This window comes from Marivivens aquimaris, assembly GCF_015220045.1.
GTDB lineage: Bacteria > Pseudomonadota > Alphaproteobacteria > Rhodobacterales > Rhodobacteraceae > Marivivens > Marivivens aquimaris.
Map to the genome: position 1 here is coordinate 2,984,227 of NZ_JADBGB010000001.1, position 55,659 is coordinate 3,039,885.

The following is a 55,659-nucleotide window of genomic DNA, read 5'->3' on the forward strand; positions in this document are numbered from 1 at the left end:
GCCGATTTCCTCCTGACTGAAGACGGTCTGCCCGATGCGTGGGTTGAGGTGAAATCGGTGACGCTCTGCCGTCAGGATGGGCTCGCGGAATTCCCCGACTCCGTCACCGCGCGTGGGGCCAAGCACATGGCCGATCTGGCCGAAATGGCGCGTCAGGGGCATCGCGCCATTCTGCTGTTTCTCGTCCAGCGGACCGACTGCGATCTCGTGACGCCTGCGCATGACATTGACCCGAAATACTCCGCCGCGCTGAAGGCTGCGATGGATACTGGTGTCGAGATCATTGCCCTCAGAACCACGATCACGCCTGAAGGTATCGAAGTTGCCGCAGAAATCCCGTTCACGTTTGAAGGCGGTAGGGGTGGCCCTGCCTGACGTTCGGGATTAAATAAGCCCAAGTTTGATAGGAGTAGACCAGTGAGCGACGAAGATCTGCGCGGGCGCGTGACCCGAGAAGGTATCCGGATTTACGACGATGCGGACTTTGCCGGAATGCATGCGGCAGGTCAGGTCGCGGCGCAAATTCTCGACGATATCGCTCCGTTCGTTCAGGTCGGCGTCACCACGGGTGAGCTTGACGAGCGCATCACCGCGATGGTTGAAGAGTCCGGTACGACCTCCGCCACCATCGGTTACCGCGGCTATCAGCATGCCAGCTGCATCAGCGTGAACCACGTTGTCTGCCACGGTATTCCGGGCAACAAGGCGCTGAAGGACGGCGATATTCTGAACATCGACGTCACCGTCATCAAGGACGGCTGGTTCGGCGATACCAGCCGCATGTACGTCGCGGGCAAGCTGCCGCGTAAAGCCGAGCGGCTGATCCAAGTGACCCACGACGCGCTGATGCTCGGCATCGAAGCGGCGAAGCCGGGCAACACCTTTGGCGACATCGGTCATGCCATTCAGTCCTACGTCGAAGGCCAGCGTATGTCCGTTGTCCGCGATTTCTGTGGCCACGGCCTTGGTCGCGTGTTCCACGCACCGCCGAACGTGCTGCACTACGGTCGCAAGGGCTCGGGTCCGGTGCTCGAAGAGGGCATGTTCTTCACCATCGAGCCGATGGTGAACCTCGGCCGTGCCGAAACCAAAGTCCTGTCTGATGACTGGACCGCCGTAACCCGTGATAAATCGCTCTCGGCGCAGTTCGAGCATTCGATCGGGATCAAGGCTGACGGAGCGGAGATCTTCACGCTCTCGCCCGGTGGTATCTTTCACCCGACCTACTGAATTTCGCGGCGCTCTTCACGGGGCGCCGTTTTACTTTGGCACTTCCGAATGACCATCGAGACAAACCAGACAGTTACCGCGCGGGAGCATATCCTACTGCGCTGGCTGAAGGCTGTTTTGTCATTCTGCGGTGATCTGGCCGAAACCACAGTCGTCAGGCTCGCTTTGATGGTCCTGATGGCGTGGCTGTACCTCGACGCCCCGGACCTCGACCTGTCGCTCATCGCGGTGCTGCATCACCGCTCGATCATCACCCATTCGCTGCTGCCCGCGCTCGTTTTCCTGATCTTCCGGAGAGAGGTCGGTGCCGCTCCGATGGCGGGCGCGATGATCGGAATCAGTGTGCACATGTCCTGCGATATGCTGTCGCCGATGGTGGGCTACGGGCAGATCTGGCTGCCTGCGCCGTTCAAAATACCGCTGGGGTTCTTCAGCTATTTCTGGATAGCGGGGAACGCGCTGGGCGGATACTTCATCGCATACCGCTTGATGCAACGATATCTCCCCCAAGGCTTCGGTAAGCCGGTGTTCATAGTCCTCGCTGGAGCGATGGGCGCCTATTACGGGATCGAGAACGAAGGCTATCTGGGCGCTGTCGTCATCGCCACGCTTGTCCCGCTGCTCGTCGTGATCCATGCGTGGCGAACCCGTCGCAAGGTCTAGCCAACCAGCCGGTCGTGCAGTTCCTGCATCGACATGACGATTTCTGCGCCGGTAGGCTCTAGTAACTCGCGGCCGCCGTGTTCGTTATAGCCGTAGAAGCGGGTACCGGCGTTCCGCGCAGCGCCTTCGCCCGCGACACTATCGTCGATCATGAACGTGCGCTCGGGCGCGGCTTTCGCCTGCTCCATCGCCATATGCAACATGCCGGGCTGGGGCTTCGGTGCGCCGCTGGTGTGGCCGGAGTACATGCGGCCATCGGCAAAGCGATCGAACAATCCGTGCGGGCCGAGCGTATGCTGCATCTTCTCGATCGCACCGTTTGACGCGATGGCGATGCGGGTGCCTTGCGCCTCCAGTGCGTCAAACAGCTCGACCACGCCAGCCGAGAGCGGAACGCCTTCGGCCAGAACTTCGAACATTTCCTCATAGACCTGAGCGCTCCAATCGTCGGGCAGGTCGAGGTCTTTCAGGCGTCCCGTGCGGTGGATTTCGTGGATGGTCTGGCCAACGAACAGCTCATGCACGTCCTCTGCCTGAATCTCCATGCCGTATTTGCGCAGGTGCTTCGCAATCACGGCGCAGGTCGGACCTTCACTGTCGACGATCACGCCGTCGCAGTCGAAAATAACAAGATCGGGGGTCATCAAATGCTTTCTAAAAATGTCACATGCGTATCCCCGTATCGCCGTTGATCGAGGACTTCGAAACCTTCGGGCGCAAGCTGGGGTGCGCTCTCTTCGAAAATGATGAGAGCTTCGTCCGCGATCCAGCCATTTGCCTTGGCATTGGTCAATGCTGTCATGCCGAGCCCCATGCCATACGGCGGGTCGAGGAACACGAGCGACGCAGGCGCGGCGGTGCAGGGGCCAAGCTTCGTCGCGTTCCGTGCGACGATAGCGGTGTCGGTCTGGCGCTTGCACTTTGCAATGTTCTCGCGGATCAGCTTCTGCGCAACGCGGCCATCGTCGACAAAGGTGACATGGCTTGCGCCGCGGCTGATCGCTTCGAGGCCGAGCGCGCCGGTGCCCGCGAACAGGTCCAGCACAACCGCATCGGTGATTGGATCGCCGAAACGGCCGCCCATCAGAACGTTGAACAGGCTTTCGCGCACGCGATCGGTGGTCGGGCGCAAATGTGCGCCCGGATCACCTTTGCCGACCGAGGCCAGAGCCAGTCCGCGATGTGCGCCGCCGATGATCCTCACGCGCGGAGCAGAGCCTTCATGTTCGTGTTCTCGTCGCAGAGGACAGCTGGCTCGACCGTCTTGCCCGCCTCGATCAGGCGCTTGGCGACCATGTAGTCTTTGGCGGCGTTCATGGCGTCACAAGCGATGAGCTTGCCGCCCTTGAAGTACCAGTGCACGCGGCTGTCGGGCGCATCCGAGAAGGTTTTGACGTGCACTTCGTCGTAGCCGAGGTTCAGGCCAGCAATCTGAAGTTTGGTGTCGTATTGGTCCGACCAGAACCACGGCTTCGGCGTGTAGGGGACGTTCTGGCCGAGCATGTTCTTGGCCACGACCTCAGCTTGGTCAATGGCGTTGCCAACGCTTTCGATGCGCAGGCGCTGGCCCTCGTAGGTGAGGTTCGCACAGTCGCCCGCAGCCCAGACGCCAGGCATGGAGGTCGCGCCATGAAGGTCCGTGTCGATGCCGTTGGAGCAGGCGATGCCCGAAGCATCTGCGAGGATCGTGTTCGGCAAAATGCCTACACCGGCAATGGCGAAATCGACGTCCAATTCCATGCCGTCGGTCAGGATCGCGCCAGTCACGCGATCGGTACCGGTCAGGCGGTTGAGCCCAACGCCTTCGATGATCTTCACGCCGTTGGCGGTATGCAGTTCGCGGAAATAATCGGAGGTCTGTTCACAAGCCACACGTTGCAGAATGCGCGGCGCCATTTCGATAACGGTGACGTTCAGGCCCTTCTTGGCCGCGACCGCCGCAGCCTCAAGGCCAATGTAGCCACCGCCGATAACCAGCAAATTGCGGCCGCTTTCGAACTCGTGTGCCATCAGGTCGACGTCCGCCAGATCGCGGACGGTGTAGAGGCTGTCCAGTTCGCCGCCGATTTCGCCGGGCAGGACGCGCGGGTACGATCCGGTGCAGAGCGCGAGCTCGTCGTATTTCATCTCCACCTCACCCTGCAGGATGATGGTCTTCTCTTCGGGGCGGAGCTCGACCACACGGGTTTCGAGCATCACGTCGATGTTGTTGTCGGCGTACCATTCCTCTGCGCGGAGCATCAGACGGTCGAGGCCCATCTCGCCCAGAAGGTACGCTTTGGAGAGGGGAGGGCGCTGGTAGGGATGCACAGGCTCTGCGCAGATAAGCGTGATTTTTCCGTCAAATCCCTCGGAGCGCAATTTTGCAACGAGCGAAGCCCCCGCTTGGCCGCCACCGACGACTACAAAATGCTGCATTTTCCCCTCCAATTTTTGTGTTCGTTGTCGCTCGAACCTATATCCTCGGTTCGAAGACATTCAATTCCGAACAGGGGAAAACTATGACGATTTCCGTTGGCGACAAACTACCCGAGGCAACTTTGTTGCGTATGGGCGCCGAAGGTCCCGAAAGCGTCGAGCTGTCGACGCTGACCAAAGGTAAAAAGACCGTAATCTTCGGTCTTCCGGGCGCTTACACCGGTACTTGCACCACCTCGCACGTCCCGAGCTTTATCAACGCCAAAGACGATTTGGCCGCCAAGGGCGTAGACGAGATCATCTGCGTTTCGGTCAACGATCCGTTCGTGATGGGCGCATGGGGCGAATCGACCGGTGCGTCGAATGCTGGCATTCAGATGCTCGGCGATCCGTCGGCTGCGTTTATCAAGGCGATCGGCCTCGATTTCACCGCGCCACCTGCCGGTCTCTATGACCGTTCGCAGCGTTTCGCGCTGTTCGCCGAAGACGGTGAAGTGAAGGTGCTGAACCTCGAAGATAATCCGGGTGTCTGCGACATCTCCGGCGGCGCTTCGATGGTCGAACAAATCTAACGAAAAAGCGGGGCCGTTTGGCCCCGCTTTCTTTTAGTCGGTCGGCTGTTCGTAAACAGTCCGCGTCGGGAACGGAATTTCGATCCCGTTGTCGTCCAGCGCTTCTTTCACCTTCCGCTTCATATCGGCCTGATACTGGAAGTAGTCCGCGGCGTTCACCCACACACGGCACAGAAAATCGACCGAGAAGTCGCCGAGGTTGTTCACCTGCAAGAACGGCTCGGGATCGGTGTGCGAACGCGGGTCGCTCATGATGGTGTCGCGGATCACCTGCTCGGCCTTTTTCAGATCGCTGTCGTAGCTGACGCCAAAGGTCCATTCGGCGCGGCGGGTCGGATTGACCGAGTAGTTGATGATCGTGTTACCCCAAACTTCGCTATTGGGAACGATGACGTGCACGTTGCTGAGGTTCGCGAGCTCTGTGTAGTTGAGCGAGATATTTTTCACCGTACCTACCGAGTCATTGATCTCCACGAAGTCGCCCATTTTGATCGGACGGAAGAGAATGATCATCACGCCTGCTGCGACGTTCGACAGCGTGCCTTGAAGCGCGAGGCCGATGGCAAGACCGGCAGCACCGAGAACGGCAACGATCGAGGTCGTCTGGATGCCGAAAGTGTTCAGCACGAATAGCGCGGCAAAGGTCAGGACGATGTAGCGCGCGATATCACCGAGGAAGTGGAACAGCGTATCGTCGAGCTGGCGGTGGGATTCACCGACCGCGATAATGCGGCGACGGACCCAGCCAGAAATAGCAAAGCCCAAGATGACGATGAGAATAATCGAAAGGATGTCACCGGCGAGGCCGGCGAGGAAATCGAGCGTCAGGTAGTCACCAACAGTGTTTCCGTTCCAAATTTCTGTATCAAGTAGCTGTTCCATCAAGTCCCTTTAGAGCATCAAATTTTTTGGCCAGTTTGACGTCTTTTTCCGTCAGGCCACCGGTGTCATGTGTGGTCAGTTTAACATTGACCGTCTTGTACACATTGGACCACTCGGGGTGGTGATCCCACTTTTCGGCCCAAATGGCCGCGCGCGTCATAAACCCGAAGGCTTCGACAAAGTTCCTGAATACATAGGTTTTGCAGACGGCTTTGCCCTCATCGCAGAGGTCCCAGCCCGCATTTGTCAGTTCGGTCGTATCCATCAATCCTGCTCTTCTACCGTTGTCTGCTTGAACGGGCCATAGCTCGTGAGAATTTCTATTTCCTCGTCCACCATCCGTTTTTCCTGAACGATAAAGTCCTCGACCGCCTGCCGGAAACGGCTATCGGCAATCCAGTGGAGAGAGTGGGTTTCGTGCGGCAGGTACCCGCGCGCCAGTTTGTGTTCGCCCTGCGCGCCTGCCTCGACGCGTAGCCCGTGGGCAATGGCGTAGTCGATGGCCTGATAATAGCAGAGCTCGAAGTGCAGGCAGGGGAAAAACTCCGTACAGCCCCAGTAGCGCCCAAAGATGGTTTCGGAACCGATGAAGTTCAGCGCACCCGCCACATAGCGGCCGTCGAGAACGGCAAGCACCAGGAGCACGTCATCGCGCATGGTTTCCTGCACGAGGTCGAAGAACGCGCGGGTGAGATAGGGCGAGCCCCATTTGCGGCTGCCGGTGTCCTGATAGAACCGCCAGAACGCATCCCAGTGTTCGGGTCTCAGATCATCACCCGTGAGGTGGATGATCTCGCCACCGAATGCCTGCGCCTGCTGGCGTTCCTTGCGGATCGTTTTGCGCTTACGGCTCGAAAGTTCGGCAAGGAAATCATCGAAGGTCTCGTACCCTCGGTTTTCCCAGTGGAATTGCTGACCCGTCCGGTGGAGGAGGCCGAGCGCTTCGCCCGCAATGGCTTCCGCTTCGGTGCAGAACGTCACATGGAGCGATGATAGCCCGTTGTTCGCGGTGACCTCGACAGCGCCCTGCACTAGCGCGGCAAGCCCCTCCGCCTCGAACCCTGCGCGGGTGAGGAAGCGGCGGCCTGTCGCGGGGGTGAATGGCGCGGCGATCTGGAACTTGGGATAGTATTCGCCGCCCGCACGTTCGTAGGCATGGGCCCAAGAGTGGTCGAAAACGTATTCGCCTTGGCTGTGACCCTTGGCGAACAGCGGCGCCACGCCGATGATCTGCCCGCCCTTGTGAACCGAGAGATAGAGCGGCTGCCAACCAGTGCGCGGCCCGACGGAGCCGCTCTGCTCTAGCGCGGACAGAAAGCGGTGCGTGGTGAAGGGATCGAGTGGCCGCTCACCCGTCGCCAATGCGCAGGCGTCCCACACTTCGGCAGGGATTTCCGCGATGCTGTCGTGGGTTCTGACTTCTAGCGCTTCGGTCATACGGGCAATGGTGTGTGCCAGCACCGAATGGTCAAGCGCGATAACCCTCGAAGGTCACATTATCTGCAATCTCTCGTGCAGCTTTTTCAGCCTCAGCCGAACGAATAGTCCAACAAAGAATATTCGCGCCGCCAGCTTTCAACTCTGCGATGCGCAGATCGGCCAGATCGGTGTGCTGGTGGCTGACAAAGCAAGAGCCGGTGCGCTCGTAATCGGGAATACCGCGGAGCGCATCACGGGTTGCCGCTGAGATCGTCGGCCAATCTTCGGCGGCGTAGTTGCAGGTCGTCAGGCCTCGGGGCACTTCGGGCAGAAGCTCTGCCATCTTGGCTATGGAGTGCGGGTTGAACGACATCAGAGCGACGGGGCCGGTGTAGCCTTTCAGCACAGCGGCGGTCGCTTCTTCCAGCGCACCCACGTTCGGCCCGAGTGCGCCGTCCTGATCCTTGATCTCGATGAGCAGAGGAACTTTGCCGTCCACCGCCTCAAGCACCTCTGCCAAGGTCGGGACGCCTTCATCGCCGCCCAGCAGGGTCATTTGCCCAAGCTCGGCAGCAGAGCGCTGGGCAATGGGGCCGTTTTCGCCTGTCAGTCGGGTGAGGCTATAGTCGTGGAAAACCATAGCCACACCGTCCTTGGACAGTTGGAGGTCGATTTCGATCCCGTAGCCTTCAGCGACGGCTGCACGGATGGCGGCCAGACTGTTTTCGGGTCGGCCCGCAGCCTTGTCGTGGAAGGCACGGTGGGCAATCGGGCAGTCGATGAAGCTACGGGGAAGCATTATTCGATCTCGAAAATACCGTCGATTTCGACCGCAACGCCAAGCGGCAGTGCTGCAACGCCGACGGCGGAACGTGCATGACGGCCTTTGTCACCCAGAGCTTCGACGAGGAAATCCGACGCGCCGTTGATGACTTTCGGCTGTTCGTGGAAGTCATGCGCCGAGGCAACAAAGCCGTTCAGCTTCACAACGCGCTTCAGGCGGTCGAGGTCGCCGTCACATGCTGCCTTGAGCTGGGCAAGCAAGCTGATGGCGCATTGCTTGGCCGCCGAAGCGCCAGCATCTGCGTCCATCGTGTCGCCGAGACGGCCTTTGACCAGACCGTTGGCGTCCTGCGAAATTTGGCCCGAGATGTGAACCAGATTGCCGCTGATGACGAACGGCACATAGTTGGCGGCCGGAGCCGGAGCTTCGGGCAGGTGGATGCCCAATTCGGTAAGTTTCTTTTCGATAGCAGACATTGTTTATCCCTGTGTCCGATGGCGTCCTGTTGTTCAGAATTCGCGGAAAGAATGCGTGAAGAAATCTGTAAGCGGCTTTGTCAAAAACGCCATAGGGCTGCGCTCTCCCGTCCTGATGAATGCTTCGACAGGCATACCTGGGACGATAACGCTTCCTTCGGGCAGTCGTTCGGCTTCCCCATCGTTGAGCACGATTTCGATACGGTAGTATGACATCCGGCTGGCTTCGTCTTCGAAAGCATCGGCCGAAATGGTGACGACATGGCCGTAGAGTTCAGGCGTCTGACGTTGGTCAAAGGCGGAGAAGCGCAGGGTCACTTCTTGATCGGTGCGTACAAGGTCGATGTCGCGCGTGAAAATCCGCGAGCTGATGACCAGCGGACGGTCCTGCGGCACAATAAAGAGCAGCGGTTCCGCGGGCTGAATGACGGCGGCTTCGGAAAAGATGGTCAGGCCGTAGACCACACCCGCGACGGGCGCTCGGATATCGAGGCGGTCGAGACGTGCGGCCAGCGTGCGGCGACGTTCGCGTAGTTCCAGTTCGACCGGTTGCAGTTCGCGGAGTTGCGAGATGGCTTCCTCGCGGCGGGTCGTCTCGATGCCGAGGATCGCGAGTTCGATTTCGGTAATGCGCCCCTCGGATTGGGCGATGCCTGCGGTCAGTTCACCCTGACGCCCCTCAAGGTTCGCCTGCTCCCGTTGGAGCGCAAGGACACGGGTCGCTTGGGCAAGGCCGCGATCAAGAAGCTGCTGTTGGTCGGCGAGTTCGGATTCGATCAATTCAAGCTGGGTGAGTAGCGATACCTGCTGCGCCTCGATGCCTTTGATCTGTTCCTGCGTCTGTTCAATCCGGCGGCGGTACTGTTCGATCTGGGTATCGGCGGAGGCGCGGCGCGCGTCGAACAGGCTGGCTTGGCCGTTCATCAGCGCGACAGCAGAGTCGCCTCCTTCGTCAGTGAGAAATGCGTCGAAGGTGACGTCGTCCGTGTTGTCACGTTCCGCTTCGAGGCGATTGCGGCGGGCGATAAGCTCGAATAGCTGCCCTTCGATAACTGCCAGTTCGCTGCGCAACTCGTCGGCATCAAGCTGGATGAGCAACTGGCCTTCTGTGACGGTTTCGCCTTCGTCGACGAGGATCGCGTCGACGACACCGCCATATGGGTGCTGCACGACCTGACGGTTGCGATCAACCTCGACACGGCCCGGCGCGATGACCGCCCCGCTGAGTTGGGCAAAGGTCGCCCATGCCATAAACCCGCCGAACAGAATGACGACCGAGAACAGACCCAGCATCACGAGCGGACGGACGGACCACTTTTCTTGGCTCATGACACGCCTCCCGGGCCGGATTTGTCGATAATCTCTTGGTGGTTGCGGGTCACGCTGCGCAGGACTTCATCCTTGGGTCCGAATGCGCGAACCTGTCCGCCTTCGATCATCATCAGCATGTCGCATTCCTGAATGGCTGCAGGGCGGTGGGCCATGATCATGACGCAGCGGCCTTCGGATTTGAACGTGCGGATCGCCTCGTTCAGCGCGACGGAGCCTTCGTTGTCGAGGTTCGAATTCGGTTCATCGAGGACCAGAATGACCGGATCGCCATACATCGCACGGGCCAGACCGATACGCTGGATCTGACCGCCTGACAGGCGACCGCCCAGAGCAGAAACGCGGGTGTCGTAACCATCGGGGAGCTTCAGAATCATCTCGTGCGCGGCGGCACGCTTGGCAGCTTTGATCACAGCGGCGTCGTCCGGTGTCGGAGACATGCGGGCGATGTTTTCCTTGATCGTCCCATCGAGCAGTTGCACCCGCTGCGGCAGGTATCCGATGTGCGATCCCAGAACGTCAGGCTCGTACTGATCAAGCGACGCGCCATCAAGGCGGATCTTCCCGCCCGCCGGACGCCAGACGCCGGTCACGGCCTTGGCCAGTGTCGATTTGCCCGCACCGGACGGACCGATGACACCAACGGCGTTGCCTGGCTCCAGACGGAAGTTCGCCATGCGCAGCGAAGCCTGTGCCTCGCCCGGCGGGACAATGGTCACAGATTGCGCATCGAGGATCGCGCGCGGCTTGGGCAGCTCGGTACGCGGTTGTTCGACTGGAACTTCGCTCAACAGGACAGACAGGTTGCGCCAGCCTTCGCGAGCGCGGACGACGTTGGCCCACTGACCGATAATCTGCTCAATCGGGGCGAGCGCGCGGCCCAGCAGGATCGAACCTGCGATCATGGCGCCTGCCGACATCAAACCTTGCAACGCGAGGTAAGCACCGAGGCCGAGCATCGCGGACTGCAGGAAAAGACGGAGCGCCTTGGATAGCGACGAGAACGTGCCGCCCTTATCGGCCGCGCTGATTGTTGCGGCGAGCGACTCCTCGCGCAGTGTTTTCCAGCGGGCGAAGGTCGAATTGCGCATCCCCAGCGACTGCACCATTTCGGCTTCGGACCGGATGAGCTGTCCCATCGCCTCGGAAGCTTGGGTCTGGCGGTTGGCGTTCTCCAGCGGAACTTTGGTCGAAAGCTGGTTCGCGATGGTTATCATGATAAGCACAAACGCGCCGACCAGAGCGAGGTAGCCGAGGTAGGGGTGGAAAATGAAGATGCCAGCGAAGAAGATCGGCATGAACGGCAGATCGAACGCCGACATCAGGGCGGGCGAGATGATGAACCGCTGAATTGATTCGAGGTCGCGCAAACCACTGGCCGCTTGGGGGATGGCCTTGTTGATCGAATGCGCGCGGAGCGATGCTTCGAACACGCGCCGATCAAGCCGGGACTGGAAGCGGGCACCGACACGGCCCATAACGCGGCCACGGACGTAATCGGTCAGTGCCATGCACAAGTAGAGATAACCGACGAGCACCGTCAGGGCGACGAGCGTCTGGACAGAGCCCGAACCCATCACACGGTCGTAAACGTTCATCATGTAAAGAGGACCGGTCAGCATCAGGATGTTCACCACGAAACTGAAAACGGCCACTAACCAGTACAGACCGCGACTCTCCTTGCGAGCGGCGACAAGCTCTGCTTCGCCGCGCTGGGTGCTTTGGGGTCTCATTCGTCGTATTGTCCCTTGGTGCGTCCGAGTTGCGACATCCTCGCCGCTCGCGCAATCGTTCTATTCTAATCCGGCCAATTTACCGCTAGGACCGTTATGCAGCGCGTATGCTTCCCAAACAAGACAGTCGGGTGACAGCGCAACCTCTGGCGGCACGGAAACCACAGGATCAGTCCCTTTGAAACCAGTATTTGTAAGCCTTCCCGTTCTCATTGCGCTCGGTGCCTGTTCGGTTGCGCCCGAGGGGCAATCGATCCACGACCCGTATGAACAGACAAACCGTCAGATCCACGAATTCAACGTCGGGTTGGATCGCGCGCTTCTGCGTCCTGCAAGCCAGGCTGCCAATACGCTGCCCGATGGCGTCACCCAGACCGTGACGAACTTTGCCGACAACGTCTCGCTGCCGGGCCTCATTGCGAACGGTATCCTTCAGGGCGACATCAAAGGCGCGAGCACGAACACCTTCCGCTTTGTCATCAACTCGACCGTCGGTTTCTACGGTCTGTTCGACGTTGCGGACATCATCGGCCTCTACGAAGAAGACACCGATTTCGGCGAGACTCTCGCCGTTTGGGGCGTGCCCGAAGGAGCCTATGTCGAGCTACCAGTCCTGGGCCCGTCGACCGAGCGTGATGCCGTCGGCGAAATCGTCGATATGCTCTACGATCCGCTCGGCAATTGGGTGACCGACGAACAATTAGCATACGGAACTGCCGCGAATGTGGCCGATAAGATCATCACGCGCGGTGCTTTCGGAAATTCTGTCGACTCGGTTTTGTATGACAGTGCAGATGGTTACGCCCAAGCACGACTTCTTTACCTTGAAAATCGTCGATACGAGTTGGGCCAAGAGCAGTCTGACGCCTATATAGATCCTTACGCAGACCCGTATTTCGATCCCTACGAGGACCAGTAATGACCTTCGCGCTCAACCGCCGCACGTTTATCACTCTCGCCGGAGCAGCAGCTCTGCTCCCTGCCAGCGCCTTTGCGCTCAGCAGCGATCAGGCCCGTCAGCTGGTCGACGCCCTTGTGGCCGAGATCAACGCGACTATCGCTTCGGGTAAGTCCGAGAGCGCGATGATTCAGGACTTTGCCGGCATCTTTGACCGCTACGCCGACGTGCCGATCATCGCACGTACCGCGATGGGCGTAGACTGGCGCCGTGCGTCGGCCGACCAGCAGAAGCGCTTTACCGAAGCATTCAAAGGCTACGCTGCCCGCAAGTACGGTGGCCGCTTCCGCGAATTTGTCGGTGGCCGTATCGAAGTGCGTGACGTTGTGACCGTGCCGAATGGTGTCGAAGTCCGCGCGATGGCGATTCTGCCGGGGCAGGCTCCGTTCGAAGTCAGCTTTGTCATCTCCGATGGCTCGGGCAGCCCACGCTTCATCAACCTCTTCATTGAGGGTGTGAACATGATCACGTCCGAGCGGACCGAGATCGGCGCGATGCTGGACCGCCAGCGCGGCGATATCGATGCGATGATTGCCGACCTGCAAAAAGCGTCCTGATGCTCAAGCAGGTCGTTTTTCTGACTTTCCTTCCCGTCGTGGCGTTCGCCGAAGGCTATGACGGGACTTACCGCCAGACGGCCAACTCGGAATGCGGATTGGTCGGTGTCGACGGCGGGGCGCTCCAGATCAAGGACGGCATCTTTTACGGTGTCGGGATGGAGTGCCGCATGACCGATCCGGTCGAAGTCGATAACATGTCGGCGACTCTCTACGTCATGGAATGCTCGGGCGAGGACGAACAGTGGTCCGAGCGCGCGTTCGTCATGAACGCAGCCGAGAACGAAGGTCTCATCATGGCATGGGACGGCTATGCCTTCCGGTACGAACGCTGCACCGACCCTGACGCGGTTGTCGAAGCGGCGACGGAGGTCGAAATCCCCGACGACGCGGAAGTCACCGAAGTCTCGGCAGAAGCAGAATGAAAAGGCGCCCGATGGGCGCCTTTCTTGTTTAGCGTTGCAGTTCTCTCAGGATCAGATTGATCAGGTTCTCCGCTTCGGCGTCCGACATGACGGGACCAGCAGGTTCGCTGCTCGGCGCAATGGTCGGGAGGGGCAGCGGCACCATGTCTTCGAGCACGCGCACCATCGTCTCGTGCCAGATTTCAGCGGGCAGGCTGCCGCCAGTGACACCAGACATGGGGGTGTTGTCGTCGTAGCCCATCCAGACACCGGTCACATAGTCAGCGGTGAAGCCGATGAACCATGCATCGCGCAGCGCCTGCGTCGTGCCCGACTTACCCGCGATCTGCCAACCGTCGATACGGGCGCGCTGACCCGTGCCGTGTTCGACGACCTGCGTCATCATCCACGTCAGTTTGCGGGCATTTTCTTCGCGGATCACACGCTCGCCAATGCCGCCACCCGAGCCCATAAGGGGGGTGTCGTCACGGCGCAGACGCAGTTCGTTCATGCCGTAAGGCGTTACCGACGAACCGCCGTTCAGGATGCCAGCGTAGGCGCCAGTCATTTCCAGCGGGGTCGACTCCGATACGCCGAGCGCGAGGGCGGGGCCCTGCGCCAGTTCGGCGGAGAGGCCGAAACCGTTGGCGACCGAGCGCACCGCTTCGCGGCCAACCGACTCCGACAGAAGGATCGTCGGGATGTTGCGGCTTTCCTGAAGTGCTTGGGTCAGCGTGATCGGGCCCTTGAACTGGCGGTCGTAGTTCTGCGGACACCATTCACCCGAGCCTGCGATATTCATGCACATTGGGGCGTCATTGATGATCTCCATTGGACGGTGGCCAAGCTCGAGCGCGGCGGCAAAGACGAACGGCTTGAAAAGTGAGCCCGTCTGGCGGAGCGCTTGAGTCGCGCGGTTGAACGAACCGCCCGAGGTCAATTCCCGCCCGCCGACCATGGCGCGGACCGCGCCGTCAGCCGACATGACAACAATAGCTGCCTGCGCGTTGGAGCCTTCCTTGACCTTGTTCTCGAAAATCCAAGCGAGCGCATCTTCGGCGGCTTGCTGGATTTTGGGATCGAAGGTTGTGCTGATGATCACGTCCTCGGTGGTGTCGTCGGTGAAATACGATGGGCCGGAGTCCATCACCCAGTCCGCGAAATAGCCGCCCTCGCGTCCGCGCGCGTTCGATACGATCTGCGCGGGGTTGTTCAGCGCGTCCTGCGCCTGCGCGGCGGTGATGTAGCCCTGATCTTCCATCAGGCCGACAACCACGCTCGCGCGGTCCCACGACCGCTGGAGGTTCGAGGTCGGCGCATAGGACGACGGCGCTTTCAGAAGACCGGCCAGCAGAGCGGCTTGGGCAGGGTTCACTTCGGAAGATGATACGCCGAAGTAGCGCTGCGAAGCGGCCTCGAACCCACGCGTACCTGCGCCGAGGTAGGCGCGGTTGAGGTAGATCGTAAGGATCTCGTCCTTGGTGTACTTCAGCTCCATCGACATCGCGTAGACGGCTTCGGTGACTTTGCGCCAAAGCGTAGTCTGGCGGCAGTCGGCCTCATATGCGGCTTCGCTGTCCCAGATAGTGCGGTCGAACGGCTGACCCTGACAGAGCAGCTTTGCGGTCTGCTGAGTAATGGTCGAGCCGCCGGAGCCGGACAGCGGACCATTGCCGGAGCGCAGGTTCGACCGGATCGCACCAAGCACGCCGCGCGGCGAGACGCCGAAGTGACTATAGAAGCGCTTGTCCTCGGTCGCGACGACGGCATTGCGCAGGTTGGGCGATACGCTTTCCGCGGTAATCATCCCCGCGAACTGGTCGCCGCGCCATGCGAACTCGCGTCCGTTGCGGTCCAGCATCGTGACAGAGCCGCGCGCACGTCCGTCGATCAACTCTGCCATATCGGGCAAGGTGGTCGACTTGTACCAGACAGCCCCCGCGATGATCAGCGCAACGATAGCGCCGCCGCGCCAGATGATGCCCCAGATCAAACGGAGGATGCCACCGAAGAGAGCGAGGATCATCCCGATCGGGCCGCGACGCTTGCGCGGGGCGGGTGAACGGCGCTTCTTGGGCGACTTCTTCTTTGGCTCGGGCTTCTTCGCTGTCTGCTCCGCGCGCCTGCTATACCGGTTATCAGCCACCAACGGCGGCCGGTTCTTGCCGGATTTGCTCATGTGCTGCTCGTCTGCGTTGTTGTTTTGAGGCGAGTCTATCTGGTGCCGCTAGAATTGTAGAGAGCGAAGATTTGCCTGCTTTTGAGTTTTCTTACGGTTCAATTTTTGGGCAAAACGCACAAAATGTAGAAATTTTAGGCAGTATTGACCTGCCAGCGCGGCTCTCCATCCCGTGATTGCTTGAGAAAACGGCATGTGTGGCGCCTCCATGTCTCCACGTACGCCGGTTAACGGACGTCGAGATATAACTCTCAAGGGGAAGAACGTGAAACTCATCATTGCTACTATCAAGCCGTTCAAGCTCGAGGAGGTCCGTGAGGCTGTGACCGCCATGGGCGTACGGGGAATGATGGTGACCGAGATCAAGGGCTTCGGCTCGCAGTCGGGTCACACCGAAATCTATCGCGGCGCTGAATACGCTGTGAACTTTGTTCCGAAAGTGAAGCTCGAGATCGTGGTGCCTGACAGCATGGCAGACCAGCTGGTTTCGACCATCGCCACCACCGCCAAGACCGACAAGATCGGCGACGGCAAGATCTTCATTCTGGACGTCGAAGGCGCTGTTCGTGTGCGTACCGGCGAAACGAACGACGACGCTCTTTAAGACGCTCGATTGGGAAACGAACTTATGAAACTCACCAAACTCCTCCCCGCCGCAGCGCTCATCGCGCTTCCGGCTGCGGGCTTTGCCCAGGATGCAACGGCCGGCGTTGACGCCTCGACCGACAGCATCTTCATCTTCAACTCGCTGCTGTTCCTTATCGGTGGCTTCCTCGTATTCTGGATGGCAGCAGGCTTCGCAATGCTCGAAGCTGGCCTCGTTCGCACCAAGAACGTTGCTATGCAGCTGACCAAGAACGTTGCCCTCTTCTCGCTGGCAGCGATCTTCTATTACCTCATCGGCTACAACCTGATGTACCCGCTCGGCACCTGGTCGATCGACGGCGTACTGTCGGGCGTCTGGAGCACCGCTGCTCTCGAAGCTGTTGGCGTTGCACGTGATGCAGCCGACGACTACGGCTACGCATCGACCGGTTCGGACTTCTTCTTCCAGCTGATGTTCTGTGCGACCACTGCTTCGATCGTTTCGGGTACCCTCGCCGAGCGCATCAAACTGTGGCCCTTCCTGTTCTTCACTATCGTCCTGACCGCGATCATCTATCCGCTGCAGGCTTCGTGGAAGTGGGGCGGTGGTTTCCTTGACGCTGCTGGCTTCCTAGACTTCGCTGGCTCGACCGTTGTTCACTCGGTCGGTGGCTGGGCTGCTCTCGCTGGTCTGCTCGTCCTCGGTCCGCGTATCGGCAAGTACAAAGACGGCAAGACCGTTCCGATCCCGGGTTCGAACCTGACCCTCGCTACCCTCGGTACGTTCATCCTGTGGCTCGGTTGGTTCGGCTTCAACGGCGCATCGCAGCTCGCAATGGGCACCGTAGGTGACGTCGCTGACATCTCGCGCATCTTCGCTAACACCAACGCTGCTGCAGCAGGTGGTTCGATCGCCGCAATGGTCCTGACCCAGCTGATGTACAAGAAGGTCGACCTGACCATGGTTCTCAACGGCGCACTGGCTGGCCTCGTTTCGATCACCGCTGAACCGCTGACCCCGACCCTGGGCGCAGCTACCATCATCGGCATGATCGGCGGCATCCTGGTTGTCCTCGTTGTTCCGCTGCTCGACAAGCTCAAGCTCGATGACGTTGTCGGTGCGATCCCGGTCCACCTCGTCTGCGGCATCTGGGGCACCATCGCAGTTGTCTTCACCAACGGTGACGCGTCGCTCGGTACCCAGCTCTACGGTATCATCGTAGTCGGCATCTTCACCTTCGTTGTCTCGCTGGTCGTATGGTTCATCCTCAAGGCAGTCGTGGGCATCCGCGTCACCGAGGAAGACGAGATCAACGGTCTCGACATGGCTGAGCTCGGCATGGAAGCTTACCCGGAATTCTCGAAGCGCTAATCAGCACTTCAATTCCATTCAGACTAAAGGCCCGGGCGTTCGCGCCCGGGTTTTTTGTTGCCTTTCTCCATGAACTTAGCCCAAAATTGCGCTAACTGTGGGGAGCATGCTGCCCCTCATATTCCCGGAGGATATCACCGTGAAACTCATTGTTGCCGCCATCAAACCGTTCAAGCTAGACGAAGTCCGCGAAGCAGTCACTGCTATCGGCGTTCGGGGCATGATGGTGACCGAAATCAAGGGCTTCGGCTCGCAGTCCGGCCACACCGAAATCTACCGCGGCGCTGAGTACGCGGTGCATTACGTGCCGAAGGTGAAGTTGGAGATCGTCGTGCCCGACAACATGGTCGATCAGGTGATCGAGACCATCAGTTCGAAGGCCAACACCGGCAAGATCGGCGACGGCAAGATCTTCGTCATGGATGTGGAAGGTGCCGTGCGGGTGCGTACCGGAGAGATAGGCGAAGACGCCCTGTAACGAAAAAAGGCGGGTCTTGGGACCCGCCTTTCTTTTATCAGACGCCGGCTTTGACGATCGCTTGAGCGAGAAGCGGAACCGTCTCCGCATTGAGGCCCGCAATGTTCATGCGGCTGTCGCTGACCATGTAGATACCGCTGTCAGCGCGCATCTGTTCGACCTTCTCCGGCGTGGTGCCGATCTGGCTGAACATGCCGCGGTGCTTGGCGATGAAATCGAAGCGGTCGGTGTTGGTCAGGCGCTTCAGCTCGTCAGCCAACTGGGTCCGCAGACCAAGCATGGTATTACGAACGTCTTCCAGTTCGGCTTCCCAGTCAGCGCGCAGCGCGTCGTCGTTCAGGATGGTCGCGACAATACGGGCACCGTGGTCCGGCGGGAACGAATAGTTCTGACGGTTCAGGAACTGGAGCATACCCTGAGCCAGCTTGGCCTGACCCTCATCGCGCGCGATGGTCATCAGGGCGCCGGTGCGCTCGCGGTAGATGCCAAAGTTCTTGGAGCACGAGGCAGCGATAATGCATTCGTCAACGCCAGCAGCAACCAGACGCGTTGCCTGAGCGTCTGCGTCCAGACCGTCGCCGAAGCCTTGGTAGGCGATGTCGATCATCGGAACCGCGCCCTTGGCCTTCAGCAGGGCAACGACTTCTTTCCACTGCTCTAGCGTCAGGTTCGCGCCGGTCGGGTTGTGGCAGCAGCCGTGCAGCAGAACGACGTCACCGGCTTTGACGTTGGCGAGGTCGCCCATCATGCCGTCGAAGTCCACATCGCGGGTCGCGGTGTCGAAGTAGGTGTAGGCCGTGTGGCGCATATCCAGATACTTCAGGATCGACAGGTGGTTCGGCCACGTGGGGTTCGATACCCAGATGGTCGCCTGCGGGGTGGCTTTCTTAATCAGTTCGAAAGCCTGACGGATCGCACCGGTACCGCCTGGCGTGGTGACGCCCGAGATACGCTCGCGCGCGACAGCACCGTTCAGAACGAGCTTGATCATGCCCTCGATGTACAGCGGTTCACCGGCGAGGCTGGTGTACGACTTGCTTTCCTGCGATTCCCAGATCTTCTGCTCGGCAGCCTTCACAGCGCGCATCACCGGTGTCACGCCCTTGGGGTCTTTATAGACACCAACGCCAAGGTCGATTTTGTCGGTGCGGGGATCCGATTTGTATGCCTGCATCAGCATAAGGATCTTGTCAGCGGGTTGTTCAGTCAGATGCTCGAGCATCATGCGTCTCCGGTTTCGATGGGAAGATCGGCGTACATGCCCCATTCGGACCACGAGCCGTCGTAGAGGGAGTAATCGGTCTTGCCCATGCGTTCGAGCGCAAGGCAAAGCACCGCCGCGGTCACTCCCGATCCGCAGCTGGTGATGGCAGGTTTGTCGAGGTTCACGCCAGCAGCTTCGAACGTCTGGCGCAGCGCATCGGCGTCCTTCATGGTGCCGTCGTCGTTCAGCACGTTGCCGAACGGGACGTTCTTGGCACCCGGAATATGGCCGGAGCGCAGACCCGGACGCGGCTCGGCAGCTTCACCGCTGAAGCGGTTCGCGGCGCGGGCGTCGATGATCTCGTGATCGCGCAACTTGGCGGCGCGAGCGACCTCGGTCACGTCTTTGATGAGGTTCTTCTGAACGCTGGTAATCATGTGGCGGTCGCGGATGACGGGCTCTTCGTCAGTCACGGGATGACCTTCGGCCTTCCACTTGGGCAGGCCGCCATCCAGCACGGCAACATTCTTGATGCCGAACAGGCGGAACAGCCACCAGACGCGGGCGGCGCTGAACAGTCCGGCGCCGTCATACACAACGACCTGATGACCATCGCCGACGCCCATGGCACGCATACGGCTCATGAACTTTTCAACCGGCGGTGCCATGTGCGGCAGGTCCGAACGCAGGTCCGAGATTTCGTCGATGTCGAAGAAGCGCGCGCCGGGGATATGTTCGGCGGCAAATTCGGCTTTGGGATCGCGGTCGGCGGTCGGCAGAAACCACGATGCATCCAGAACACGCAGCTCGGGGTCTTTCAGGTGTGCGGCAAGCCACTCGGTCGAGACGAGTGTTTTGGGGTCGTCCTGAAATTGTTGGCTCATGCGCGGTGCCCCCTCACGATCCGGTCAATCAAATTTCCCCTAACCCCGCAGTATTCGAGACGCAAGGGGAAGCACGCCCCTGCGCCATTTTCGGCAACAAAAGCTGGGATAAAGCGACATATTGTGAGCAGGTCGTCAGACCGAGTGGCGAAGCAGGCGCTGTTTCTGGCGGGCCCAATCACGCTTTGCGTCCGACTGACGCTTGTCGTGGTTCTTCTTACCCTTCGCGATGCCGATCTTCATTTTGATGATGCCGCGATCGTTGAAGTACATCACCAGCGGAACGATAGTCATGCCTTCACGCTTGGTCGAATTCCACAGACGCGCCATTTCGCGCTTGCTGACGAGCAGCTTGCGATGACGGCGTTCTTCGTGGCCCCACTGACGTGCGGGTTCGTAGGGCGCGATGTAGCTGTTGATCAGCCACAGTTCCCCGTTTTCCACCGAGGCATAGCTTTCGGCAATATTCGACTGGCCGGTCCGGAGGGATTTAACCTCGGACCCCGTAAGAACCATGCCGACCTCGAGGTCTTCCTCGATCGCATAGTCGTAACGCGCACGCCGGTTTTCGGCGATGACTTTGTAGTTCTTGTTTTCCGGTTTCTTAGCCATAGCGCACCAGATAGGCTGTCGCGCGGCTCGCGGCAAGGTGAAGCAAGGGCTGGCGGTGCCACGTTTCGCGGTTAAAGTTACAAAAAACTCCGAGGCAGCGCGATGATCACTCAAATCCTGATCGGTAGCATCCTGATGGTTCTTTCGATCGTCGTGGCGGGCGTCACCTATCTGCTGGCCGAGTCGATGGGTGCGCGCCTGACCGGATGGCTCAACCGCCCGCCGTTCCAAATCAAGCTGCTCACGGTGCTCTCTGCGGCGGCGCTTCTGATCCTGTTGCAGATTTCGGTGAGTGTCTGGCTGTGGGCGTTTACCATGTGGCAGATGGATTTGTTCGAAACGCTGGAGCGGTCGGTGTACTTCGCGCTCACCTGCTTCACCACGCTCGGCTTCGGCGATGTGCTGCTCCCCAAGGAATGGCAACTCCTCGGTGGGCTTGCTGCGACGAACGGGATGGTCAACTTCGGCTTTGCCGCGGGCATGATGGTCGAAACGATGCGCCTTGTCCGCCGCAAGCAGGTCGATGCGAAGGACAAGAGCCTCGAAAGCTGATCAGCGGCGACGCACGCGGAGCAGGGTGAACACGCCGCTGCCGACTACGATCAGACTGCCGATCAACGTGAGCGTCGGGATGCTTTCGTTGAACATCAGCGCTCCAAGGACTGCACCGAAGATCAGGCGCGAATAGCGCCAAGGGGTCACGGTAGCCACGTCGCCGCGACGCATCGCGATGGTCAGCGCGTAATAGCCCATGATGCCGCCGACGATGGCGCAGAAGAGGACGCCCAGTTCTCCGCCCGACATGGGGACAAGGTCAGGATTGAGCGACCAGATCAGCGCACCGGCAATCGACAGCATGGCATAGCCGTTCAGGCCGAGCTGGAAGTTCGACAGACTGGGCGCGGCAGCGCGGGTGGCAAGGTCACGGCCAGCAAAGCCGATCATGCCTGCAACAGCCAGCATCGCGAGGATATCGAAGGTCGCGGACCACGGGCGCAAAATCAGCATCACGCCGACAAGGCCGATCATGATCGCGGTCCACCGCCGCCAGCCGACAGGCTCTTTGAGAAACAGCGCGGCACCTGCCACGACGACAAGCGGCGTTGCCTGAAGGATCGCGGTCGCGGTGATGATGGGAATGAGCGTGAAGGATGCAGTGTAGGTGATCCGGCCCATAATCTCGAATAGGGCGCGGATACGCATCGTCGGGCCGAAGTATTCCGGCGAATAGAGCTTCTGGCCCGAGAGTTTAATGAGCACGGCAAATACTATCATCCCGCTAAGACCGGTCATCGTGACGACCTGCCCGAGCGGAAGCGTTTCTGCGCCGAGTTTGAGGAGGGCGTCTTCGATGGCGAACCCCGCCATCGAAGCAATCATGAACAGGCTGCCGATCAGGTTTTCCCGACCGGATGCCGGCGCGGTCACAGAAGACCTGCGTGCACCATGGCTTTCTTGATCAGCTCTTTCGTGCTGTCTTCCAGTTCGGTCAGCGGCGAGCGGACTTCGGCAGAGCAAAGGTCGAGCAGCGACATCGCGTACTTGGCACCAGCAACGCCCGGCTCGGTGAAGATCGCATCGTGCAGCGGCATCAGGCGGTCCTGATAGTCCAGCGCGGTCGCAAAATCACCGCGCAGCGTGGCTTCCTGGAATTCCGAGCAAAGCTTCGGCGCGACGTTTGCCGTGACCGAGATGCAGCCCTTGCCGCCGTGAGCATTAAAGCCCAGAGCGGTCGCGTCTTCGCCCGACAGCTGGATGAAATCGTGGCCGCAGGTGATGCGGGTGCGCGGCACGCGGCAAAGATCACCGGTCGCATCCTTGACCGCAACGATCTCGGGCAGTTTGGCTAGCGCGCCCATGGTCGCCGGCGTCATGTCGATGACCGAACGACCCGGAATGTTGTAGATGACGATCGGCAGGCCGATCTTGGCGCACTCTTCGAAGTGAACCATCAGGCCGCGTTGGGTCGGCTTGTTATAATAGGGCGTCACAACCAGAGCAGCGTCAGCGCCAGCATCTTTGGCGGCCTGCACCAGACGAACGGACTCGATGGTGTTGTTCGAGCCGGCGCCGGCGATGACCGGAATGCGGCCGCCCACCTGTTCGACAACGGTTTTAACAACGAGGTCATGCTCTTCATGGCTCAGCGTTGGGCTTTCGCCAGTGGTGCCAACGGGAACGAGGCCATGCGAGCCTTGGTCGATGTGCCACTCGACAAGTTTTTTGAGCGTGTCCAGATCCACAGTGCCGTCCTTGAACGGCGTTACCAGCGCGGGCATCGATCCTCTGAACATAACGTCTTTCCTTGTCGTGTGGTGGGCGTGAGTCGCCCACAGTGAAAACGGGCGGAACCTAGACGGCTTTCCGCCGCTTGCCAAGTTTGTGAGTTGAGGTTTAGCGCCTCTCCGCTAGGCTTTTAGGCGAGTAGCAGAGAAAAGATATGGCAAAACGTACATCAATACTGGCCGCGTGTTTTGCTGCGGTCCTTCCTTTCAACGCAATGGCTCAGGATGCAGTGCTTACCGCAGCCTTCGAAGCCGCATCGGACGACGACTGGGAAGGCGCCTACGGACTTGTAGGCGTCGACCTTGTGGCGCGTGATGTCGTGACGTGGGAGCGGCTCCGCCGCGGTGAGGGCGAATTCCTCGAATACGTCCAGTTCATCGACAGCCACGAAGATTGGCCGACGATGACCCAGCTTCGCGCTCGCGCTGAAGAGGCGATGGCGGACGGTGCGGAGAATGACGTCGTTGTATCCTTTTTTGACGGAGAAGATCCGCAAACCGGAACCGGAGCGTTGTTTCTTGTCCGCGCTCTCGTTGCCGCAGGTGAAAGCCAGCAAGCCGCGAAAGTGCTGAGTGACACATGGGAAACCTACGGCCTGACCGACGATGAACACGCGCAGTTTGTCGAAGCGTTCGGGAGCCTGCTGGAGCCGTGGCACTGGAAGCGGACCGAGAATATGCTCTGGCGCTGGAAAACGACCGACGCGCGCCGGATGCTGCCTTTGCTGGATGACGATCACCGCGCTTTGGCCGAAGCCCGCATCGCATTGATTTCCAAATCCGGTAACATCGACGAACTTGTTGACGCTGTGCCGGCCTCACTCGCCGATGATCCGGGTCTAGCCTATGACCAGTTCAACTATCTGTCGGATCAGGGTGAGCGTACGCTTGCCATCGAAATTCTGAATAATCGCACCGACAGCGCTGCAACGTTGGCGCAGCCCTTCCGCTGGTCTGGCTGGCGCCGGTCGCACGCGCGGTGGGAAATGCGGGAAGGGCGCTACGACAGTGCCTATCGCCTCGCAAGCAAACACTTCCTGTCGCCCGATGAGGGCGAGCCCTACGCCGATCTTGAATGGCTGGCTGGTTATGTCGCGCTGCGCTTCCTTGATGACCCGCGTCTCGCGCTTGAACATTTCCGCAAGCTGGAAGCCGCTGTGGATAGCCCGATCTCCGACGGTCGCGCAGGCTATTGGTTGGGCCGCGCGTATGAAGCGGCGGGCGATCCGGAAATGGCTGCTATGTCCTACCGCGAAGGGGCGGAGCACCAAACGGCGTTCTACGGGCTGCTCGCTTCGGAAAAGGCGAACATCCCGCTCGATCCCTCCATCGCGGGTAATGAAACCTTCCCCGCATACGAAGGGTCCGAGCTTGCAGACAACGACGTCGTCAAAGCTGCGTTCATGTTGCTCGACGCAGGCGAGCGGGGCAAAGCCGTGTCGTTTTTTGCCGAGTTGGGGCGCACACTGGACCGCGAGCAACTGGGCACCGTCGGGCAAGAGCTGATGACCCGAGACGACCCTTTCTTCCTCGTGCTGCTCGGGAAAAGCGCCGCCGCGCGCGGGATCATCATTCCCGACCTCTATTTCCCGCTGCATGACTTGGCGAACATGGACTTGCCGGTCGAGCCGGAGCTTGCCCTGTCGATCGCCCGCCGCGAATCCGAATTCAATCCGGTCGTAGGCAGTTCGGTCGGCGCGCTGGGCCTGATGCAGTTGATGCCTGGCACCGCGCAGGATGTCGCGAACGATCTCGGGATTGACTACAGCAAGCCGCGCCTGACGTCGGACTGGCAGTACAACGCGACGCTTGGCAGTCGGTATCTTGAGATGCTGGAAGAGATGTTCGGCAACACGCCCGTTATGATCGCTGCAGGCTACAACGCCGGTCCGGGTCGTTCGCGTGACTGGGCTGCGCAGCGCGGCGATCCGCGCAAGGGCGAGGTTGATCCGATTGACTGGATCGAGATGATCCCCTTCCGCGAAACCCGCAACTACGTAATGCGCGTGACCGAAAGCATTCCGGTCTACCAAGCCCGCCTGAGCGGCGAGGTCGGTCCGGTGAATTTCACTTCGCTCCTGATTGGAAGCACGCCGATGCCGGTGCCGCGTGCCCGCCCGTGGGACAAGGCGCCGAACTAGGCCGCCGCGAGCTTCTTTTTCCGCTCGCGGAAGAACGTGAAAAGCCCTGCGCTCACGACAATGATCGCGCCGACGACCACGTTGATGCGCAGGGTATCGTGGAACACGAGCACGCCGATAGAAGATGCGAAGGGCAGTTGCAGGTAGGCGAAGGGCTGCACCGCGCTGGCCTCTGCCACATCGTAGACCTTGATCAGAATGTAGTGGCCGCTGGCCGCAGACACGCAGAGCGTTGCCATCAGGAACCAGTCGAAAGTACTCATCGGCTCCCAGTACCAGATGCCGACCGCCGTCATCGCGATGGCGCCGGCAATGCCTGTCCAAAAGAAGGACGTCGACGGGCGGTCATAGCGCGCGACGTATCGGGTCAGGATGCCGTAGACAGCAAACATCAGCGCGGCGATCAGCGCCCAAAGCATGTCGGGCGTGAATACTCCGTATCCGGGTTGCAGGATGACTAGAACACCAAGGAAGCCAACGGCGATGGCCGACCAGCGTTTCCAGCCGACTTGTTCCCCCAAGATGGGGCCAGAGAAGGCGACGATGAGCAGCGGATAGCAGGCAAAAATCGCGTGGGCTTCGACCAGTCCCAAGCGCACGAAAGCTACAATCGTCATGCAGATTTCCGCGACGAGCAGGACGCCTCGGAAAATCTGAAGGCCGAGGACCTTGCTGCTGGCCACCTTGCGGACCGATCCGCCTCGATGCTTGGCCATGAAGATGACGAAGGCAGCGAAAAACCAATAACGGACCATGACGACCATGCGCACGTCGTAAGTGTCGGCGAGGTGTCGCGACAGACCGTCCTGCATCGCAAAGATAAAGGTCGCGCAGATCATCAGGATGATGCCAAGGCGCGTATTCTGTTCGGTCATGCTTTGACAGCTTTCGTCATGTGGCGCTTGCGGCCAAATCCCGGAATGCGTTCGACGGTGAAGCCTGCGAGCTCCAGATTGCGGCGAACGTGCCCTGCGGCGGTGTAGGTCGCGGCAGTGCCTCCTTGTTTGGTGTGAGCGCCGACACCGGCCATCACATCACTTTCCCACATCTCAGGGTTTTTCGCAGGACTGAATCCATCAAGAAACCACGCATCAGCCTGCAAGGAGTGTGACGGCAAAGTCTGACGGACATCACCTTTGACGATACACAGGCGAACGGGGCCGAGATCCAGTTCGTCACCTTGGTCGATCTGCGCCAGTAGCTGCGCGGACCACTTCGACAACTCCGGCCAAGCGGCCAGCGCGTTTGCCATGTCGTCCTTCGCCATCGGGAAGGCTTCGAACGTTGTAAATGTCAGGGTGCCGTTCGCGCCCGCCTCTTCCCACGCTTTCCACGTCGTCAGGAAATTCAGCCCAGTGCCGAAGCCGAGCTCTCCGATATGGAAATCGTCGCCGAACCGCGCAGGCAGATCGTTGCCCTGAAGGAAAACGTATCGCGTCTCCTCCAAGCCGTTATCGAGCGAGAAGTAGGGGTCGTCGAACTGCCGCGACACGGGGATGGTCCCGTCTCGCCAGTCCAGCTGGGCTTGTGGCTGGTCGTTCATGAGGGCATGCCTTAAGGATGCGGCGAATGTGAACGCGGGGTTGTGAAATGGCAATGGTCGATGTGACGGTCTATGGGGCAGGGGCGTTCGGCTTGTCGGTCGCCTATGCCTGCATTTCGCGCGGGGCCAAAGTCCGTGTGATCGACCCCTTCGGTGTGGCCGCCGGATCGTCGGGCGGTATCGTCGGAGCGCTTGCGCCGCATGTGCCCGAAAACTGGAACGACAAGAAAGCTTTCCAGTTCGACAGCCTCGCGATGGCGGAGGCGTTCTGGGCCCAGATCGCCGAAGTGTCCGGGCAAGATCCCGGTTACCTGCGCTCGGGTCGTTTGCAGCCAATGGCTGATGAGAAGGCGGTTGAACTGGCTCAGCAGCGCGCCGTGACTGCTGCCGACTTGTGGGAGGGCAAGTTCGATTGGCAGATCGTCGATGCCGATGGCTATGGCGATTGGGCACCGCAGAGCGCCAGCGGCAAGCTCATCCACGACAACCTCACCGCACGGGTCCATCCGCGCAAGGCGACCCACGCACTCGCCGCTGCGATCATCGCCAAGGGCGGAGAGATTACCGACGCGGGCGCTCCTGAAGGCAAGGTCGTCTATGCGACCGGTTGGAAGGGTCTCGTCGAGCTATCCGAACAAAACGGCAAGTCGGTCGGTGCAGGCATTAAGGGCCAGTCCGCGCTGCTAAAATTCGACGCGATCCAGAAGCCGCAGCTCTTTGCCGATAGCCTTCATATCGTCCCGCATATCGACGGGACTGTCGCCATCGGCTCCACCACCGAGCGCGAGTTCGATGATCCGTCATCCACCGACGCGCAGCTCGAAGACGTGATCGCCCGCGCCATCGAGGCTTTCCCTGTTCTGGCTGCTGCCGAAGTCGTGGAGCGCTGGGCAGGTGTCCGTCCGCGTGCCAAGAGCCGCGCGCCCATGCTCGGCGAGCATCCGTTCCAGGCAGGAGCCTATATAGCCAATGGCGGGTTCAAGATCGGGTTTGGCATGGCGCCGAAGGTCGGGCTGGTCATGGCTGATCTGCTGCTCGACAGTGTCGACGCGATCCCCGACGGCTTCAAGCCAGACGCGAGTTTCTAGCGTACCGGATTGCAGGCTGCGACGAGGTCTCTGAATGCCGCGACGTGGGTGGTGAGCGCCCGCCGCGCGCGTTCATCCGTCAGATACCCGTCTTCGTCGAAGCAGTCTGCAGGGTTCGACACCAACACTTCGCGTCCGTTCATGACCAGCGGCCCAAACGGTGCAAGCGCAAGCCGTAGTGCGAACTGCGAGCGGTCTCCGCCACCGCGCCCTGCCGCTGCCGAAATGATCGACACAGGCTTGTCGGTCCACGGGTTCTCGGGCAGTCGGCTGATCCAGTCGAGCGCGTTCTTCAGTCCGCCAGGCAATGACTTATTGTACTCGGGGGTGGCGATGATTACCGCATCCGCCTTGCTGATCCAGTCAGCGAGCGTTTGAACGCCCTCAGGGATGCCCTCTTCATCTTCGAGATCGCCGTCATAAAGCGGAAAGCGGATATCGCCCATTCCGTAGAGATCCGGCGCGAACTCGCGAATGGCTTCCTGCAAGAGCATGAGGTTGTACGAACCCCTTCTGAGCGACCCGCAGATCCCTAGAATTTTCGCCATTCATGATCCCTACTTGCTGATCCAGCTCCATCCGATCAGAGTGCGATGGATGTTCAATACGGGAGGTAGAATGATGCGTCACGGCGGCAAGGTTCTTGCGGACCAGTTGTCCATTTTGGGTGTAAAGCGTGTGTTTTCCGTCCCGGGTGAAAGCTTTCTGGCGGCTCTTGACGGCCTCTACGATAGCGGCATCGAAAATATCGTCTGCCGTCACGAAGGTGGCGCCGCAATGATGGCAGAGGCTTACGGAAAACTGACCGGAAAGCCCGGCGTTGCCTTTGTGACCCGCGGACCGGGCGCGACCAACGCGAGTGCGGGCGTCCATGTCGCGCGTCAGGATTCGACGCCGATGGTTCTTTTCGTCGGACAAATCGCGCGTGACCATCGCGATCGTGACGTGTTTCAGGAAGTCGACTATCGCGCCATGTTTGGTCCACTGGCGAAATGGGTCGCCGAGATTGATCAGACGGACCGACTACCCGAATACATCGCCCGCGCATTCCATATCGCACAAACAGGCCGTCCGGGTCCGGTTGTGCTGGCACTGCCTGAAGACATGCTGAGCGCCGTTTGCGATGTGGCCGACATGCGCCCGCCTGCACAGATCGCGTCGTCTGCCATCGATGCGCAGGTTGCCGTAGACTGGCTGGCCGAGGCGACCAACCCTCTTGTCGTCGTCGGCGGCCCGCATTGGTCAAAAGGCGCCGAGGAAGCGCTCGCCCGCTTCGCCGATGCGCACCAAGTCCCTGTCGCCGCGGGTTTCCGTCGTCAGGATTACCTCCGCAACAATCACCCTTGCTATGCCGGCGATCTGAACGTCGCGATGAATCCTGCTTTGGCGCAGCGACTTGCAAACGCCGACCGCCTGCTGGTGCTAGGTTCGCGCCTCGGAGATATCGAAACGAAAGGCTTTACGCTCGCCGACCCCACGCGCCAGCAGCAGCGTATCTTCCACGTTCATGCAGACATCGCCGAACTCGGCCGCCTCTGGCAGCCCGACCACGCCGTCTGCGCGAAGGCCGGTGATTTCGTCAAAGCGCTTGCCGACCTGCCACCCGTGAAGACTTTCGAAAAGAAAGCCTCAGACGCCAACCAGGCTTACCAAAAATGGGTCACCCCGATCGAGACGCCCGGCGCGGTCAAACAGGAGGCCATCATCAAATGGTTGTCGGACAACCTACCGCACGATGCCATCGTCACGAACGGCGCCGGCAATTACGCCGCCTTCCTGCATCGCTATTTCAGCTACAAACAATACGGCACGCAGTTTGCGCCGACCTCCGGGTCGATGGGCTATGGTTTTCCTGCAGCCGTTTCGGCTTCACTCGAACATCCGGACAAAACCGTCGTCTGCCTTGCAGGTGATGGCTGCATTCAGATGACGCTGAACGAGATGTCGACCGCTATCCAGCATGGCGCAAAGCCCATCGTTATCGTGATGAACAACGGGCAATACGGCACGATCCGAATGCATCAGGAACGCACTTACAAAGAACGCGTCTCCGGCACAGCCCTCGCCAATCCGGACTACGCTGCCCTCGCCAAAGCATACGGCGGCCACGGTGAAACCGTTGAAACCCAGTCAGACTTCGCCCCCGCTTTCGAACGCGCACGCGCGTCTGGAACACTGGCGGTCATTGAATGCCGCATTGATCCCGAAGCACTCAGCACAGGACAGACGCTCACCCAAGTGCGCGGCGGTTGAGTTTCATTCTGACAGAAATACCTCGGGGGTGAGGCCGTAGGTCGAGGGGGCAGCGCCCCCTCCAAGCCGATCAGTATTCGACGCCGATCTGGGCCTTGATGCCCGAACGGAACGGATGCTTGAGCAGCTCCATTTCCGTTACGAGGTCAGCGATCTCGATCAGGTCTTCATGCGCATTGCGGCCCGTCAGGACGACGTGGGTCATGTGCGGCTTCTCGGTCGAAAGGAATTCGACCACTTCGTCGATCTTCACATAGTCATAGCGGATCGCGATGTTGATCTCGTCGAGCAGCACCATCGAATTCGCCGGATCGCGGATGAGGTCCTTGGCTTTTTCCCACGCCGCCTGCGCCATCTCGGTGTCGCGGGTTTTGTCCTGCGTTTCCCACGTGAAGCCTTCGCCCATCGTGTGGAACTCGCACATGTCGCTAAAACGCTCGAGGATCAGGTCGCGCTCGCCAGTGCTCATGCCACCTTTGATGAACTGCACAACAGCGCTTTTCATGCCGTGGGCGATGTGTCGGAAGATCATGCCGAAAGCAGCGGTCGATTTGCCTTTGCCCTTGCCAGTGTGGACGATGATAAGGCCCTTTTGGTCCGTCTTGGTCGACATGATCTTGTCGCGGGCGGCTTTCTTCTTGGCCATCTTGAGGGCGTGGCGTTCGGTATCTTCCGTCATGCAAATCTCCTGTTTGGCGCAACTGTGAGGGTTTCGCAGGCGAGGTTCAAGACAGCAAAACAGGCACATCTGTTGCGCGCGCTTTCGCACACGATCATGCCGATTTGCTGCAAATGTGTCGGGTTCGCTGTTTCGGCGAAAGTCGTCGGGAACCTTCGCGGGCGAGAGGGTGTTGATATAGCAACCGCCGCAGCGAACCTCCTCGGCTGTGGCCCTTAGTCAACATATTTGGAATGCGTCGCACATTCGCGCCGTTTGTCACTTCCCGTTACGAGCGTATCGGGGCAAAGGGCGGATTGTGCATACGCAGCAGGATTTACGATGCAGTATTTCGCTTTGTCTATGTTCGTTCTGTACTTCGCCGTCGCCGCAATCGCGACCGTCTGAGTTCAGTCGAGCAAACCGGCTATCCGCGCTCGGGCAGAGTTCGAGCGCGGTTGCCAAAGCCCTCTATCCATTGCCTCATTGAGCCTTTCCGCGATCTCTCGCAGTGCCGCCGGATTGGCGTCCTGAATGAACTCACGCGTGTCGTCGTCTTCGATGAATGCGGACTCCACCAGATCGAAATGGTGGTTCTTCACAGCTCCGGTCGTTGCTGCAAATGCGAAGAGATAATCGACAGTCGCTGCGATCTCGAAAGCTCCCTTGTAGCCGTGCCGTTTGACGCCATCGATCCATTTGGGATTGACCACGCGGCTGCGGACAACGCGGCCGATTTCATCATCCAGAGTGCGAATGACGGGCCGCTCGGGGCGTGAGTGGTCGTTGTGGTAGATCGGTCGATCCGCGCCCTGAAGCGTGCTGATGGCCGCCGCAGCGCCGCCTTCGAATTGGTAGTAATCGTCGGAGTCGAAGATATCGTGTTCGCGGTTGTCTTGGTTCTGCACGACAGCTTCGGTCTGCGATAGACGCTCGCGGAATCCTTGGTGGTCGGCAGTACCCTCATCCTTTGCGCCGTAGGAATATCCGCCCCATTCGATGTAAGCATTTCCGAGGTCGGCCTTGTCGTTCCAGATCCGTTCGTCAATCAGAGCCTGAAGGCCTGCGCCATAAGCGCCCGGTTTGGAGCCATAGACACGGGACTGGCTTTCGCCTTTGCGAGCGCGGTCGGCTGCGGGGTTCAGATCTGCGGTTTCATCCAGCGCCTGTACAGCACGAGCTGCACTGTCTACGAGCGCAATCAGCTGAGGGAAGGCATCGCGGAAGAAGCCCGAAACGCGCAGCGTTACGTCGACCCGCGGACGGCCGAGGACGCCTTGCGGCATGATCTCGAAACCGGTGACGCGGCGGTTCGCGCTGTCCCACGTCGGCTTGACGCCCATGAGCGCCAACGCTTGCGCAATGTCGTCGCCGCCCGTGCGCATGTTGGCAGTACCCCAAGCAGTGACCAGCATCGTGCGCGGCCAATCGCCGTGATCTTGTAGGTGCTTTTCGATCAGCAGGTTCGCGGATTTCCAGCCCAGCTGCCACGCGGTCGGGGTCGGCACGGCGCGACTATCGACGGAGTAGAAATTCTTTCCCGTGGGGAGCACGTCGAGGCGTCCGCGAGTCGGTGCGCCGGATGGACCGGGTGCAACGGCGTTGCCTCCCAATGCGTCCAGAAGCGCTTGGCCTTCGTCAGGGCCGCAGGCTTGGATGATCGGGCGGATGTTGCCGAGGATTTCGGCAATGACTTCGGCCGATTTTGGTCCTGGCGGTGTCGCTCGCGTCGTTGCCTCCGCATCACCCCACCCGCCGTCCCGCAGCAGTTTTTGGGAGAGGTCTTCGAGGCGTTCGACGGTATCACCTGCGGTGCGCCAAGTGCCTTCGGTGTTGAGAATGTCGGGCGTCGGGCCGGTCCAAGGTGTTCCAAGGTCGGCAGAGAGCGGATCGAAATCCAACGCGAGGTCATCGGCCAGAGCGCGCAATAGCGATGCGTTAGGCCCTTTTCCGTCGCCGCGTGGGACGCGGGCGAGTGCGATGGCGAGGTCAAGCGCCTGTTGGCCAGTCGGGGACTGGCCAAAGATGTGGAGGCCGTCGCGGATCTGTGCTTCTTTCAGCTCGCAAAGGTAGGCGTCGAGCTTGGCGAGGTCCTGCTCTTGATCGCCCGTCATACCGACGTCGGAGGCGAGACCGGTGACTTCGGACAGCGACAGGATTTCACGGCGGAGCGTGTTGATGCGGCGGGGATCGACGCCGGCGGCTTCGTAGTATTCGTCAACCAGCGCTTCAAGGTCGCGGAGCGGGCCGTAGCTTTCGGCGCGTGTCAGCGGCGGGGTGAGGTGGTCGATGATGACAGCCTGCGCGCGGCGCTTGGCCTGCGTGCCTTCGCCGGGGTCATTGACGATGAAGGGGTAAACGTGGGGCGTCGGGCCAAAGACGGCTTCGGGGATGCAGGTTTCGGACAGCGCAACGGACTTGCCCGGAAGCCATTCGAGGTTGCCGTGTTTGCCCATGTGAACGATCGCCTGCGCGCCGAAGTGGTGGCGGAGCCAGAAGTAGAAGGCGAGGTAGTTGTGCGGCGGAACGAGGTCGGGCGAATGATAGGTCTCGGTCGGGTCGATGTTGTAGCCACGAGCAGGTTGCACGCCAACGACGACGTTACCGTAGGTTTTGATCGAGAGCGCAAAACCGGCTTCGCCGGTGGCCTTCGGCGAAGGTATTTGGGTCAGAATGAAGGGGTCGTCCTCCGGTGCACCCCAGCGGTCGGTGATCCGCTGTTTGACGTCCCAAGGCAGGGCGTTGAAGTGTTCGAGGTAGACAGAAAGCGGCAGATGCTCGCCGCCTTCCTTGCTGGCGCGGTCGGTGAGCCAGTTGGTCGGGCCAGCGGTGATGTGGTCCATTAGCGTGCGGCTATCGGGCGTTTCGGTTTGGTAGCCTGCTTTGTTCAGCAGTGAGAGGACGTGGGCCGTGCCTGCGGGCGTGTCGAGGCCGACGCCATTGGCGAGGCGGCCGTCCTTGTTGGGGTAGTTCGCGAGGACGAGGGCGACTTTGCGATCCTGCGGCGCGGTCCGGCGTAGGTTCGCCCAGTTCGCGGCGAGGCGCGTGACGAAATCGATCCGGTCGCCGCGCGGTTGATAGGTTGCGATGGGGCACTGGGTGGCTTCGTCAAAGTACGCTTCGCCCTTGAAGCTGACGGCGCGCGAGAGGATGCGGCCATCGACCTCGGGCAGGGCGACGTTCATTGCGATGTCGCGGGCGGCGAGGCCGTTAAGGCCCTCGCTCCATGCTTCTTCAGTGCCGCCCGAGAGGACGACTTGGAAAACGGGCGCATTGTTGGCGAAGGGCGCGGCGAGCGGGTTAGCGCTGGCCTTGTCGCCGTGTGGATTGCCGACGGCGAAGGACGTGCAGTTCAGGATCACATCCGGCTTTGCGTCGGTGAACAGCGTTTCCAGCGTGGCGACCGACACAGGGTCTTTGAGAGAGGCGACGAACACCGGTAGTGGGTTCAGTCCGGCACGCAGCAAGCTGCGGGTCAGGCGGTTGATCGGCGCGAGGCCGGCGCCTTGGACGAGGGCACGGTAGAAGACAACCGGAACGACGGGCGCGCCTTCGATCCATGCTTCTTTCAGATCGGTAAGGTTTGCTTGGCCAAGGCCCGGCCAGTAGATGCCTGCACGCAGGAGGGGAGAAGCGGCGGCAGGCTTTTCACCGCCGTCCAGCATGGATTTGGCGTAGGCGAGGAAGTTGGTGGCGTTCTGTGGGCCGCCTTCGACGAGGTAGCTCCAGAGAGCGTCGTAGTCTGCGCCACTCACCGTCGAAAGGCTGCGCAGTTCCTGATCGGGCTTGTCGTCACCGGGGAGGGCAGCGAACGGAATGCCGGCCTCGTAGAGGCGGGCGGCATATTGTTCGAGGCCGTATTTCCAGTAGCCCGCGCCGCCCAGAACCCGCGCGATGACCAGCCGCGATTTCGTTGCGCAATTGTCGAGGTGCAGGTCCACCGACATCGGATGCATCAGGTTCATCAGGCTGGCGAGACGCAGGTCCGGCGCGTCCTGCATTTCGGCACGCGCTTCGGACAGGGCAGCAAGTTCCGTATCGGCGGCGGTAATCACCACAATGTCGGCGGGCGTCTGTCCGAGGTCGACTGGCTCTTTATCGTCCACGTTTCCGGGTGTCGCAGCGAGCAGGTGCATTGTATCGGGCCTTTAATTCGGGCATCAGCGCGGCAAAGGAGCCACATCATGGTTGATTATAGTAAGTTCGGACCTTCGACCGGTCGCAAAGGTTTTCCGCGCCACAAGGAACACAACTCCAAAGGCACGGACAAGAACCCATTCGCCGGTCGGAACGACAAGAGCGCTCTGCTCGAGCGGATGAAGAAAGCCGCCGACAAGGGTGAGCAGAAAGACGATTAATCCGTCAGAGGTTTTTCCATGAAAATGGAAGACTTCGCATCGGGATAATCTCCGAACGGGCCGCAGCGGGTGAAGCCGTGGCGCTCGTAAACGCGGTGGGCTGCATGCAGCAGGTTACCAGTTTCGAGTTTCAGCCACGGCAGACCTTCGGCGCGGGCTTCGTCCTCGATCTGGCGCAGGATCGCGCTTGCGATCCCTTTGCCGCGCGCGGCCTCGTTCGTGAACATCGACTTCACTTCGCCATAGCCATCCTTGATGGACAGCGCGCCGGTGCCAAGAATGGTGTCGCCTTCGCGCGCGGTGAAGAAGCGGATGCTGTCCACACAGAGATCATCGATATCGAGGTAGAAGTTGTCCTCTGGCGGGAACAGCGACTGCATCAGCGCGTGCGACGACTTGAGCAAAGCCGTCGCCTGCGGATGATGCGGACTGTTCTTCTCGACGAAGATCATGCCGACAGAGCTTCGGTGATCGCCGCCTGATCGAGCCCAGCTTCACCGATAACGACGAGGCGCGTGCTGCGCTCGCCGCTGAACGGCTGGTCGAAGTAGGTTTCGATACGCGGTCCGACAGCTTGTAGCGTTTGGCGCATCGGCTTGCCTTCGACAGCGACAAAGCCCTTCAGGCGCAGGATGTCGTGTGCCTTGATCACGTCGACGACCTTGGCCGAGAACGCCTTGGCGTCGGCAACTTCGCCGAGGGTCACGACGAACGACTCAAATTCGTCGTGGCCGTGCTCGTGTTCGTGGTCATGATCGTCGTGGTCGTCATCATCGTGGTGATGGTGGTGGTGCACTTCGTGACGGGCTTCGAGGTCGTTTTCAGCGCCGATGCCTTGGCCCAGCAGAACGTCGACAGGAAGCGCGCCCATGGTGGCTTTGACCACCTGAACACCGTCACGGCTTTCGCCTTTCAGTTTGGCGGTCAGCGCTTCAGCTTCGTCGGCGGTCAGCAGGTCGGTCTTGTTGACGACGATCATGTCGGCGCAAGCGATCTGGTCTTCGAACAACTCCGAAAGCGGGGTTTCGTGGTCGAGGTTCTCGTCCAGTTTGCGCTGGGCATCGACGGCTTCGACGCTGTGCGCGAAACGACCTTCGGTCACGGCCTTGCCGTCAACAACGGTCACAACGCCATCGACGGTCACTTTGGTCGAGATACCCGGCCAGTTGAACGCGCGGACCAGCGGCTGCGGCAGGGCGAGGCCCGAGGTTTCGATGACAATGTGGTCCGGCTTGTTCTCGCGCTCGAGCAGCTTTTCCATCGTCGGAATAAAGTCGTCGGCCACGGTGCAGCAGATGCAGCCGTTCGACAGCTCCATCACGTCCTCTTCGGTGCAGGTCTCTTCGCCGCAGCCCTTGAGGATGTCGCCGTCTACGCCGAGGTCACCGAATTCGTTGATGATCAGCGCGATGCGCTTGCCGTTGGCGTTCTGCAGCATGTGACGGATCAGCGTGGTTTTACCTGCGCCAAGGAAACCGGTCACAACAGTTGCGGGGATTTTAGCGGCCATAATTCTCTCTTTCATCGTCCGTCACACCCGACGGCATGGTTATATCCGGCGCGGTCGGTCTCCTGGCTCGCGGGTCAAGGCGTTTTCCTGCCTTCCCGAGCGGACCCAGTGGCGGAGTGGAAAACGCTCTCCGCATACAGTCGCGGGGGCGGCTGCGGATTTGGCCTTCCGGAGGGGATCCGGCCTTACCGCATTCCCGGTTATCCTCGGATGCTTTGCACCACGGAAGAGGCACCGTGCGGCGTCTTTGTGCGCTTTGTTTTGCTGGGGCGTCAAGGCGGATTGCGACAGCATCGCGCGCAGGAACGGCGGTATGAATGCACCAAAGCTGCCTGCGTTCAGGCCGTAATTCTGTCGATATATTGTGGATAAGTGGGGTGCGGATAGCAGATTGTGGGCAGTTTCGTTGACTCGCCGCCGATCTGCCGTCCAACTTGAGTGTAACGGAATCAGTTAGGTGACCACGTGAAGTTCAACAAACTGCGGCTCAACGGTTTCAAAAGCTTTGTCGACCCGACAGAGCTGGTGATTGCCGAAGGTCTGACCGGTGTGGTCGGGCCGAACGGGTGCGGAAAGTCGAACCTCCTTGAGGCACTGCGCTGGGTCATGGGTGAAAACCGCCCTAAGGCGATGCGCGGCGGCGGTATGGAAGACGTGATCTTCGCCGGAACCACCAAGCGTCCCGCCCGCAACTTTGCCGAGGTCGCGCTGGTCATCGATAACGCGGACCGCCTCGCGCCCGCTGCGTTCAACGATCAGGACAATCTCGAAATCGTGCGCCGTATCACGCGTGATATTGGCTCGGCCTACAAGGTCGGCACCAAGGAAGTCCGCGCTCGTGACGTGCAGATGCTGTTTGCAGATGCGTCCACCGGTGCGCACTCGCCCGCGCTTGTTCGTCAGGGCCAGATCTCCGAACTCATCAACGCCAAGCCCAAGGCCCGCCGCCGCATCCTCGAAGAGGCCGCCGGTATCTCGGGCCTCTATCAGCGACGTCACGAAGCAGAACTGAAGCTGAAAGCGGCGGAGCAAAACCTCGAACGTGTCGATGATGTGGTCGAACAGCTGGCGAACCAGCTTCAGCAACTCGCCCGTCAGGCCCGTCAGGCCGCCCGCTACCGCGAGATCGGCGAGAACCTTCGCAAGTCGGAAGGGATGCTCCTCTACCGCCGCTGGAAAGAGGCCGAGGATGCCCGCCTTGCCGCTGTTGCCGCGCTGCGCGAACAAACTGTCTCTGCTTCGCAGGCCGAAAGCGCTGCCCGTGCCGCCACTGCCGCCCGCGTGAAATACGAGGACGGAATGCCGAAGGTCCGCGAGGAAGAAGCGATTGCCGGTGCCGTGCTGCAACGTCTTCAGGTTCAGCGCGACTCGCTCAAAGAACAGGAGCAACGCGCACTCGAACGTATCCAGACGCTGAAAAACCGCATCGACCAGCTTGCCCGCGACATGGAGCGCGAGGCTGGGCTGAACACGGATGCTGTCGAAACCATTGATCGCCTTGAGTGGGAGCAGCGCGAGATCGCCAAGGCCAACGAGGGCCAACCCGAGCGGTTCGAGATCGCTCAGGAGGCCGCCCGCGATGCTGCGTCCGTCATGCAGGAGCGCGAGGCTGAGCTGTCAGAACGGACCGAAGATGTTGCCCGCCTTGCTGCACGTCACCAATCGACGCAGCGCCTGATCGAAGACTGCCGTAAGACGCTGGCCAAAGCTGACGCCGATGCAGAGCGCGCCAAGGCTGCGCTTGTCGATGCGGAGGCTGCGCTGGCCAAGGCTGAGTCTGATTTCGAAGCGGCGACCGAAGCCGAGGAAGTCGCGCAGGCCACCGCCGAACGTGCCGAAGAAACCCTCGCCGAAGCTGAAGCAGCGCGTGCCGACATTCAGCAACGCGAAGCGGATGCACGAGCGCTCCGGTCCTCGGCCGAAGGCGAAGCCAATGCGCTGCGTGCTGAGGTTGCCGGTCTGGCCAAGCTGGTGGAGCGCGAAAGTGGCGGCGACGGGCAGGTGCTCGATCTGCTCACCGTGCGTTCTGGCTATGAAAAAGCGCTGGGCGCGTCGTTGGCTGATGACCTCCGCGCGCCTGCCATCACCGCTGACAAAGTGTCGGGTTGGGCCGAGCTGAGCGCCTATGCGAACCCGCAGCCGCTTCCCGCTGGAGTGCAACCGCTGGCCGAAGTGGTCGATGTTCCCGCCGTTCTGGCCCGCCGCATCGCGCAGGTCGGGCTGGTAGCCCAAGCGGATGGTGCACGCCTTCAGGACCAACTGCTGCCTGGTCAGCGCCTCGTCAGTGTCGAAGGCGACCTCTGGCGTTGGGACGGTTTCCGCGCCGGTGCGGAGGATGCGCCTTCGGCAGCCGCACTACGTCTTCAGCAGATCAACCGCCTGAGCAGCTTGCGCGAAAACCTCGAAACCGCCGAGGAACGCGCCGAGGATGCACGCGAGTCGCACGAAGCGCTGGTCGCGCGCCTGAGCGATCTGACGCAAGCCGACCAGATGGCCCGTATGGCCCGCCGCAATGCCGACCAACAGGTGGCTGATGCAGGCCGCGCTTTATCGCGTGCCGAGGCTGACCGCAACCTCGCCGAGGGCAAGCGCGAGACCTCGCAGTTGGCTCTGCAGCGCCATCAGGAAGAGGCCAACGATGCCCGCCGCGCAATGGTCGAGGCAGAGCGTCAGTCAGGCGATCTGGCCGACCTCGATGATGCGCGCTCTGGTATCGAAGACCTCAAGATGATGGTCGAAGCCGCGCGAATGACCATGATGACCCGCCGCGCAGCCGCCGACGAAGTGCGCCGCGAGGGCGATGCGCGGACCAAGCGCCTACAAGAGATCACTAAGGAAATCAGTGGTTGGCGGCACCGACTCGACACCGCATCGAAGCGGACGCAGGAGCTTGAGGACCGCAAGGTCGAGAGCGAAGAGGAGCTCTATGAAGCTGCCGCGCAGCCCGAAGAGATCGCCGAGAAGCGCGACGAACTGATGGACGCCATTGCCGAGGCTGAAGAGCGCCGGAGCGAGGCCGCCGACAAGCTTGCCGATGCAGAGACTGGTCTGCGTGACGCCCAGTTTGCCGAACGGGACTCCGAACGACTTGCGTCCGAAGCCCGCGAGGCCCGTGCCCGCGCCGACGCCCGCAACGAGGCCGCCCGCGAGACGGTCCATGCAGCCGCTGAACGTATCCGCGAGGATCTGGAAACCACGCCGGAGAAGCTGTTCGAAACGCTGGACATGACGCTTGAGGAAATCCCGAATTCCCACGAATTAGAGTCTCAAGTGAACGCTTATAAGCGCCAGCGCGATGCTCTCGGCGCCGTGAATCTGCGGGCCGAAGAGGACGCGGTCGAGGTGCAGACCGAGCATGATACACTGGTCGGCGAAAAGGCCGACCTCGAAGAGGCGATCAAGGCTCTGCGTCAGGGGATTTTCGGTCTGAACAAGGAAGGTCGCGAGCGCCTTTTGACCGCGTTCGAGCAGGTGAACGAGAACTTCTCCAACCTGTTCCGCCACCTGTTCGGCGGCGGTGAAGCGAAGCTGGTTCTGGTGGAGTCCGACGACCCGCTCGAAGCCGGTCTCGAGATCATGTGCCAGCCGCCGGGCAAGAAACTATCGACGCTTTCGCTGCTGTCGGGCGGCGAGCAGACCCTGACCGCGCTGGCGCTGATCTTTGGTGTGTTCCTCGCGAACCCCGCCCCGATCTGTGTGCTGGACGAGGTCGACGCGCCGCTCGACGATGCCAATGTGACCCGTTTCTGCGATATGCTGGACGAGATGACGCGCCGCACGCAGACCCGCTTCCTGACCATCACGCACCACGCGGTGACGATGGCCCGCATGGACCGTCTGTTCGGTGTAACGATGGCCGAGCAGGGCGTCAGTCAGCTTGTTTCGGTCGACCTTAAACGCGCAGAGGCGATGGTCGCATAAAGCCGCATCGCGGCAACCTTGGTCGGCAGGTCGAGGTCGATATCTTTCAGTAACCCGCGATCCATACAGATCGACACCTTGTCCACGTCCATCGCTGCGACTGTCTGGTAGAAGTGGTCGAGCTCGTCTGCGCTCGCTTCCGACAGGATTTGGAGCAACTCCGGCACGCCAAGATACGCGCCTGTTTTGGCGCGGCCGGGGAGCCTTGCCTTCCAATCCGCTGGATCGTGCGCGTGGAAATGCAGCAGCGGCATCTCCTCGGTAAAGGGGTATCCCTTCACTCGCTTGCCGTCGATCAGGGCGGTGTGGATACGGACCTCCAGCCCCTCGATGCCTTTGCGATAGAACGATTTCCCTACCGAATGGCTGAGGCTCCCGCGTTTCATAATTGGCGCGTAATCCTCGAACACGGCATAGAAGAGCTCGCGCTGCTCTTTCCAGAGGATCGGCGCGCGGAACAGATGCGCGTCGAAAACACCGCCGTTTTTCGGGGAATGGATGGCCTCCCATGGGCGCATTCTGACAACGGGCGACGCGTCATCCGCACGGTCAAGGACAGCTGCGACAGGCTCGCTCGGATAGATGAATTCGTCGCCGTCCATGTGGGCGAGCCAATCGACTTCGCCGCGGTCGTAGATGCTTTGGGCGTTGCGGGTCTGGCGGCCCTCGATCTTGATCGGCCGCCCACCGCGTGCCTCCCAGTGGGACGCATCGCAGCGGATGACCGTCAGGCCCTTGATCCCGTCGACCGCATCAGCAGCGGGGTCGTCGGGATCGTCGAAATGCAACCAGATCTGCGCAGGTTTGAGGGCGAGGTGATGGGCAACCCATGCCTCCACCTCTGCCACCGGCGCTTTGATCGTGGTCGCAATTCCCCAAGTCATTACAGGCTGTTCAACAGTTCCCGCGTTGGCCAAGCGTCGGCTGGCATACCGAGGCGCTCTTGTTCGGTCTGCACGGCCTCGCGCGTCATTTCACCGACGATACCGTCAACACCGCCGACGTCATGGCCCCGCGCCTGAAGCTTGCGCTGGAGCGACATGACCTCTTCGCCGGACAGGGCTGGAGTGGGATTGCCCGCGTTGTAAGCTGGTGCGCCCATGATCCGCGTGCCGAAGTAAGCGGCGGTGGTCACGTAAACCATCGACTTGTTCCACTCGAAATAGACGTGGAAGTTCGGATAGGCGAGGAACGCAGGTCCGTTGCGGCCCATCGGCAGCAGGACCGACGCAGGCAGGTTCGCGATCTGGCCCGTGCGTGGCTGAACGCCAAGGCTGGCCCATTCGGCACCGCTCATTTCGTGGTTCAGACCTGTGAGTGACCAGTCGAGGTTCGATGGCAGGGTGACTTCTTGCAGCCAGGGTTCGTTCGGGCGCCAGCCGAGGGACGACAGCATCGAGGCGCCAGACATCAGCGCATCCTCGGGCGAGCCTTTCAGATCGACGTGACCGTCGCCATCGCCATCACGACCGTTGGCGATGATGTCTTCGGGCAGCATCTGCACCTGACCGATTTCACCTGCCCAAGCACCGGTTGTGTTCGTTGGGCTGAAGTCGCCGCGGCGATAGAGTTCGAGTGCGGCAAAGACCTGCGGACGGAACAGTTCGGGGCGGCGGCAGTCATGCGCCAGCGTGACCAGAGCGTTCAACGTGTTGAAGTTGCCCTGCACCTGACCGAAGTCGGTCTCGAACGCCCAGAACGCCAGAAGCACGCCTTTGGAGATGCCGTATTCACGCTCGATCCGGTCGAAGGTTGCGGCGTAGCGCTGCCCATAAGTGGCGGCGTTGTTCACGCGGTTTTGCGAAATGAGGTTGCGTGAGAACTCGATAAAGTCCTTCTGGAACACGCCCTGCGCGCGGTCGGCGCGGAGCACGGCGTCGCTCTGGCTCACGTTGGCGAAGAAGTTGTTCACGGTGTTGGCGTCGAAACCGCGCGACATCGCCTCGGATTTCATATCGTTGACGAAGCTCGAAAAGGTGCCGCCGCACTGCTGGGCCGAAACGGAGCCCGCCAGACAGATCGCGGCGAGGGTGAGGGGAATACGCATGTGTCCTCCTAATGACTTGGACAGAGCGTAGCGCGCAGGGGGAACGGCGCAACCTCAGAAAATGGAAATCAGCAGAGCCGCGCCGAGTGCGATACCCCAAGCAATCCACAGTTGGCGCACCGCACGGTCGATATCCTTGGGCCCTGCGAGTTTGCTGCCTTTGGCGTTGACCCAAGGGTACTGGCGCATCTCGCCGTGGTAGGCGCGGGGGCCCGATAGCGCGAGGCCGAGGACGCGGGAAAACGCCGCTTCGGGCCAGCCTGCGTTGGGGCTGCGGTGGAGTTTGGCGTCGTCGTAAATATCGCGGAACGACCAAAGGTCGGGGCGTGTCGCGACGAACAGCAGCGCGGTCAGGCGGGCAGGGATCAGGTTCAGCAGATCGTCGAAACGCGCTGCTGCCCAGCCGAATTGTTCGTGCTTTGGTGTGCGGTAGCCGATCATGCTATCTGCCGTATTTGTGATCTTGTAGACCAGCAATCCAGGCAATCCGCCGACGATGAACCAGAACAGCGGGGCGATGATGCCGTCGCTGAAATTCTCTGCCGCGCTTTCGATTGCGGCGCGGGCAACGGCGGGTTCGTCCATGTCCGAGGTATCGCGGCCCACGATCATGGCGACCGACTTGCGGCCTTCGGGGACCGAATGACGCAGCGCGCGTGCGACGTCCTGCACATGCTCGACCAGCGACTTCTGCGCGAGGAGCATAGCGCCGACAATGATCTCGGCCCAGATCCATGGGAGCGCCTGTAGGACGACGCCTAGTAGCCCGAAAAGTGCGACCAGCACAGCGAAGGAGGCGATGCCTTTGTCCTTGCGGTGGGAGCCGTTGTTGAACGTATCGTCGATGAAGCCGACACAGCGGCCCATCAGCACAGCGGGATGCGGAAAGCGGTTCCAGAGCCACTTCGGCTCGCCCAGCCAAGCATCCAGCAGCATCGCGAGGACGACACTCACAGCGCGGCCTCCAGTTGGCTCCAGCCGTCGGGTGCGGGCAGACCAAGGCGAAGCCAGGTTTTGGAATAGGGGAAGATGCGGGACCAGACATGGCCCTGCGCCAGCTCGTCCTGCCATGTTGCGGCATCGTCGACCTCATAAAGGCGGAACAACGTGGTGCCGCCAACGACCTTCGCGCCTTTGCCCGTCATCAGGGCGTCCAGACGGTCGGCGTCCTGCGCCAGCCGTGCGCGGGTGTCGTTAGCCCATTTGTGGTCGGTCAGAGCGCGCGCGCCGATCTCCAGTGCGGGGCCGTTGACGGACCATGGCTCTTGGAGGGCCTTCATCTTGGCGATCAGTTCTGGGTGCCCAATCATGAAGCCGAGTCGCAGCCCTGCAAGGCCCCAGAACTTGCCGAAGCTTTTCAGCACCACGACGCCCTCGTTGGCGGCGAGGTGGACGTGGGACTGCTCGGGGCAGACGTCGCAGAAGCTCTCGTCGATCACGGTTAGCGCGTTGCCTTCCGTCACCGACGCAGGCCAGAGCTTGCCGTCGGGGTTGTTCGGGTGGACGTAGATGTGCGTGCCCGAAGCTTTCGACCCATCACCGAGTTTGTCTGCGCCTTCAAATGCAGCTTTGTATTCGTTGTAAGTCGGCGCGGGGATGTAAGCGCCGCAACCTGTAATTTCGGGCAGGCGGGAGATCAGCGCGGAGGCACCGTTGGCGGGTAGGATCGCGCAACCTTCGGGCACATTCCAGAACGACCGGGCGGCGGCGATGAGACGCTCCATGGCCCCGGTGTCGGGCAGAGTGTTCCACGCAAGCGCGGAGATTTCGCCGACGGGATAGGGCACAGGGTTGATGCCGGTGGACAGGTCCAGCCAGCCGTCACGCGTGCCGCCCCAACGGGCGACAGCCGCATCGACACCGCCGCCATGGTCACGGGCCATCAATCGGCCTCCGGCAGGGGAAGGTGACGGGAGACGAAGTGGCCTTTGACGCCCAGCGGCCACTGGCGGAACGGCACCTGACCGCTTTCGCTCTCGCTGTGCATTTTGGCGTATTCGACGATGGCTTCGGCGGCTTCAACGGTCGGCTCGAATTTACCGAGCGAGTAGCCGATCTTGTCCTTCCCCTGAACGATGATGTTGCAGGACCGCTCACATCCCATGGTGCACGACACGCGGCGGGTCTTCAGGCCGGTTCCGTCTGCTGCGGCTTCGATCTTGTCGGCCAGCATGGCGCCATCCGTGACCTCGATGCCCTTTTCGGCCCAGTCATCGGTTTTGCAGCCTTCGCAAATGGTAATCCAGCTCGTCATGTCGTCTTTCCTTGTCTGCGCGCCCCGTATCAACCCGATCCGGAGCGGCAAAACAAGAGTAAGGCAGACGATGCGCCTAGCGATGCCGTCCAAACGACGGCGGATGGATCATCCGCGACCGTGCGGCTCGTTCCAGTCCAGATCAGGGCCAACCGGAATGATCCGGTGCGGGTTAATCATGTCGTGGCTGTAGTGGTAGTGGTGCGTAATGTGATCGAAGTGGGTGGTCTCTGCCACGCCCGGCACCTGATAGAGCTCGCGGGTGTAGGCCCAGATGTTCGGGTATTCGATCAGCTTGCGGCGGTTGCACTTGAAGTGGCCGTGATAGACCAGATCAAAGCGGGCCAGCGTAGTCCACAGTCGCCAGTCGGCTTCGGTCATCTTGTCGCCAGTGAGGTAGCGGTTCTCGGCAAGGATGCCTTCGATCCAGTCGAGACTGTCGAAAAGCGGGCCTACGGCTTCGTCGTAGGCTTCTTGCGAGGTCGCGAAGCCGGACTTGTAAACGCCGTTGTTCACGGTGTTGTAGACGCGCTCGTTGATCTCTTCGATGCGGTCGCGCAGCTCTTCGGGCCAATAGTCATCATCGTTGCTGGTGATGCCATTGAAGGCCGAGTTGAACATGCGGATAATCTCGGAGCTTTCGTTTGACACGATCGTGCCGGTCTTCTTGTCCCAGAGCACAGGCACCGTCACGCGGCCCGATACGTCAGGCACCGCCTTGGTGTATATGTCACGCATGAACGGCAGGCCGAACTGGGTGTCGCCGGTCGCGCCGTCGAAATCACTCTCGAACGTCCATCCGTCAGACAGCATGTGAGGATGGACGACCGAGATGTCGATATGATCCTCAAGCCCCTTGATGGCGCGGAAGACCAATGTGCGGTGCGCCCAAGGACATGCGTAGGAGACGTAGAGGTGATAGCGGCCGCTCTCGGCCTTATAGCCAGCCTCTCCGGTCGGACCAGCCGAGCCGTCAGCCGTGACCCAGTTCCGGAAAGCGGCCGTGGATCGTACAAATTTACCGCCGTGCGACTCGGTGTCGTACCACTTGTCGTGCCATTCGCCGTCTTTGAGAAAGCCCATTATCCGCTCCTTTGGTGTTGCGGGATTAGTTAGCGTGTTCGTGATCGCACGCAAGAACGGTGGTCGCGCATGTTCCATGCGCTGTCGCACAGGTCGCAAATGAACCCGCCTGCGGCGTTTCATTGTTTGCTAAGGTGCTCCGGCCCCTGTAGACCACGCCAGACGAAGCCAACTCGGCCGGAAAGGTGGTGGCGCGGACGTCGACCCGAACGGGGACGAAAGCCCACGTCGTCGCACCACCGCCAAGGCGGGCTTCTGGTCATGGACGGAACGGAGGCCCGATATGAAAACCGGTGTAATGATTTGCGGACACGGCTCGCGGAGCCAGTCGGCCGTAGATGAATTCAAAGTATTGGCTGAAAAGCTGCCGGCGTATCTGCCCGCGGATTGGATGATCGATTACGGTTATCTCGAATTCGCGAACCCCGTGATCCGCGACGGCCTCGACAAGCTGCGCGAAGCGGGCTGCGAGCGTATCCTCGCCGTGCCGGGAATGCTGTTTGCTGCGATGCACTCCAAGAACGATATCCCGACCGTTCTGAACACCTATGCCGCCAAGCACGGTATCGACGTGAAATACGGCCGCGAACTGGGCGTTGATCCCAAGATGATCGCCGCCGCCGCCGAGCGCGTTCAAGAAGCCGTCGCCAGCGCGAACGCCGAACATGGTGACGTGCCGCTGCACGAAACCTGCCTCGTCGTGATCGGACGCGGCGCATCGGACCCCGACGCCAACGCCAACGTCGCCAAGATCGCGCGTCTCCTCTGGGAAGGTATGGGTTTCGGCTGGTGCGAGGTTGGTTATTCGGGCGTTACCTTCCCGCTGGTCGAGCCGACGCTGCAGCACGTGGCAAAGCTCGGCTACAAGCGTGTCGTCGTGTTCCCATATTTCCTCTTCACGGGCATCCTGATCGACCGCATCTACGGATTCACCGATCAGGTCGCCGCTGAACATGGCGATATCCAGTTCATCAAAGCCGGTTACCTGAATGACCATCCGAAGGTGCTCGAAACCTTCGCCGAGCGCGTGAAGGAACAGGCTGGCGACACCCCCGTTCCTAATTGCGGCATCTGCCCGTTCCGCGAGCAGGTACTGGCACTTGAAGGCGGCGAACATATCCACATCAAGCCCGAAGAGCGCCTCGCCGCGCTCAAAGCATCGGGCCACCCCGCTGCGGGCGATGTGCCTCCGCCGACCTGTGTGCTGTGTAAATACCGCACGCAGCTTGTCGGTTTCGAGAACGAAGTCGGCGCGGTGCAGGAAAGCCACCACCACCACGTCGAAGGGCAGGGCGCATCGGCTCCTGGTTCGAACGTGGCGGATTGTACGCTGTGCGACACCTTCTGCACCGGCCTCTGCCGTCTGCAAGAAGCGCATGGTCATCACCACCATCACCATGGCGACCATGGTCACCACCATCACGATCATGACCACGGTCACCATCACCACCACCATGAACACGACCACGGCCATGGACACGATCACCACCATGCGGAATACCCGCACGCAGATCACCCGCTCGGCCCGAAGAGCGCCTTGAAATCGCGCAAATCCTGATCTTTCACTCTGGCCCAAATACCTCCGCCGGAGGCTCGGGCTTCTGCAAGAAGCCCGAAACGGACACCGACATGCGACCATATGAAAAAGACCCCAAAGCGATCTACGGCGAGAGCTTTGCCACCGTCCGCAAGGAAGCGCGGCTCGACCGGTTTCCGGAAAGCCTCCAGCCGCTCGTCACGCGTCTGATCCATTCTTGCGGTATGGTCGAAATCGCGGACCGTCTGGCCTATTCGCCCGACGCATATAATGTCGGTCACGCGGCGCTCCAGTCAGGCAAGCCCGTGCTGTGCGATTGCGAAATGGTCGGCGCGGGCATCATCCGTCGTTACCTGCCTGCCAAGAACGAGGTGATCGTCACGCTGAACGACGAACGTACTCCGGCGTTGGCACAAGAAATCGGCAATACCCGCAGCGCCGCTGCTGTCCGCCTTTGGGAGCCGCATATCGAAGGCGCTGTCGTCGCTGTCGGTAATGCGCCAACCGCGCTGTTCCACCTCTTGGAACTGATCGACGAAGGCTTCCCGAAGCCCGCTGTGATCCTCGGCTTCCCTGTCGGTTTCGTCGGCGCTGCGGAATCCAAGGCCGAGCTTGCCGCCAATTCGCGTGGCATCGACTTTGTCGCGCTGCGCGGTCGCAAGGGCGGCTCGGCAATGGCGTCGGCCGCTGTCAACGCATTGGCAGCTGGTCTGCCGGAGCTCGATAAATGACCGCTTGGCTGCATATCGTCGGGATTGGCGAAGATGGTCTCGACGGGCTGGTGCCCGCGACCCGGACAGTCGTCGAGACGGCCGAAGTCATCATCGGCGGCGACCGCCACCATCAGCTTGCGCCGAACATCGCGGCCGAGCGCCTCAGCTGGCCGCATCCGTTCGACGCGCTGATCGACGTGCTGCGCGGCCTGAAAGGCAAGCATGTTGTCGTCCTCGCGACGGGCGATCCGCTCTGGTATTCGGTCGGCGCGCGGATCGGTCGGTCGATCCCGAACGACGAGATCGTGTTCCATCCGCAGCTTTCTGCCTTCCAGCTTGCCTCTGCCCGCATGGGATGGAGCCTCGCGGACGTCGAGACGCTCACGGTTCACGGGCGTCCGGTCGAGCAGATGATCCCGTACATCCGCCCGAATGCGCGGTTGCTCCTCCTGACCACCGGCAGCGAAACGCCCGGACAGATTGCCGGTTTCCTGACCGAGCGTGGTTATGGCGCCTCCAGAATTTCAGTGCTCGGCGCGATGGGTGGCGAAAACGAGGTCCGTTTTGACGGTGTGGCTAGCGATTGGGGACATGAAGTTCCCGCTTTCAACACGATGGCGGTCGAGTGCATCGCTGGCGACAACGCTCTTGTCCTGCCGTTGATGGGTCTGCCGGACGATGCTTTCGTCTCTGACGGCACGATGACGAAACAGGAAGTCCGCGCGATCACACTGTCCAGGTTGATGCCGATGCGCGGCGCGCTCCTTTGGGACGTGGGCTGCGGCAGTGGCTCGGTTGCGATCGAATGGATGCGCGGTGCGCGTGATGCGCTGGCCATCGGTGTCGAACCCAAAGAACAGCGGCGCGCTTTTGCTGCGCAGAATGCAGCGACGCTGGGTACGCCCCGCCTCAAACTAATCGACGGTCGCTCGCCCGAGGCGCTGGGCGATCTGCCTGCGCCGGATGCGGTATTCGTCGGCGGCGGTGTGAGCGAAGAGGTCTTTGACATCGCATGGACTGCGCTGAAGCCCCTCGGTCGTTTTGTCGGCAACGCCGTCACGCTCGAAGGCGAAGCGGTGCTGCGCGACCTTTATGCCAAACACGGCGGCGATCTGGCCCGTATCTCGGTCGAGCGTGCTTCGCCCGTTGGCGGTCTGACCGGATGGCGCCCTGCGATGGCAGTCACTCAATGGAGCCTGATCAAACGATGAGCGGAACTCTTTACGGCGTCGGCCTCGGACCGGGGGCGGCGGATCTGCTGACCCTGCGCGCGGCGCGTCTGATCGAAAACGCGAAGGTCATTGCCTATCCGGCGCTGGTCGGTGGGTCGAGCTTTGCCCGCTCGATCGCCGAAGACCTGATCCCCGCAGGCGTGCAGGAGATCGTCATGGAAGTGCCCATGACCACCGAACGCAAGCCCGCGCAGGACGCCTACGATAAAGGCGCGGCAGAGATCGCGGCGGCGCTGGAAGCTGGCGAGGATGTCGTCTGCTTGTGCGAAGGCGATCCGTTCTTCTATGGCTCGTTCATGTACCTCTACGCTCGCCTCTCGCCGAAATTCGACGTGCAGATCGTGCCGGGCGTGACCTCGATCACCGCCTGCGCGGCTGCTGCCGGACGTCCTCTGGTGGCACGCAACGAACGCCTGACGGTCCTGCCCGGACCTCTGCCCGAAGATGAACTTCGCGCCCGTATCGAAGGTGCCGAAAGCGTCGCCATCATGAAGGTCGGACGCCATCTGGCGAAAATCCGCGGCGTGATCGTGGACCTCGGTTTTGAGGCGCAGGCCACATACATCGAACGCGCGAGCCTCGACGCTCAAGTCGTTCTACCCCTATCCGAGGCGCCGGAATCCGCGCCTTACTTTTCTATGATATTGCTGACGAAGGGAGCCGACCCATGGCTGTGAAACCGGTTGTGATGGCGCTTTCGCGCTCGGGCGAGAAAGTGGCGCACCGCGTCGCTGCCGCCCTCGATTGCGCAGTCCATGGCCGCGAGGGCCGTGTCGATCTGGCTGACGCCTATTTCGCCAATGCCCTCGATCACGCGCGCGATCTGTTCGCTGCGGGCGTGCCGATTGTCGGCGTTTGCGCGTCGGGAATCCTGATCCGCGCCGTGGCTCCGTTGCTGTCGGACAAGCGTTCCGAGCCGCCGGTTCTTTCGGTCAGCGATGACGGCGCTGTCGTCATTCCGCTGCTCGGCGGGCATCGCGGTGCGAACCGCCTCGCGGGCGAGATCGCGAAGGCACTGGATGCGACCGCTGCGATCACTACCGCTGGCGATGTTGCGCTGAGTGTCGCGCTTGATGTGCCGCCGGTGGGCTACCGCCTCGCGAACCTCGACGATGCAAAATCCGCTATGGCTGCGATGCTGGCGGGTGAGGGTGTGACTGTCACCGGCGAGAACATTTTTGGTATTGATGCCGACGGCGGTGCGGTCGAGCTGGTTGTGACCGATGCGCCGTGTGAGGGCGGTGCGAAGAAGTTGGTCTACCATCCGCAACAATACGTTCTCGGCGTTGGTTGTGCGCGTAATGCGGATGCCGAAGAGCTTTGGGAGCTGGTTCAGAAGAGCCTTTCTGATGCAGGTATCGCCTACGGTGCGATTGCCTGCGTTGCGACAATTGATCTGAAGGCTGACGAGCCTGCAATGAACACCGTCGCCAAACGCCTTGGCGTGCCGCTGCGCCTGTTCACCGCTGCCGAGCTGGAAGAGCAAAACGTCGCGAATCCGTCAGACGTGGTCTTTGCCGAGGTTGGTTGCCATGGCGTGTCCGAAGGTGCGGCTCTGGCGGCTTCGGGCGGCGCTCTGGTTATCGAGAAGACCAAGACTGCAAACACCACCTGCGCTGTTGCCAAAGCCGATGCGCCCATCACCGAGATGAAGGGCCGCGCGCGCGGGCGCCTGTCGATCGTCGGTATCGGGCCGGGTCAGGCGACGTGGCGCACGCCGGAGGTGTCGCGCCTCGTGGCAGATGCCGACGAGCTAGTGGGCTATGGCCTCTATATCGATCTTCTAGGCCCGCTGGGCCACGGCAAGCAGCGCAGCGATTTCCCGCTGGGAGGCGAGGAAGACCGTTGCCGCTATGCGCTAGAGCGTGCGGGCGAAGGCTACAACGTGGCGCTGGTCTGTTCGGGCGATGCCGGCATCTATGCGATGGGTGCGCTGACCTTCGAATTGCTTGACCGTTCGCCAGATCAGCTTGGTGTCACGGATGCGGCCCGCCGCGTCGAAGTCGTCTGCTCGCCGGGTGTATCGGCGTTGCAAGGTGCGGCTGCGCGCGCAGGTGCGCCACTGGGTCATGACTTCTGCACCATTTCGCTGTCGGATCTGCTGACCAAGCGCGAAGATATCGTGCGCCGTCTGCACAAGGCTGCGGAGGGCGACTTTGTCATCGCGTTCTACAATCCGGTTTCGAAGACCCGCCGCACGCTGCTGGCCGAAGCCCGTGATATTCTTCTCCAGCACCGTCCGGCAGACACGCCGGTGATGCTGGCGTCGAACCTTGGTCGTCCGCAGGAGCACGTTCGATATCGCCGCCTTGATGAGCTGGAAGTGGATGAGGTCGACATGCTGACCGTCGTTCTGGTTGGTTCGTCGAATTCGCGGCTGGCGCAGCTCGGCGAAGGACCGCGGATGTACACGCCGCGCGGTTACGCACGGAAGATCGACGGCGATCTGAGCGGTGATCGGGCAGGGGGCGCTGCCCCCGCGGCTACGCCGCTCCCCCGGGATATTTGAGGCACAAAGGCAGGATAGCGCTATGACCGTATTTTTTATCGGAGCAGGTCCGGGTGATCCGGAACTCATGACCGTCAAAGCTGCCCGTATCATCGGGGAGTGTCCAGTGTGCCTCTATGCCGGTTCGCTGGTGCCGGAGCAGGTTGTCGCCTGTGCGCCTGCTGATGCGAAGGTGATGGACACCGCGCCGATGACGCTGGACGAAACCCATGCGGAGATCGTTGCGGCGCATGAGCTTGGTCAGAACGTAGCGCGTGTGCATTCGGGCGATCCGTCGCTCTATGGTGCGATTGCAGAGCAGATCCGCCGTTTGAAAGCGGATGGGATCGACTACGAGATCATTCCGGGCGTTCCGGCCTATGCCGCAGCTGCGGCTGCTTTGGGTCAGGAACTGACCATCCCCGAGGTCGCCCAGTCCATCGTGCTGACCCGTATGTCGATGAAGTCGACCGCGATGCCGAATGGCGAGACGCTGGAAAACTTCGGACGCACCGGCGCGACGCTGGCGATCCACCTCGGTATCCGTGCGCTGCGCGAGATCGAGCGTCAGTTGGCGCCGTTCTATGGCGCCGATTGCCCAGTGGCTGTCGTCTACCGTGTCGGCTGGCCGGATCAGATGATCATTCGCGGCACTTTGTCGGACATCCAGCCGAAAATCCGTGAGGCCAAGATTACACGCACAGCGCTTATTCTTGTTGGTCCGGCGCTCGGCGGGGATCACGGTTTCCCGGACTCCGCGCTATACGATGCCGCCCGTCCGCACGTGTTGCGGCCGAAGAAGAAAGCGTCTGTTACCTGACTGACATAACGGAGAAATTTACTCCGTTTGTAGGCTTGATTTAACGCGTGGCACCGTCATCCTAAGACTCGTTAAGAGGAGGGTGTCATGAATGATTTTCTGCCTGAAGCAGTCCTGAAGGGCCTTGAGGAAGCGCGCCGTGCTGCCGAACGTCGCTCGTCGCGGTTGTGCGTTCATGTCGGGGACAGCGTGTTCCGCATCCGCCGGCTTTGGGATGGCGGTTTCAGCATGGATGCAGGAGATGCGCCGAAGCTGCGCGGCCATGTCCAGATCTATGACGGCCCGCGCCACCTCTACCAAGCGCTTGTGGTCACCTCATACGAGGAACGGGACGAGCGTGTGTTCGAATTCAAGTGGCACACGCCTGTGGCCGATGGCCCTGCGGTTGATTTCGAAAGGGAGCGGGAAGCTCCTGCCGGTCTTCTGAGCCGGATGTAATCAAAGGGCGGCGATGGCCGCCCTTTCTCGTAGAACGATTCGCTTATTGTAGGTCGGCGAAGGCTTTTTGCAGGCGCTCGACTGCCTCGACTACGCGGGCGCGCGGAGTGGCGATGTTGAAGCGCAGGAAATCCTCGCCGCCGGTGCCGAAAGTTTCACCGTGGTTCACACAGATGCGGGCGTCCTGTTCGACCCGCTTGCGGTATTCGGCTTTGCTCATGCCAGTGCCTGAAAAATCGACCCACGCGAGATAGGTGGATTCCAGCGGCATCGACTTGAGGCCGGGTATCGCGTTCACGCCGTCGTCGAAGATCTTGCGGTTGCCGTCGAGGTAGTCGCGCAGGGCATCGACCCAAGCGGCACCTTCGGGCGAGTAGGCGGCGGTCGCCATCAGGACACCGAAAGAATTGGGCGAAATGCCGAGCGCGGCCATGCGGGCTGCGAACTTGGCGCGCAGCTTTTCATCGTGAATGATGACGTTGCCCGAGTGGGTGCCCGCGATGTTGAACGTCTTGGTCGTGGCCGTCAGCATCACGAGGCGATCCGCGATCCCGTCGATATGCGGCATGGCGATATGCTTGGCGCCAGGCATGGTCAGGTCGTGGTGGATTTCGTCGGAGACCAGAACGAGATCGTGACGCTTGGCGAATGCGGCGACCTCTTCTAGTTCCTCACGCGTCCAGACGCGGCCACCGGGGTTATGCGGCGAGCAGAGGATGACCATCCTTTCGTTGCCGGTCATCTGCGCGTCGTAGGCGGCGAAGTCCATCTCGTAGCGGCCATCATTGTTGACCAGCGGGCATTCGACGACTTGGCGGCCAGCGGCTTTGATGACGCGGGCGAAGGCGTGGTAGACGGGAGTGAACAGCACAACGCCGTCGTCGGGCGCAGTATAGGCATCGACGCAGAGGCCAACCGCATTGACGAGGCCGTGGGTGGTAAAGATCGCCTTGGCGTCGACCTCCCAGCCATGGCGTTCCTTCATCCACCACTGGATTGACGACAGGTAATCGCGGTCATCGCCGAAGTAGCCGAAGACACCATGATCGGCCATGTCGGTTACGACCTTCTGGACGCAATCGGGCGCGGCGAAATCCATGTCCGCGACCCACATGGCGATGCCGTCTTCGGCGGGTACGCCGTAAATCGCTTCCATCATGTCCCACTTCACGCTGTGCGTGCCGATGCGGTCAATCTCGCGGTCGAAATCCATTTGGGTCTCCAATCAATTAATTGCGGGGAAAGTCGCCAGCTTGCGCCATATACGCAATAGCAAATGCAGCACTTCTTGCGAGAGCAGCGCCAAATCGCTACATGCCGCCTATGACCCTACGCCCTATTCTGATCCATCCGGACCCGCGCCTCAAAAAGGTCGCCGACCCGATTGCAGAGGTTTCCTCGGAAATCCGCAAACAGGCCGATGACATGATCGAAACCATGTACGACGCGCCCGGTATCGGGCTTGCGGCGCCGCAGATCGGTGTGATGAACCGTCTGCTGGTCATGGATGCGCAGCGCGACCCCGAGGCGAAGCCGAACCCGATGGTTCTGATTAACCCCGAGGTCATCTGGGAGTCCGAGGAAAAGAACGTCTACGAAGAAGGCTGTCTGTCGATCCCCGACCAGTTCGCCGAAGTCGAGCGTCCGAAGATGGTGCGCGTGCGCTGGCAGGACGTGGACGGCAAGACCGTCGAGGAAGAGTTCGACGAGCTTTGGGCGACGTGTGTCCAGCACGAGATCGACCACCTCAATGGCGTGCTGTTCATTGATTATCTGAAGCCGCTCAAGCGCCAGATGATCACTCGTAAGATGCAGAAGCTGAAGCGCGAAAGGGCGCGCGGCTAATGGCGCACCGTCCGTATGTGATGTGGCCGCATAAGGCTCTGCGTACTGCTGCGGAGCCTGTGGCTGAGATCAATGACGAAATCCGTGCGATCTGGGACGAGATGATTGAAGCGATGGACGCGATGCCCGGCGTAGGGCTGGCCGCGGTCCAGCTTGGCATTCCGCTCCGTCTGGCTGTGGTGGATGCGTCGGACGAGCGCGGCAAGGCGGTTCGTATGGCGAACCCCGAGATCCTGCACGCATCGGTCCAGCCGCGCGATCACGAAGAAGCCTCTCCGAACCTGCCGGGCGTGTCGGCCAAGGTCACGCGCCCGCGCGCCGTGACGGTGAAGTTTATCAACGTGGACGGCGAGGAGCAGGAACAGGACTTCGTCGGCATCTGGGCGACCTCGGTCCAGCACCAGATCGACCACCTGAACGGCAAGATGTACTTCGACCGGATTTCCAAGGTGAAGCGCGACATGCTCGTGCGTAAAGCCAAGAAGCTGAACGGATAAGACGATGCGCGTTGTTTTCATGGGTACGCCGGACTTCTCGGTGCCGGTTCTGGACGCTCTCGTCGGTGCAGGTCACGAGATTGCTGCGGTCTACTCGCAACCGCCGCGTCCCGCCGGTCGTGGTAAGAAAGACCGCCCTTCTCCCGTCCACGCCCGTGCGCTGGAGTTGGGGCTCGAAGTCCGTCACCCCGTTAATTTCAAGAATGCCG

The 55,659-nt window shown here is 60.9% G+C and carries 56 protein-coding genes and 1 riboswitch (2 of these 57 cut by a window edge); of the genes, 26 read left to right on the forward strand and 30 right to left on the reverse strand.

What is annotated here, in order from left to right; all coding sequences use genetic code 11:
- The 3 genes in view from sfsA to IF204_RS14750 are tightly spaced (at most 48 nt apart) and all read left to right on the forward strand, a layout consistent with a single transcriptional unit that may run on beyond the window.
- Nucleotides 1–375, forward strand: the 3' portion of a protein-coding gene (sfsA, locus tag IF204_RS14740) for a DNA/RNA nuclease SfsA (protein ID WP_194097838.1). The gene continues 354 nt to the left of window position 1, outside the view; 375 of the gene's 729 nt are visible here — the last part of the coding sequence; the start codon falls outside the window, past its left edge; it ends in the stop codon at nt 373–375.
- A 42-nt stretch (nt 376–417) separates the two neighbouring features.
- Nucleotides 418–1,230 carry a type I methionyl aminopeptidase gene (gene map / locus IF204_RS14745; RefSeq protein ID WP_194097839.1) on the forward strand — a complete coding sequence of 271 codons (813 nt, stop codon included), beginning with the start codon at nt 418–420 and terminating at the stop codon, nt 1,228–1,230.
- Between the two features lie 48 nt (nt 1,231–1,278).
- The gene (locus IF204_RS14750) at nt 1,279–1,893 is read left to right on the forward strand and encodes a hypothetical protein (protein ID WP_194097840.1); all 615 of its coding nucleotides are present in this window, start codon (nt 1,279–1,281) and stop codon (nt 1,891–1,893) included.
- Here the strand turns inward: IF204_RS14750 and IF204_RS14755 are convergent.
- From IF204_RS14755 to IF204_RS14765, 3 genes are read right to left on the reverse strand one after another with little or no spacing between them, the layout of a single operon-like run.
- Nucleotides 1,890–2,537, reverse strand: a complete 648-nt coding sequence (locus IF204_RS14755) for an HAD family hydrolase (protein WP_194097841.1) — start codon at nt 2,535–2,537, stop codon at nt 1,890–1,892. The two genes, IF204_RS14750 and IF204_RS14755, sit on opposite strands and share 4 nt — an antisense overlap.
- Entirely contained in the window at nt 2,537–3,097 is a 561-nt protein-coding gene (gene rsmD, locus IF204_RS14760; RefSeq protein ID WP_194097842.1) for a 16S rRNA (guanine(966)-N(2))-methyltransferase RsmD, read from the reverse strand. Before rsmD ends, IF204_RS14755 begins: the two co-directional genes overlap by 1 nt.
- Nucleotides 3,094–4,311, reverse strand: coding sequence for an NAD(P)/FAD-dependent oxidoreductase (locus tag IF204_RS14765; RefSeq protein ID WP_194097843.1), 1,218 nt, complete (start codon nt 4,309–4,311; stop codon nt 3,094–3,096). The genes rsmD and IF204_RS14765 overlap by 4 nt, the downstream gene beginning before the upstream one ends.
- A gap of 83 nt (nt 4,312–4,394) precedes the next feature.
- On the opposite strand from IF204_RS14765, the gene IF204_RS14770 reads away from it, so the two are divergent.
- Nucleotides 4,395–4,883, forward strand: coding sequence for a peroxiredoxin (locus IF204_RS14770; protein WP_194097844.1), 489 nt, complete (start codon nt 4,395–4,397; stop codon nt 4,881–4,883).
- A gap of 33 nt (nt 4,884–4,916) precedes the next feature.
- On the opposite strand, the gene IF204_RS14775 is transcribed toward IF204_RS14770, so the two are convergent.
- From IF204_RS14775 to IF204_RS14805, 7 genes are read right to left on the reverse strand one after another with little or no spacing between them, the layout of a single operon-like run.
- Complete coding sequence (locus IF204_RS14775) at nt 4,917–5,765, reverse strand: mechanosensitive ion channel family protein (RefSeq protein ID WP_194097845.1); 849 nt, start codon at nt 5,763–5,765, stop codon at nt 4,917–4,919.
- Nucleotides 5,749–6,030 carry a 4a-hydroxytetrahydrobiopterin dehydratase gene (locus IF204_RS14780; RefSeq protein WP_194097846.1) on the reverse strand — a complete coding sequence of 94 codons (282 nt, stop codon included), beginning with the start codon at nt 6,028–6,030 and terminating at the stop codon, nt 5,749–5,751. The genes IF204_RS14775 and IF204_RS14780 overlap by 17 nt, the downstream gene beginning before the upstream one ends.
- Nucleotides 6,030–7,202, reverse strand: coding sequence for a GNAT family N-acetyltransferase (locus IF204_RS14785; RefSeq protein WP_194098245.1), 1,173 nt, complete (start codon nt 7,200–7,202; stop codon nt 6,030–6,032). Before IF204_RS14785 ends, IF204_RS14780 begins: the two co-directional genes overlap by 1 nt.
- A 31-nt stretch (nt 7,203–7,233) precedes the next feature.
- The gene (locus IF204_RS14790) at nt 7,234–7,983 is read right to left on the reverse strand and encodes a glycerophosphodiester phosphodiesterase family protein (RefSeq protein ID WP_194097847.1); all 750 of its coding nucleotides are present in this window, start codon (nt 7,981–7,983) and stop codon (nt 7,234–7,236) included.
- Nucleotides 7,983–8,444, reverse strand: coding sequence for a RidA family protein (locus IF204_RS14795; protein ID WP_194097848.1), 462 nt, complete (start codon nt 8,442–8,444; stop codon nt 7,983–7,985). Before IF204_RS14795 ends, IF204_RS14790 begins: the two co-directional genes overlap by 1 nt.
- 33 nt (nt 8,445–8,477) lie before the next feature.
- Nucleotides 8,478–9,773, reverse strand: a complete 1,296-nt coding sequence (locus IF204_RS14800; protein ID WP_194097849.1) for an HlyD family type I secretion periplasmic adaptor subunit — start codon at nt 9,771–9,773, stop codon at nt 8,478–8,480.
- On the reverse strand, nt 9,770–11,506 hold the full coding sequence (locus tag IF204_RS14805; protein WP_194097850.1) for a type I secretion system permease/ATPase: 1,737 nt from the start codon (nt 11,504–11,506) through the stop codon (nt 9,770–9,772). Before IF204_RS14805 ends, IF204_RS14800 begins: the two co-directional genes overlap by 4 nt.
- Nucleotides 11,507–11,684: 178 nt before the next feature.
- Between IF204_RS14805 and IF204_RS14810 the strand changes: the two genes are divergently transcribed.
- Genes IF204_RS14810 through IF204_RS14820 form a run of 3 tightly spaced genes read left to right on the forward strand, consistent with a single transcriptional unit; the run spans nt 11,685 to nt 13,446 of the window.
- Nucleotides 11,685–12,425, forward strand: coding sequence for an MlaA family lipoprotein (locus IF204_RS14810; RefSeq protein ID WP_228069221.1), 741 nt, complete (start codon nt 11,685–11,687; stop codon nt 12,423–12,425).
- Nucleotides 12,425–13,021 carry an MlaC/ttg2D family ABC transporter substrate-binding protein gene (locus tag IF204_RS14815; protein ID WP_167636697.1) on the forward strand — a complete coding sequence of 199 codons (597 nt, stop codon included), beginning with the start codon at nt 12,425–12,427 and terminating at the stop codon, nt 13,019–13,021. The genes IF204_RS14810 and IF204_RS14815 overlap by 1 nt, the downstream gene beginning before the upstream one ends.
- Nucleotides 13,021–13,446: a hypothetical protein gene (locus tag IF204_RS14820; RefSeq protein ID WP_228069223.1), complete on the forward strand. Its 426-nt coding sequence runs from the start codon at nt 13,021–13,023 to the stop codon at nt 13,444–13,446. Before IF204_RS14815 ends, IF204_RS14820 begins: the two co-directional genes overlap by 1 nt.
- Before the next feature lie 28 nt (nt 13,447–13,474).
- On the opposite strand, the gene IF204_RS14825 is transcribed toward IF204_RS14820, so the two are convergent.
- Entirely contained in the window at nt 13,475–15,604 is a 2,130-nt protein-coding gene (locus IF204_RS14825; protein WP_194097852.1) for a transglycosylase domain-containing protein, read from the reverse strand.
- A gap of 265 nt (nt 15,605–15,869) precedes the next feature.
- Between IF204_RS14825 and IF204_RS14830 the strand changes: the two genes are divergently transcribed.
- The 3 genes from IF204_RS14830 to IF204_RS14840 all read left to right on the forward strand — a co-directional run bounded on the left by IF204_RS14830 (nt 15,870) and on the right by IF204_RS14840 (nt 18,039).
- Entirely contained in the window at nt 15,870–16,208 is a 339-nt protein-coding gene (locus IF204_RS14830) for a P-II family nitrogen regulator (protein ID WP_167636701.1), read from the forward strand.
- A 24-nt stretch (nt 16,209–16,232) separates the two neighbouring features.
- Entirely contained in the window at nt 16,233–17,561 is a 1,329-nt protein-coding gene (locus tag IF204_RS14835; RefSeq protein WP_194097853.1) for an ammonium transporter, read from the forward strand.
- A gap of 139 nt (nt 17,562–17,700) precedes the next feature.
- Nucleotides 17,701–18,039, forward strand: coding sequence for a P-II family nitrogen regulator (locus IF204_RS14840; RefSeq protein ID WP_194097854.1), 339 nt, complete (start codon nt 17,701–17,703; stop codon nt 18,037–18,039).
- Nucleotides 18,040–18,076: 37 nt separating this feature from the next.
- Here the strand turns inward: IF204_RS14840 and IF204_RS14845 are convergent, their stop codons facing one another.
- From IF204_RS14845 to smpB, 3 genes are all read right to left on the reverse strand, one after another.
- The gene (locus IF204_RS14845; RefSeq protein WP_194097855.1) at nt 18,077–19,261 is read right to left on the reverse strand and encodes an amino acid aminotransferase; all 1,185 of its coding nucleotides are present in this window, start codon (nt 19,259–19,261) and stop codon (nt 18,077–18,079) included.
- Nucleotides 19,261–20,127 (reverse strand): 3-mercaptopyruvate sulfurtransferase, encoded by an 867-nt coding sequence (sseA, locus tag IF204_RS14850; RefSeq protein WP_194097856.1) that lies wholly within the window; start codon nt 20,125–20,127, stop codon nt 19,261–19,263. The genes IF204_RS14845 and sseA overlap by 1 nt, the downstream gene beginning before the upstream one ends.
- A 135-nt stretch (nt 20,128–20,262) precedes the next feature.
- The gene (gene smpB, locus IF204_RS14855; protein ID WP_194097857.1) at nt 20,263–20,739 is read right to left on the reverse strand and encodes an SsrA-binding protein SmpB; all 477 of its coding nucleotides are present in this window, start codon (nt 20,737–20,739) and stop codon (nt 20,263–20,265) included.
- Nucleotides 20,740–20,841: 102 nt separating this feature from the next.
- On the opposite strand from smpB, the gene IF204_RS14860 reads away from it, so the two are divergent.
- Nucleotides 20,842–21,291, forward strand: coding sequence for an ion channel (locus tag IF204_RS14860; RefSeq protein ID WP_228069227.1), 450 nt, complete (start codon nt 20,842–20,844; stop codon nt 21,289–21,291).
- On the opposite strand, the gene IF204_RS14865 is transcribed toward IF204_RS14860, so the two are convergent.
- Nucleotides 21,292–22,167 (reverse strand): DMT family transporter, encoded by an 876-nt coding sequence (locus tag IF204_RS14865; protein WP_322743294.1) that lies wholly within the window; start codon nt 22,165–22,167, stop codon nt 21,292–21,294. It lies immediately after the preceding gene.
- Entirely contained in the window at nt 22,164–23,033 is an 870-nt protein-coding gene (gene dapA, locus IF204_RS14870) for a 4-hydroxy-tetrahydrodipicolinate synthase (protein ID WP_194097858.1), read from the reverse strand. Before dapA ends, IF204_RS14865 begins: the two co-directional genes overlap by 4 nt.
- A gap of 146 nt (nt 23,034–23,179) precedes the next feature.
- Here dapA and IF204_RS14875 point away from each other — a divergent pair, with 146 nt between their 5' ends.
- Nucleotides 23,180–25,165, forward strand: coding sequence for a lytic transglycosylase domain-containing protein (locus IF204_RS14875; protein ID WP_194097859.1), 1,986 nt, complete (start codon nt 23,180–23,182; stop codon nt 25,163–25,165).
- Here IF204_RS14875 and IF204_RS14880 read toward each other — a convergent pair.
- Nucleotides 25,162–26,040, reverse strand: coding sequence for a DMT family transporter (locus tag IF204_RS14880; RefSeq protein ID WP_194097860.1), 879 nt, complete (start codon nt 26,038–26,040; stop codon nt 25,162–25,164). The genes IF204_RS14875 and IF204_RS14880 overlap by 4 nt on opposite strands.
- Entirely contained in the window at nt 26,037–26,708 is a 672-nt protein-coding gene (mnmD, locus tag IF204_RS14885; RefSeq protein WP_194097861.1) for a tRNA (5-methylaminomethyl-2-thiouridine)(34)-methyltransferase MnmD, read from the reverse strand. The genes IF204_RS14880 and mnmD overlap by 4 nt, the downstream gene beginning before the upstream one ends.
- 47 nt (nt 26,709–26,755) lie before the next feature.
- Between mnmD and IF204_RS14890 the strand changes: the two genes are divergently transcribed.
- The gene (locus IF204_RS14890) at nt 26,756–27,796 is read left to right on the forward strand and encodes an NAD(P)/FAD-dependent oxidoreductase (protein ID WP_194097862.1); all 1,041 of its coding nucleotides are present in this window, start codon (nt 26,756–26,758) and stop codon (nt 27,794–27,796) included.
- On the opposite strand, the gene IF204_RS14895 is transcribed toward IF204_RS14890, so the two are convergent.
- Nucleotides 27,793–28,344 carry an NADPH-dependent FMN reductase gene (locus IF204_RS14895; RefSeq protein ID WP_194097863.1) on the reverse strand — a complete coding sequence of 184 codons (552 nt, stop codon included), beginning with the start codon at nt 28,342–28,344 and terminating at the stop codon, nt 27,793–27,795. The two genes, IF204_RS14890 and IF204_RS14895, sit on opposite strands and share 4 nt — an antisense overlap.
- 73 nt (nt 28,345–28,417) lie before the next feature.
- Between IF204_RS14895 and IF204_RS14900 the strand changes: the two genes are divergently transcribed.
- On the forward strand, nt 28,418–30,049 hold the full coding sequence (locus IF204_RS14900; protein ID WP_194098248.1) for a thiamine pyrophosphate-binding protein: 1,632 nt from the start codon (nt 28,418–28,420) through the stop codon (nt 30,047–30,049).
- Between the two features lie 70 nt (nt 30,050–30,119).
- Here the strand turns inward: IF204_RS14900 and cobO are convergent, their stop codons facing one another.
- Both cobO and cobN read right to left on the reverse strand, forming a co-directional pair.
- Nucleotides 30,120–30,728 (reverse strand): cob(I)yrinic acid a,c-diamide adenosyltransferase, encoded by a 609-nt coding sequence (gene cobO, locus IF204_RS14905; protein ID WP_194097864.1) that lies wholly within the window; start codon nt 30,726–30,728, stop codon nt 30,120–30,122.
- Between the two features lie 389 nt (nt 30,729–31,117).
- Nucleotides 31,118–34,843: a cobaltochelatase subunit CobN gene (cobN, locus tag IF204_RS14910; protein WP_194097865.1), complete on the reverse strand. Its 3,726-nt coding sequence runs from the start codon at nt 34,841–34,843 to the stop codon at nt 31,118–31,120.
- Nucleotides 34,844–34,891: 48 nt separating this feature from the next.
- Here cobN and IF204_RS14915 point away from each other — a divergent pair, with 48 nt between their 5' ends.
- Nucleotides 34,892–35,065 (forward strand): hypothetical protein, encoded by a 174-nt coding sequence (locus tag IF204_RS14915; protein ID WP_194097866.1) that lies wholly within the window; start codon nt 34,892–34,894, stop codon nt 35,063–35,065.
- Here IF204_RS14915 and IF204_RS14920 read toward each other — a convergent pair.
- Both IF204_RS14920 and cobW read right to left on the reverse strand, forming a co-directional pair.
- On the reverse strand, nt 35,062–35,517 hold the full coding sequence (locus IF204_RS14920) for a GNAT family N-acetyltransferase (RefSeq protein ID WP_194097867.1): 456 nt from the start codon (nt 35,515–35,517) through the stop codon (nt 35,062–35,064). The two genes, IF204_RS14915 and IF204_RS14920, sit on opposite strands and share 4 nt — an antisense overlap.
- Nucleotides 35,514–36,575 (reverse strand): cobalamin biosynthesis protein CobW, encoded by a 1,062-nt coding sequence (gene cobW, locus IF204_RS14925; protein ID WP_194097868.1) that lies wholly within the window; start codon nt 36,573–36,575, stop codon nt 35,514–35,516. Before cobW ends, IF204_RS14920 begins: the two co-directional genes overlap by 4 nt.
- Nucleotides 36,576–36,610: 35 nt before the next feature.
- Nucleotides 36,611–36,829: riboswitch (cobalamin riboswitch) on the reverse strand.
- A 211-nt stretch (nt 36,830–37,040) separates the two neighbouring features.
- Between cobW and smc the strand changes: the two genes are divergently transcribed.
- Complete coding sequence (gene smc, locus IF204_RS14930; RefSeq protein WP_194097869.1) at nt 37,041–40,496, forward strand: chromosome segregation protein SMC; 3,456 nt, start codon at nt 37,041–37,043, stop codon at nt 40,494–40,496.
- On the opposite strand, the gene IF204_RS14935 is transcribed toward smc, so the two are convergent.
- The 6 genes from IF204_RS14935 to IF204_RS14960 all read right to left on the reverse strand — a co-directional run bounded on the left by IF204_RS14935 (nt 40,448) and on the right by IF204_RS14960 (nt 45,880).
- The gene (locus IF204_RS14935; RefSeq protein WP_194097870.1) at nt 40,448–41,380 is read right to left on the reverse strand and encodes a glycosyltransferase family 2 protein; all 933 of its coding nucleotides are present in this window, start codon (nt 41,378–41,380) and stop codon (nt 40,448–40,450) included. The two genes, smc and IF204_RS14935, sit on opposite strands and share 49 nt — an antisense overlap.
- Complete coding sequence (locus tag IF204_RS14940) at nt 41,380–42,543, reverse strand: lytic murein transglycosylase (RefSeq protein ID WP_194097871.1); 1,164 nt, start codon at nt 42,541–42,543, stop codon at nt 41,380–41,382. Before IF204_RS14940 ends, IF204_RS14935 begins: the two co-directional genes overlap by 1 nt.
- Before the next feature lie 54 nt (nt 42,544–42,597).
- Nucleotides 42,598–43,497 carry an adenosylcobinamide-phosphate synthase CbiB gene (gene cbiB, locus IF204_RS14945; protein ID WP_322743295.1) on the reverse strand — a complete coding sequence of 300 codons (900 nt, stop codon included), beginning with the start codon at nt 43,495–43,497 and terminating at the stop codon, nt 42,598–42,600.
- The gene (locus IF204_RS14950; protein ID WP_194097872.1) at nt 43,494–44,426 is read right to left on the reverse strand and encodes a threonine-phosphate decarboxylase; all 933 of its coding nucleotides are present in this window, start codon (nt 44,424–44,426) and stop codon (nt 43,494–43,496) included. Before IF204_RS14950 ends, cbiB begins: the two co-directional genes overlap by 4 nt.
- A complete protein-coding gene (locus IF204_RS14955; protein WP_194097873.1) occupies nt 44,426–44,797 on the reverse strand; it encodes a DUF1636 family protein in 372 nt (123 codons plus the stop codon). Before IF204_RS14955 ends, IF204_RS14950 begins: the two co-directional genes overlap by 1 nt.
- Nucleotides 44,798–44,905: 108 nt before the next feature.
- Nucleotides 44,906–45,880, reverse strand: coding sequence for a glutathione S-transferase family protein (locus IF204_RS14960; protein ID WP_194097874.1), 975 nt, complete (start codon nt 45,878–45,880; stop codon nt 44,906–44,908).
- Between the two features lie 283 nt (nt 45,881–46,163).
- Here IF204_RS14960 and IF204_RS14965 point away from each other — a divergent pair, with 283 nt between their 5' ends.
- The 7 genes from IF204_RS14965 to IF204_RS14995 all read left to right on the forward strand — a co-directional run bounded on the left by IF204_RS14965 (nt 46,164) and on the right by IF204_RS14995 (nt 53,108).
- Nucleotides 46,164–47,438 carry a sirohydrochlorin chelatase gene (locus IF204_RS14965; RefSeq protein ID WP_194097875.1) on the forward strand — a complete coding sequence of 425 codons (1,275 nt, stop codon included), beginning with the start codon at nt 46,164–46,166 and terminating at the stop codon, nt 47,436–47,438.
- 71 nt (nt 47,439–47,509) lie between these two features.
- The gene (locus IF204_RS14970) at nt 47,510–48,148 is read left to right on the forward strand and encodes a precorrin-8X methylmutase (protein WP_194097876.1); all 639 of its coding nucleotides are present in this window, start codon (nt 47,510–47,512) and stop codon (nt 48,146–48,148) included.
- The gene (cbiE, locus tag IF204_RS14975) at nt 48,145–49,341 is read left to right on the forward strand and encodes a precorrin-6y C5,15-methyltransferase (decarboxylating) subunit CbiE (protein WP_194097877.1); all 1,197 of its coding nucleotides are present in this window, start codon (nt 48,145–48,147) and stop codon (nt 49,339–49,341) included. Before IF204_RS14970 ends, cbiE begins: the two co-directional genes overlap by 4 nt.
- Nucleotides 49,338–50,039 carry a precorrin-2 C(20)-methyltransferase gene (gene cobI / locus IF204_RS14980; RefSeq protein WP_194097878.1) on the forward strand — a complete coding sequence of 234 codons (702 nt, stop codon included), beginning with the start codon at nt 49,338–49,340 and terminating at the stop codon, nt 50,037–50,039. The genes cbiE and cobI overlap by 4 nt, the downstream gene beginning before the upstream one ends.
- On the forward strand, nt 50,030–51,871 hold the full coding sequence (cobJ, locus tag IF204_RS14985; RefSeq protein WP_194097879.1) for a precorrin-3B C(17)-methyltransferase: 1,842 nt from the start codon (nt 50,030–50,032) through the stop codon (nt 51,869–51,871). The genes cobI and cobJ overlap by 10 nt, the downstream gene beginning before the upstream one ends.
- Before the next feature lie 22 nt (nt 51,872–51,893).
- Nucleotides 51,894–52,670, forward strand: a complete 777-nt coding sequence (gene cobM / locus IF204_RS14990) for a precorrin-4 C(11)-methyltransferase (RefSeq protein ID WP_194097880.1) — start codon at nt 51,894–51,896, stop codon at nt 52,668–52,670.
- 87 nt (nt 52,671–52,757) lie between these two features.
- A complete protein-coding gene (locus tag IF204_RS14995; protein WP_194097881.1) occupies nt 52,758–53,108 on the forward strand; it encodes a hypothetical protein in 351 nt (116 codons plus the stop codon).
- 43 nt (nt 53,109–53,151) lie between these two features.
- Here the strand turns inward: IF204_RS14995 and IF204_RS15000 are convergent, their stop codons facing one another.
- Nucleotides 53,152–54,321 (reverse strand): MalY/PatB family protein, encoded by a 1,170-nt coding sequence (locus IF204_RS15000; protein ID WP_194097882.1) that lies wholly within the window; start codon nt 54,319–54,321, stop codon nt 53,152–53,154.
- Nucleotides 54,322–54,431: 110 nt separating this feature from the next.
- On the opposite strand from IF204_RS15000, the gene def (IF204_RS15005) reads away from it, so the two are divergent.
- The 3 genes in view from def (IF204_RS15005) to fmt are tightly spaced (at most 4 nt apart) and all read left to right on the forward strand, a layout consistent with a single transcriptional unit that may run on beyond the window.
- Nucleotides 54,432–54,953 (forward strand): peptide deformylase, encoded by a 522-nt coding sequence (gene def, locus IF204_RS15005; RefSeq protein ID WP_194097883.1) that lies wholly within the window; start codon nt 54,432–54,434, stop codon nt 54,951–54,953.
- Nucleotides 54,953–55,450 carry a peptide deformylase gene (def, locus tag IF204_RS15010; RefSeq protein WP_194097884.1) on the forward strand — a complete coding sequence of 166 codons (498 nt, stop codon included), beginning with the start codon at nt 54,953–54,955 and terminating at the stop codon, nt 55,448–55,450. The genes def (IF204_RS15005) and def (IF204_RS15010) overlap by 1 nt, the downstream gene beginning before the upstream one ends.
- A 4-nt stretch (nt 55,451–55,454) precedes the next feature.
- On the forward strand, nt 55,455–55,659 hold the start of the coding sequence (gene fmt, locus IF204_RS15015; protein WP_194097885.1) for a methionyl-tRNA formyltransferase. The gene runs 692 nt beyond the window's last position; the window shows 205 of its 897 coding nt (coding positions 1–205); it begins with the start codon at nt 55,455–55,457; its stop codon lies beyond the right edge, outside the window.

Coding starts and splice junctions, on each gene's coding strand:
- IF204_RS14750 (WP_194097840.1), top strand. CDS start 1,279: ATGACCATCGAGACAAACCAGACAGTTACCGCGCGGGAGCATATCCTA.
- IF204_RS14755 (WP_194097841.1), bottom strand. CDS start 2,537: ATGACCCCCGATCTTGTTATTTTCGACTGCGACGGCGTGATCGTCGAC.
- IF204_RS14765 (WP_194097843.1), bottom strand. CDS start 4,311: ATGCAGCATTTTGTAGTCGTCGGTGGCGGCCAAGCGGGGGCTTCGCTC.
- IF204_RS14770 (WP_194097844.1), top strand. CDS start 4,395: ATGACGATTTCCGTTGGCGACAAACTACCCGAGGCAACTTTGTTGCGT.
- IF204_RS14775 (WP_194097845.1), bottom strand. CDS start 5,765: ATGGAACAGCTACTTGATACAGAAATTTGGAACGGAAACACTGTTGGT.
- IF204_RS14780 (WP_194097846.1), bottom strand. CDS start 6,030: ATGGATACGACCGAACTGACAAATGCGGGCTGGGACCTCTGCGATGAG.
- IF204_RS14785 (WP_194098245.1), bottom strand. CDS start 7,202: ATGACCGAAGCGCTAGAAGTCAGAACCCACGACAGCATCGCGGAAATC.
- IF204_RS14790 (WP_194097847.1), bottom strand. CDS start 7,983: ATGCTTCCCCGTAGCTTCATCGACTGCCCGATTGCCCACCGTGCCTTC.
- IF204_RS14795 (WP_194097848.1), bottom strand. CDS start 8,444: ATGTCTGCTATCGAAAAGAAACTTACCGAATTGGGCATCCACCTGCCC.
- IF204_RS14800 (WP_194097849.1), bottom strand. CDS start 9,773: ATGAGCCAAGAAAAGTGGTCCGTCCGTCCGCTCGTGATGCTGGGTCTG.
- IF204_RS14805 (WP_194097850.1), bottom strand. CDS start 11,506: ATGAGACCCCAAAGCACCCAGCGCGGCGAAGCAGAGCTTGTCGCCGCT.
- IF204_RS14815 (WP_167636697.1), top strand. CDS start 12,425: ATGACCTTCGCGCTCAACCGCCGCACGTTTATCACTCTCGCCGGAGCA.
- IF204_RS14820 (WP_228069223.1), top strand. CDS start 13,021: ATGCTCAAGCAGGTCGTTTTTCTGACTTTCCTTCCCGTCGTGGCGTTC.
- IF204_RS14825 (WP_194097852.1), bottom strand. CDS start 15,604: ATGAGCAAATCCGGCAAGAACCGGCCGCCGTTGGTGGCTGATAACCGG.
- IF204_RS14835 (WP_194097853.1), top strand. CDS start 16,233: ATGAAACTCACCAAACTCCTCCCCGCCGCAGCGCTCATCGCGCTTCCG.
- IF204_RS14845 (WP_194097855.1), bottom strand. CDS start 19,261: ATGCTCGAGCATCTGACTGAACAACCCGCTGACAAGATCCTTATGCTG.
- sseA (WP_194097856.1), bottom strand. CDS start 20,127: ATGAGCCAACAATTTCAGGACGACCCCAAAACACTCGTCTCGACCGAG.
- smpB (WP_194097857.1), bottom strand. CDS start 20,739: ATGGCTAAGAAACCGGAAAACAAGAACTACAAAGTCATCGCCGAAAAC.
- IF204_RS14860 (WP_228069227.1), top strand. CDS start 20,842: ATGATCACTCAAATCCTGATCGGTAGCATCCTGATGGTTCTTTCGATC.
- dapA (WP_194097858.1), bottom strand. CDS start 23,033: ATGTTCAGAGGATCGATGCCCGCGCTGGTAACGCCGTTCAAGGACGGC.
- IF204_RS14875 (WP_194097859.1), top strand. CDS start 23,180: ATGGCAAAACGTACATCAATACTGGCCGCGTGTTTTGCTGCGGTCCTT.
- IF204_RS14880 (WP_194097860.1), bottom strand. CDS start 26,040: ATGACCGAACAGAATACGCGCCTTGGCATCATCCTGATGATCTGCGCG.
- mnmD (WP_194097861.1), bottom strand. CDS start 26,708: ATGAACGACCAGCCACAAGCCCAGCTGGACTGGCGAGACGGGACCATC.
- IF204_RS14890 (WP_194097862.1), top strand. CDS start 26,756: ATGGCAATGGTCGATGTGACGGTCTATGGGGCAGGGGCGTTCGGCTTG.
- IF204_RS14895 (WP_194097863.1), bottom strand. CDS start 28,344: ATGGCGAAAATTCTAGGGATCTGCGGGTCGCTCAGAAGGGGTTCGTAC.
- IF204_RS14900 (WP_194098248.1), top strand. CDS start 28,418: ATGCGTCACGGCGGCAAGGTTCTTGCGGACCAGTTGTCCATTTTGGGT.
- cobO (WP_194097864.1), bottom strand. CDS start 30,728: ATGACGGAAGATACCGAACGCCACGCCCTCAAGATGGCCAAGAAGAAA.
- cobN (WP_194097865.1), bottom strand. CDS start 34,843: ATGCACCTGCTCGCTGCGACACCCGGAAACGTGGACGATAAAGAGCCA.
- IF204_RS14915 (WP_194097866.1), top strand. CDS start 34,892: ATGGTTGATTATAGTAAGTTCGGACCTTCGACCGGTCGCAAAGGTTTT.
- IF204_RS14920 (WP_194097867.1), bottom strand. CDS start 35,517: ATGATCTTCGTCGAGAAGAACAGTCCGCATCATCCGCAGGCGACGGCT.
- cobW (WP_194097868.1), bottom strand. CDS start 36,575: ATGGCCGCTAAAATCCCCGCAACTGTTGTGACCGGTTTCCTTGGCGCA.
- IF204_RS14935 (WP_194097870.1), bottom strand. CDS start 41,380: ATGACTTGGGGAATTGCGACCACGATCAAAGCGCCGGTGGCAGAGGTG.
- IF204_RS14940 (WP_194097871.1), bottom strand. CDS start 42,543: ATGCGTATTCCCCTCACCCTCGCCGCGATCTGTCTGGCGGGCTCCGTT.
- IF204_RS14950 (WP_194097872.1), bottom strand. CDS start 44,426: ATGGCCCGTGACCATGGCGGCGGTGTCGATGCGGCTGTCGCCCGTTGG.
- IF204_RS14955 (WP_194097873.1), bottom strand. CDS start 44,797: ATGACGAGCTGGATTACCATTTGCGAAGGCTGCAAAACCGATGACTGG.
- IF204_RS14960 (WP_194097874.1), bottom strand. CDS start 45,880: ATGGGCTTTCTCAAAGACGGCGAATGGCACGACAAGTGGTACGACACC.
- IF204_RS14965 (WP_194097875.1), top strand. CDS start 46,164: ATGAAAACCGGTGTAATGATTTGCGGACACGGCTCGCGGAGCCAGTCG.
- IF204_RS14970 (WP_194097876.1), top strand. CDS start 47,510: ATGCGACCATATGAAAAAGACCCCAAAGCGATCTACGGCGAGAGCTTT.
- cbiE (WP_194097877.1), top strand. CDS start 48,145: ATGACCGCTTGGCTGCATATCGTCGGGATTGGCGAAGATGGTCTCGAC.
- cobI (WP_194097878.1), top strand. CDS start 49,338: ATGAGCGGAACTCTTTACGGCGTCGGCCTCGGACCGGGGGCGGCGGAT.
- cobJ (WP_194097879.1), top strand. CDS start 50,030: ATGGCTGTGAAACCGGTTGTGATGGCGCTTTCGCGCTCGGGCGAGAAA.
- cobM (WP_194097880.1), top strand. CDS start 51,894: ATGACCGTATTTTTTATCGGAGCAGGTCCGGGTGATCCGGAACTCATG.
- IF204_RS14995 (WP_194097881.1), top strand. CDS start 52,758: ATGAATGATTTTCTGCCTGAAGCAGTCCTGAAGGGCCTTGAGGAAGCG.
- IF204_RS15000 (WP_194097882.1), bottom strand. CDS start 54,321: ATGGATTTCGACCGCGAGATTGACCGCATCGGCACGCACAGCGTGAAG.
- def (WP_194097883.1), top strand. CDS start 54,432: ATGACCCTACGCCCTATTCTGATCCATCCGGACCCGCGCCTCAAAAAG.
- def (WP_194097884.1), top strand. CDS start 54,953: ATGGCGCACCGTCCGTATGTGATGTGGCCGCATAAGGCTCTGCGTACT.